Origin of the sequence: Bifidobacterium sp. SO4, from assembly GCF_018555355.1 — a bacterium.
GTDB lineage: Bacteria > Actinomycetota > Actinomycetes > Actinomycetales > Bifidobacteriaceae > Bifidobacterium > Bifidobacterium miconisargentati.
Map to the genome: position 1 here is coordinate 1 of NZ_JAFEJP010000018.1, position 57,671 is coordinate 57,671.

Below are 57,671 nucleotides of genomic sequence, written 5' to 3' on the forward strand. Positions count from 1 at the left end.
ATTGACTATAAAGAAGTAGTACAAACACGCTCTTGAGTTCTCAAACCACCACCACACCAACACGCAGCCAACCAACCAAAGGAAGGAAACCCGCCGTGCCGAGCGGCAACAGGTGAATAACTTACACGCCACAAACCAAACACGCAAATCGGCATCACAAAAAGCGCCGAAAAACGTTGCAACGCCGGCGTTCTCTCGGCGTGTCGCAAACCAGCCATATAAGGGCTCAACCACGCCGTTACTGCTCAACATACGCCGCAGATACGCTCCGCAACCCCGGATATCCAAAAATATGAGATGCGTTTACCGAAATATCTTCTTCGGCGGGGCTCTCCCTTGCCCCGCCGTTCACGCAACGCGGGTATACCTGTATCTATGACAAAGAAGATTGCTGTATTGACCGGCGCCGGCATCTCGACTTCCGCCGGCATCCCCGATTTCCGTGGCCCCGACGGCGTGTGGACCAAGCACCCCGATCAGATGAGCGTGTACGACATCGATCTGTTCCTGCGCAACAAGGAGGATCGCGAGTACTCCTGGCGCTGGCAGAAGGAGTCGCCGGTGTGGAACGCGCAGCCGGGCGCCGCGCATAAGGCGCTGGTCAAGCTGGAGAAAGCCGGCATGCTCACGTTGCTGGCCACACAGAATTTCGACGCGCTGCATGAGAAGGCCGGCAACAGCCCGGATCTCATCGTGAACCTGCACGGCACCATCGGCACCTCGCATTGCATGAAGTGCCATCAGAAGTACGATACGGCGGACATCATGGCCCGACTGGACGAGGAGCCGGATCCGCACTGCCATCGCAAGCTCAAGTACCGCGGCGATATGCCGTGCAACGGCATCATCAAGACGGACGTGGTGTATTTCGGCGAGGCGTTGCCGGATGGTGCGATGGAGAAGTCGTACGACCGCGCCACCAAGGCCGACGAACTGTGGGTGATCGGCTCCACACTGGAGGTGTTCCCGGCGGCGAGCATCGTGCCGGTGGCCGCGCAGGCCGGGGTGCCGATCACGATCATGAACATGGGCCGCACGCAGTACGACCGTCTGGCCACGCGACTGATTCACGAGGACATCGCCGTGGCGCTGCCGCAGCTGGTGGACGAGACGATCGCGGAGAACGCGGAGTAGTCCACGACGATCATATTGACCTATCTAACGTAGAACGGCTTCCCTCAACAGTATCGAGGGAAGCCGTTCTTGTATCACAGCAGATGCGCGAAACACCCAATCAGTAGATGCGCTTGGGCTGGAAGCCAGCCTGACGCAGCGCCGCGAGGATGCGGTCGATGTGGTCCGGACCGTTGGTCTCCACGGTGACGCCGAGGGAGACGGCGTTGGTGTAATGGCCGGACGCCTTGAACTGGTCGTGGTCGAGGGCGATGACGTTGGCACGCTGTTCGGCGAGCAGCGTGGCCACCTTGACGAGCTGGCCCGGCGTATCGGGCAGCTCCACCTCGAAGTTCATGATGCGGCCGCGGGCGATCATGCCCTTCTGGATCACGGCTCCCATGGTCACGGTGTCGATGTTGCCGCCGGACATAATCGGCACCACCACATGCGGGCCACCGGCCTGCGCGAACTTGCGGGAACGCAGGTTCAGGTGCTCCAGCGCCGCCAGGGACACGGCACCGGCCGCCTCCACCACGAGCTTGTGCTTCTCCAGCATGAGCAGGATCATCTCGTTGATGTCACGCTCGGAGACGGTGACCAGATCGTCCAGGAACTCGTTGAGCAGCGCGAACGGCAGGTCGCCCGGGTGCTTGACCGCCACGCCTTCGGCGGAGGTGAGCACCTGATCGGCCGGGGACACATGACCGGAGGCCAGCGAATCCTTCCATGCCGGGGAGCCTTCCGGAATGGCGCCGATCACGCGCACGTCCGGCTTGAAGGTCTTGATGGCCAGCGCCACACCGGCGCCGAGGCCGCCACCGCCGAGCGGGACCACCACATCGGTGACGTTCGGCACGTCTTCGATAATCTCCAGGCCGATGGTGCCCTGGCCGCAGATGACCTCGTAGTCATCGAACGGCGGCACGTAGATCATGCCCTGGGTTTCGGCGAGTTCGGCGGCGTGGGCGGCGGCCTCGTCGAACACGTCGCCGTAGAGCACCACGTCGGCGCCGTAGGCCTTGGTGGCGTCCACCTTGAGCGGCGGGGTGATCTGCGGCATGCAGATGGTGGCCTTGGCGCCACGTTCGCGGGCCGCGTAGGCCACGCCCTGCGCGTGGTTGCCGGCGGACGCGGTGACGATGCCGCGGGCCAGCTGTTCCTCGGAAAGGGATGCGATCTTGTTGTAGGCGCCGCGAATCTTGAACGAGCCGGTGACCTGGAGGTTCTCCGGCTTAAGCAGAATCTCATGGCCGGTCATGTCGCTCAGGGCGGGCGAGGGAATGATCTCCGTGTGACGGGCGGTGCCCTTGAGTCGTTCGGCGGCGAGCTTCAGTTCCGCTGCGTGGTCACGCTGCAGCGCTTTCAAAACATCCTTTTGTTCCATGGTGGATATTGTAAGACGGCGGGCCGTTTTCCACGGTCCGCCGTCTCGGGTTTGGGTTGCTTTGGGGCTATAGGATGCAGCCGCCCATCACTTACAGCTGGACGACCACGGCCTCCCACGGGTCGAGCTCGCGGTTGGCCAGCGAGACCACGGCGTGGGATGCGTCGTAGGTGGAGATGACCACATCCGGTTCGGTGACGCCGCCGGCCACCAGTTCGGCGGATTCACGCGGCAGATCGACCGTGCGGCCGGACATGTTGACCACCACGAGCAGCTTCTCCGTGCCCAGCGTGCGGGTGAAGGCGTAGACGTGCTCGTCATCGGCGTCCAGCAGGTGCCAGTCGCCGGCCGCGATCACCGCGCGCTCATGACGCAGGGCGATCAGCGACTTGTAGAACGAGTACACGGAATCCGGATCGTCGAACTCGCTGGCGGCGTTGATCTCCGCGTGGTTCGGGTTCACCGAGATCCACGGTTCGGCGGCGGCGTCCGGGGCGGTGAAGCCGGCGTAGGCCGAGGCGTCCCACTGCATCGGGGTGCGAGAGTTGTCGCGGCCGCGGGCGGCGATGCCGGCCATCATCGATTCTGCCGTCTGCACCTTGGCCTCCTCGACGCGCTGGCGGTAGGCGTTGAGGGATTCGAGGTCGCGGTACTGGTCGAGGCGGGTGAAGTGGGCGTTGGTCATGCCCAGCTCCTCACCCTGGTAGACGTACGGGGTGCCGCGATGCAGGTGCAGCATGAGGCCGAGGGCCTTGGCGGAGCGGACGCGATTCTCCTCGTCGGAGTCGTCGCCCCAGCGGGAGACCACGCGCGGCTGGTCGTGGTTGCCGGTGAACAGGCTGGCCCAGCCGGCGTTCGCCACGGCGGTCTGGTAGCCGGCCATGATGCGCTTGAAGCCCGGCAGGTCGAGCGGCAGCGGCTTCCACTTGACGCCTTCGCAGTCGAAGTCCACATGCTCGAACAGGAAGAGCATGTCCAGTTCGCCGTTGACGGGGTTGGTGATGTGCTCGTTGCGCTCGGCGGTGATGCCGGGGGCCTCACCCACGGTGAGGAAGCCGTCGCGGCCCTCGAACACCTCGCGGCGCATCTCGGCCAGGAACTCGTCCTGACGCGGGCCGTCGGCGCAGAACGGGTTCGGGTTGGAGTAGCCCTCCTCGCCCACCGGCAGGTCCTCCAGTTCGGAGCCAGCCTCGCCGGGCAGCTTGCCATTAGCGTCCGTACGCTTGGAGATCAGGGTGATGACGTCCATGCGGAAGCCGTCGACGCCGCGATCGAGCCACCAGTTCATCATGTCGTAGACCGCGCGACGCACGGCCGGGTTCTCCCAGTTGAGGTCGGGCTGCTTCTTGGAGAACTGGTGCAGGTAGTACTCGCCGCGCTCCGGGCTGTATTCCCAGGCGGAACCGCCGAAGTAGGAGCCCCACTGGTTCGGCTCGGCACCCGGCGTGCCGGGCTCGTGGCCCGGACGGGCCGGACGCCACCAGTACCAGTCGGCGTGCGGGTCGTTCTTGTCTTTGGAGGCCTTGAACCAATCGTGCTCGTCGGAGGTGTGGTTGACCACGAGGTCCATCACGATCTTCAGGCCGCGCTTGTGGGCCTCGGCCAGCAGCTCGTCCATGTCCTCCAGGGTGCCGAACAGCGGGTCGATGTCCTGGTAGTCGGAGATGTCGTAGCCGTTGTCGTCCTGCGGGGACTTGTAGACCGGGGAGAGCCACAGCACGTCCACGCCGAGGTCGGCGAGGTAGTCGAGGCGGGAGGTGATGCCCTTGAGATCGCCGAAGCCGTCGCCGTTGGTGTCCTGGAAGGAGCGCGGGTAGATCTGGTAGACCACGGCGTTCGACCACCACGGATTCGGGGTGGCGCCGTTGGTGCGGATGGAGTCGGGGATGATGGTGCGCTGCGTGGTGGTCATCGCGTGAACCTTTCTGGTGCGGATATCGTCTTTGATTACTGCTTGGTAGTTATTAAAACAGCCCGATGGTTTTATTCCCATCGGGCTGTTTGGCGGGCGTGGCGGAAAGTAATTACTTGACCGCGCCCCTCATAACGCCACCCACGACCCACTTCTGGGCGAAGATGTAGACGATCAGGATCGGGGCCATGGCCATGAGGTAGCTGGAGAAGGCCATCGGGTAGTTGGTGGCGAACTGCGAGCTGAAGACGTACTGGGCCAGCGGGATGGTCTGGTTCGACTGGTCCGTGAGCACGATCAACGGCAGGAGGAAGTCGTTCCAGGCCCACAGGGCGGTCAGGATGGCGATGGTGGCGTTGATCGGGCTCATCAGCGGGAAGATGATGGTCCAGAAGATGCGCCAGGTGGACGCGCCGTCGATGCGGGCCGCCTCCTCAAGCGAGACCGGGATCGAGCGGATGAAGCCGGTGGCGATGAACAGGTTCGTACCCAGGCCGAGCACCGTGTACAGGATGATCAGACCCACCTGGTTGTCCAGGTGCAGAGAGCCCATCTGCTTGGCGATCGGCAGCATGACGACCGGGAACGGCACGAACATGGCAGCGATGAAGAAGTAGTACAGGAAGCGGAAGAAGCGCTTGTCCATATTACGGGCCACCGCGTAGGCCACGAACGTGTTGGTCAGGAGGGTGAGCACCACGGCGGCCACCGTGATGATCGCCGAGTTGAGTGCGGCCTTGGGGTAGTTGACCTTGGCTGAGGCGTCAGCGAAGTTATGCCACTCCCACGAGGTCGGCAGGGCGAACGTGCCGGCTTCGGCCGGGGTCTTCAGGGCCGTGACGATGGTGAAGTACAGCGGCACCAGGATGGTCAGCGAGAGCACGGCCACGGCGGCGGTCAGCCACCAGTTGATGTTGTGGTCGCGACGGAACTTTGTAGTAGAAGCACCGGTTGCAGTAGTCATGATTAAATCCTCTCCCCGTAGAAATCAGATCTGTTCCTGGCTGCGGGAGATGCGCAGCTGTACGAAGGCGATGATGGCCAGCACGATGAAGAAGAGCACGGCGTTCGCGGTCTGGTAGGCGTACTCGCCACCGGTCAGACCGCCCTTCCAGATGAGGTAGGTGACCGTCTCGGTGGCGGAGTTCGGGCCGCCGTCCGTCAAGGCCACGACCTGGTCGAAGGTGCCGAGCGCGTTCTTCATGGACAGCACGAGGTTGATGGTGAAGAACGGTCCGATCAGCGGGAAGGTGATCTTCCAGAACTTCTGCCAGGCGTTGACGCCGTCGATGGCGGCGGCCTCGTAGATCTCGTCGTCGATGGTCTGCAGACCGGCCAGGTAGATGAGCACGGAGTAGGCCACGCCCTGCCACACGGCGAGGAAGACGATCGGGATCCAGCTCAGCTTCTCGTTGGTGAGCAGCGACGTGGACAGCCAATCGATGCCGAGCGCCTTGCCGAGCTCGGGCAGCGGGTTCATGAAGATGTACTTGAACACGTAGCCGATGACCAGCACGGAGAGGGTGTAGGGCACGAAGAAGATGGCTCGGAAGCCGTTCTTGAAGGCGATCTTCGAGTTCAGCAGCACCGAGAGGAACAGCGCGATCACGTTGATGAGCACCGTGATGGCGATGGCGATGAGCAGCGTGAACAGGTAGGCGTGGCCCACGCGGTTGTCCTGGAAGAGGGCGATGTAGTTCTTGAAGCCGATGAACTTGTAGTCGCCGTAGCCCTGGGAGTTGGTGAAGGAGTACTTCACGCCGTCCAGGAACGGCAGGTAGAGGAAGAAGGCGAAGATGATGGCCGCCGGGACCACCATCCAGTAGTAGGCCGGATCCACCTTGCGCTTGGAGAAGGCGTCCACCTTCTTCTTGGTGGCTTTGCGGGTTGCGTTGGACATGATTACTCTCCTCTCCTACTCGTCACTCGAAGGTCCTGGCCTGGACCTTGTCCCATTCGGTCTGCATCTGGTTCAGGAACCGGTCGGTGTTGCCGGAGGTCACCATGGTCTGCAGGTAGCCGCCGATGTTGATGGACGAGGGGATGTAGTGGTCGCAGAAGTCGGCCAGGCGGTTCTCCTCGAAGAACGGACGCACGGTCTCCAGCGCGTCGTTGCCGAAGTACGTGTCCTTGAGCGGGGTGATGGCGGACTGGGCGTCGGCGTAGGAATCCAGCTGCTCCTTCTGCATCATGAACTCCACGAGCTTCATCGCCTCTTCCTTGTGCTTGGTGTTGGCGCCGATAGTGAGCATCACGTCGTCGCCGGCGGTGAGGATCTGCTCGTCAGCGTTGTCGGTGGCGGGCATCTGGGCGAAGCCGAGGTTGATGTCTTTGTTGATGAGCAGAATCTGCGGGATGGCGTAGGTGCCGAGCGGGATGATGGCGGCCTTGCCCTGGGCGAAGCTCTGCGTGCCCTGCTGGTAGGTGACGCCGGTGTCCTCGGTGGAGTAGGTGAAGAGCTCGGCCTCCTTCTCGACCGTGGTCTTCCACAGCTCCTGGAATGTGGTCTTGCCCTGCTTGAGTTCGGTGTACTTGGTTTCGGGAACCAGCGTGCCGGCCAGGGATGCGAGCGGGGCCTGCGTGGTCCAGGCGTCGGCCACGGAGCCCTGCAGCGGGTTGATGCCGGCTTCCTTGAACTTGTTGAGCATGTCCGTGAACTCGGTCCAGGTGGTGGGCGGGTTGTCCGGGTCGAGGCCGACCTGCTCGAAGAGGTCCTTGTTGTAGATGTAGCCGGAGGCGTTGCCGGCGAACGGCAGGCCGTACAGGCGCTTCTTGGCCGGATCGGTGGTCTGCACGAGGTTCTTGGCGATCTTCACCATGCCGGGGTTGAGGGTGTCCACGATCGGCTCATCGGTGAAGTCGTAGAACACGCCGGAGGCGGCGAACATGCCGAAGCTGATGTCGCCGTTGAAGGTGATGACGTCCGGCACGCGGTTCTTGACGAAGCGGGTGCGCAGATCGGTCTGGGCGTTGGCGGAGTTGTTGATGTTGACCTTGATGGTCGGGTTCTGCTTTTCGAAGTCCTTGACGATGGCCTTGAACGTGTCCGCGGCCTCGGACTTGAACTGGAAGAAGTCGAGGGTGACGGTTCCGGCGGTGCTGGAACCGCATCCTGCCAGGCCGAAGCCGACGGCGATCGCGCAGGCCGCCGCGGCGATGCGCACGCCCAGACGCTTCAGTCTGGATGTTGAATTGGGGGAATCTGACAGCATATGTGACTCCTTTATCTTTACCTTCCAACCGCCGGCTCCTATGCCGTCGGCCTTCCACCCTTCAAAGGTACCGATTCGGCCATTTCATTCCCAGCGCCAGCGAGCCAGCTTGCGTGTGCAATTAAAAAAGCGGTATTTTGTGATTAACGCAATTAATTCTTCGCGAAGGGGCATGAGTTGGCTGAGTCCAATGCGATTCCGCAGTGGTTTTCCGGTTCCGAACATACGCATCGGGTGGCTGCGGCGGTGGCCCAGTACGGCCCGATCGCCCGCACCACACTGGCTCAGATGCTGGGACTGAGCCAGGGGGCGCTCTCCCGCATCACCAGCGATCTGATCTACGCGGGAGTGATCGAGGAGCTGCCGGCCGCCTCAGGCGCCACCGGCAAGCTGCCTGAACGGTTCACGCCCAAGGAGAATTCCGATCGCAGGGGCCGTCCGCAGACCTCGCTGGTGTTGTGCTCGAACGCGCGCACGTTCGTGGGCGTCAAGGTGCATGGCACGTCGATCGTCTCGGCGGCGGTGAACGCGCACGGCGAAGTGATCTCGAACCGGCATGAGGCGCCCATCGGCGAGGACCAGTCGCCCGAATACGTGACCGGCGCGATCGCCCGGCTTACGGCGGCGTGCACTGACGATGTGGTTTCGGCGGGCCTCCCCTCCCCCACCGCGGTCGGCGTGGCCGCGGGAGGCCATGTGGTCAACGATTCGGTGGTGACGTTCGCGCCGTTCCTCCATTGGGACGGCGAGACCGATTTCGGCGCGATGGTGGGCAAGGCCACCGGGCTGCCGTGCGGGGTGTTCAACGACATCGATTCGCTGCTGGTGGATGCCTCATGGTTCGGGCCCGGCGTCGGGCTGGACATGTTCGCCGTGGTGACCATCGGCATCGGCGTGGGCTATTCGCTGGCCGTGCACGGCGAACCGGTGAGCTATCCGGACAAAAGCTACGGTCTGGTGGGCCATGTGCTGGTCGATCCGGAGGGGCCGCGCTGCACCAGCGGTCACATCGGCTGCTCGCAATGCCTGACCGATGATTCGATCGCGGAGCAGTATTCCGCGATCGTGGGCCGTCCGGTGACGTTCGAGGACTTCGCCCGCGACGCCCGCGCGCACGTGCCGCAGGCCTCGCAACTGGTGCATCGCACATGCTTCCGGTTGGGTGCACTGGTATCCATGGTGGCGAACATCGCGATGCCGGGCCATGTGATGATCGCCGGGGAATCGGCGTTCCTGGCCAAGCTGGGCACCGATTCGCTGCGCGACGGCATCAGGCATTACCGCCACAGCCAGGCCGCGCCGGTGAAGTTCACGATCGTGAACCACGACTGGCAGCTGTGGGCCAAGGCCGCCGCCAGTCGCGTGATCGTGAAACATATCGGGTGATTGGCATTTCTTGGCTCCCCTTGACAGGGGAGCTGTCGAACGCAGTGAGACTGAGGGGTAGCTGAAGAGCAGACGTACACGTCTGCGGGCCAATGTATCGGCCATAGGCCGATTCCATATTTACGGCGATGCCGCGTGTTTGGTATCGGCTTATGAAAGCCGATACTGTTTTCCCGCAGGCTTTGCCTGCTCTTCAGCTACCCCTCAGTCCGCTTCGCGTCCAGCTCCCCTGTCAAGGGGAGCCAAGTATGGCTTATTCCGCCACGGCCTTGAACAGGACGGCCTGCTGGGGGTGGAGGGACGGCGGACGGATGCCGTAGCGCTGCAGGGCTTCGCCGGTCATCAGCACGCCTTCCTCGTTCCACCAGCCGAGCGTGCTCTGACCATTGCCCAGACCGGTCAGGTCGAGGCTCGGGTCGAGCGGGCTGACGCGGTACGTGCGCTCGGGGTCGAGGCCGGGCAGTCGCACGGGCGCGGCCGGGTAGGTCTGGCCGGTGGTGAGCTGGGTGAAGCGGTAGATGGCGGCGTCCTTGCTGGGCATCACCATGCCGTCGAGGCGGACGGCCGGATCGTTGACATCGGCGTGCACGCAGGTGTCGATGGCGAACCAATCGCGGTGCTTCTTGAATTCGGCCACCCACACGGCCAGCTTGGCGAGCGCCTCGTCCGGTTCCTTGAGCAGGTTCCATTCGATGCCCATATGACCGAAGAACGCCATGGCCATGCGCAGTTCCTGGCTGGTGGCGCGCTGGGTGGAATGCGCCGGGCTGGCCCCCACATGCTCGCCGATCATGGCCGGCGGCACAAGCAGCGAGGTGTAGCGCTGGATGTCCGCGCGCTCGACCGGATCCACGCAGTCGGAGGCCCAGATGCGGTCGGCGACTTCGAGGATGCCGAGGTCCACGCGGCCGCCGCCGGAGGAGCAGCTTTCGATCTCCAGTCCCGGATGGCGGGTCTTGAGGCCCTTGAAGATCTCGTAGACGGCGAGGGTCTGCGCATGCACGGCCGGGCGGCCGGAGCGGCGGGAACCGGGCTCGGTGACGAGCTTGTTGTGATCCCACTTGATGTAGTCGATGCCGAGCTCGCCCACGAGGGCGTCCATGGCACCGAAGATGTAGTCGAACGCATCCCGGTTGGTCAGGTCGAGCACCTGCTGGCTGCGGCCCTGCATGGGCAGGCGGCCGGCCGTGGGCGAGAGGATCCACTCCGGGTGCGCGCGCACCACGTCGGAATCGAGGTTGACCATCTCGGGCTCGAACCACAGGCCGAACTGCATGCCCTTGGCGTGCACGTAGTCGGCGAGCGCCTTGAGGGACTTATCGCCGTCGGGCCAGACGTCCTGCGAGATCTGCCAGTCGCCGAGACCGGAAGTGTCGTCACGGCGGGAGCCGAACCAGCCGTCGTCCACCACGAAACGTTCCACGCCGGAAGCCGCGGCCTTGTCCGCCAGGGCCTTGAGCGTATCGAAGTCGTGGTCGAAGTACACGGCCTCCCAGGTGTTGAGGATCACCGGACGGCCCTGCGAGAACAGGCGCGGATGACGGGAGCGCACGTAGGCGTGGAAGCGGGCGGCGATCTCGTTGAGGCCTTCGCCGAACGAACCGAACAGCCACGGGGTCTCGTAGGAGCTCTCGCCCTCGCCCTGGGCGGTGAGCGTCACCTCGCCGCCGAACAGGAGTTCGCCGCCGCCGATGATGCCCTGCGTGTACGGCAGTCGTTCCGCGGACAGCACGGAGTTGCCGCTCCAGCCCACGTGGACGGACCATGCCTCGCCGTGCTCGAAACCGAAGCCGGGCACGCCGGCGGTGAGCAGCAGGCTGGCGTCGAAGTCCGGGCGGCCGGCGAGCTGCGGCTTTTCGAAACGGCCGACGGTCAGCGGCTGACGCTGTGGACTGCGTTCGCGCAGGTGATGGCCGGTGGTGGTGAGGATTTCGCCGGCCAGTTCCGGCACGGGGAAGCCGAGTTCGATCTTGCCGATTTCCAGCGGGGCCTGGTCGACGCCGGCGAGATTGGTGACCGTGGCCTTCTGTCGGGCCAGTCCGCCGGGCATAAGCTCAAGACGCCATTCGATGCCGACGCCGTTTTCCTGATCCTGTGCGGTGACGACGACTCCGGGCACGCGCACCGGGCCGGTGGTGCGGGCATGGCCGGTCACGTCCGTGTACTGCTCGGCGGTGACGGCGTCCAGCGATGCGTCCAGCACGCCTTCGGTCTCGATGCCGGTCACGGTGAACTTGGGGAACAGTTCGACGCCGTCGCGGCGCAGGACCACGCGCTGCTCGCCGATCCAGCTTTCGGACTGGGTGGGCAGCACGGACGGCCATGCGGTTTCGTCGAGCGCGCCGGAGACGCGCTGCGGCTTCAGGGCGTCGTACGCGGCGAGCAGGGTCTGTGGATTGGCGAGCGGGCGGCCCCAGTGGACGATGTGCGGCAGGTCGTCGCCGGCGAAGACCAGGCCCAGAGCCACGTTGGCGGTGGGCTGGGCGAGGTATACGGCGGTGAGTGCGGTGCCGTCCGAGGCTGCGCCGGTGAAGGTGAGGGTTTCGTTCTCGGCCATGATGGCGGTGTCTCCTTTGACTTGATGGTTGCGGACGCTTTACTGCTGGTTCCGATGGTAGGAAAAACGGAATATGTTGACTCAGTGCAGCGTGTTGGCCGGGGGAAGTAAGTATTTGGCGATTATCTGGCTCCCTTCTTTGAGGGGAGCTGTCGCCAAAGGCGACTGAGGGAAGTCTCACGGCACGATGAGTCACTCCCCTCAGTCAGCTTCGCTGACAGCTCCCCTCAGAGAGGGGAGCCGAAATAGTACGGGGCTACGCTCAACTGAGTTAGCGACGGGCGGCGAAGAAATCAGTGAGGATGGTCTGGCAGTCGCGCTCGAGGACGCCGCCGTAGACCTCGGGCGTGTGGCCCACGTGCGGATCACGTGGGATGTCCCAGATCGAGCCGCAGGCGCCGAGTTTGGCGTCCCACGCACCGAACACGATGCGGCCGATATGCGTCTGGATGCATGCGCCTGCGCACATCGGGCAGGGTTCGAGCGTCACCGCGAGCGTGCAGTCGGCGAGGTTCCAGGAGCGGGCCGAGCCGGAAACGGCACCGGCATCATCGGCACGGGTCCGGCCGGTCGGCACGGGCGTATCGCCGATGGCCGCAGCCAGTTGCCGGCGCATGGCCGCGGCCTCGCGCATCGCGATGATTTCGGCGTGGGCCAGCGGGTCTCCCCCGGCCTCGCGGGTGTTGTATCCCCGGCCGATGATCCGTCCGTCGGCGTCCAGCACCACGGCCCCGACCGGCACATCGCCTGCGAGCGCGGCCTTGCGGGCCAGGTCGAGGGCGGCGAGCATCGCTTCCTTATCGTTCATACGACGAGTCTAAGCCCGGACGAATCAAGCAACCACGTCCGATCCGCCGGGTTCCGGCATCACCTGTCCACTCTGGGCGTACGTTTACGCATGAGTTCCAATTGTTTTTCTATACTTTTCACGACACGAGAGAGGGTGGGATCATGGCGGTATTCGAGCTCATTGTATGCATCATCGCGGCAGTGGTGTTGAGCTCGTTCGTCAGTCGCTTCATTCCCAAGGTTTCCACGCCGCTGGTCCAGATCGTGCTGGGTGTGCTGGTGGCCTACCTGCCGTTCTTCCCGGACGCGAGCCTCGACCCCGAGCTGTTCATGGTGCTGTTCATCGCGCCGCTGCTCTATCTTGAGGCGCACGAAATCGACAAATCGTCCCTGCTGAAAACGCTGAAACTGAGCCTTTCGCTGGCCATCGGACTGGCGATAGCCACGATGGTGGCGGTTGGGTTCATCCTGCATGCCGTCTGGCCGGCCATCACGCTGGCCGCCGCATTGGCACTGGGCGCCGCGCTGGGACCGACCGATGCGGTGGCGGTGAGCTCGCTGGGCAAGGAGGCATCGCTCACGCAGCGCCAACGCGGCGTGCTCAAGGGCGAATCGCTGTTCAACGACGCTTCCGGCATCGTGGGATTCCAGTTCGCGCTGGCCGCGGCGTTCACCGGGACCTTCGCCGTGGGCGAGGCCGCCGGCGAGTTCGTGGTCTCGTTCATCGGCGGCACCGTGTTCGGTCTGGTGGTCGGCATGCTGGCCAACTGGGTGTTCGAAACCGTGCGTTCGATGGGTTGGGAGACCACCACCACGCGCATCCTGATGGAGCTGTTCCTGCCGTTCCTGCTGTACCTGGGTGCCGAGGACTTCGGCCTGTCCGGCATTCTGGCGGTGGTGGCCGCCGGCCTGTTCACCCGGTTCGACCGCACGGGCGTGGGCCCGAACGTGGCGCGCACGAACATCGTTTCCGCCTCCGTGTGGGGCGTGCTGAGCTTCTCGCTCAACGGCGCGGTGTTCATCCTGCTCGGCATGCAGCTGCCGCTGGCCATGCAGGCCAGCTGGTCCGACCCGCATATCAGCAACAACAAGCTCATCGGCATCATTCTGCTGGTCACCGCGGTGGTGATCGTGCTGCGATTCATCTGGGTGGCGGCCATGCTGCGCATCGCGCGCGACATCAACACCGGCCAGCGCCGCAAGATGACGCCGGAACGCTGGCGTTCGGCTGCGGTGATGACGTTCGGCGGCCCCAAGGGCACCATCACGCTGTCGCTGATGTTCACCATCCCCTACTACCTGGCGAGCGGCGTGCCGTTCCCGATGCGCGACGAGCTGATCTTCATCGCCTCGGGCGTCATCATCGTCACGCTGCTGCTGGCGAACTTCCTGCTGCCGTTGCTCGCGCCGAACCGCGGCAAGGATCCGGCCGCCGAGATGGTGCCGATCACCATCGAAGTGCTGCGTTCCACGGTCGAGGAGCTGACCGGGCGCATCACGCCGGAGAACCGTCGTGCGGTGCTGGTGGTGATCGACCTGTACACCAAGCGCATCAGCCGTCTGAAGCAGCGCATCGGCGAATCCGACCCGCAGGGCCTGGAGCATCTGCAGATCGAGGCGCTGCATTGGGAGAAGGAATTCGTGCGCGACAGGCTGGCCGAGCTCAAGGCGCATCCGGACGCGGATCAGGCCACGCAGGAGCTCAACATCGAGGCCTGCGAACGTATGCTCGACCAGATCATGAACACGCTGCGCCATACGTCGACCGACCCCACGTCCGGGCACACGGTCTCGCAGATCCGCGGCCGCGGACGCATGCTGCAGCGTCGACTCAGCAACCTCACCAAGCGCACGATCTCGAAGATCCGCCATACCACGCCGCTGGTGAGCGAGGATCAGATCTTCGCCCGCACGCGCGAGATTCAGGTGGAGGCGATTCACCACGTCATCGATCGCCTGGTGGATGAGATGGGGCAGGATACGTACAACACCGAGCACTGCTCGGCGCTGCTGCTCGACTACCGCCGTGCGGAGGCCTCCTTGCAGTCACGTCCGAACATGAGCGGCAGTGCGGCGGCCATCACGCAGATCGAGGAAGTCAAAAAGGAAAGCTACGGCATCGAGCTCAGCGTGATCCAGGACATGTTCGAGGCCGGAGACATCAACCGCGCCCAGATGCGTACGTTGAGGCGGAATATCTATGTGATGCAGGTCGATGCCGATTCCGGCATCTAATCTAATCCTTTTCTTGGCTCCCCTCTCTGAGGGGAGCTGTCGAACGAAGTGAGACTGAGGGGAGTCGTCGGGTGATTCCCGTGGTGCTCCCCTCAGTCGCCTTCAGCAACAGCTCCCCTCTCTGAGGGGAGCCAAAGGTCTCACCGCCGCGTGGCCTTGATCGCCACCCAGAGGGAGCGGACGAGCAGGACGCACAGGTAGACGGTGAACAGGATGGCGCCCACGCGCGGGGTCACAGCGGCGGCCATCCATGTGCCGAGCGGCGCGGTCAGGGCGGCAACGATACCGATGATCAGGGCGGCCTTGACATGCACGAGCCGCCGCCGCGTGTTCGCCACGGATGTGGTGATGGCGTTCGGGAACATGGCCAGCAACGACGTACCACGGGCGATCAGATCGCTCGCACCGAAAATAATGGACAGCGCCGGCACGCAAATGGCACCACCGCCGATGCCCAATAGGCCGGCCAGAATACCGGCGATCACGCCAAACGCGATGAGCCCGATCACCGTACCCACGCTCATGACGATCCGCGAATCACGCGACGGATTCGACATGGCCTGATTGACGATCACGAACACCAGGAACAGCACGAACGCCCATCGCAGCACCAGCTCCGGCAACTTGGACAACAGCCACGATCCGATCTGCCCGCCCACGAACATGCCGCAGAACACCAGCGCGGCCGCGGCCCAATCCACATCACCCTCCACGGCGTAGGACACCACGCCGGAAATCGCGGTGGGCACGATCGCCATCATCGACGTGGCCGCCGCATGGCGCTGCGTCAGGCCCAGCCAGACCAGCGCGGGGACGATCACCGTACCGCCGCCGATGCCGAACAGACCGGACAGGATGCCCACGGCCACGCCCACCACGGCCATGATCACAATGCCGCGCGGGGACTCGTCCAGATGGTTCTCGTTGATGCTCACTTCACTCATGGCATCAGTCTATGACCGGATCCCGCGGAAGCAGTCCCGGCGTCCGTTCCCGCATCACGTGCCGCGCCTGGGACGACGCACGGCCTACAGCACGCCGGAGGTGATGTCATGGTCGAGCAGCCATTGGCGCAGGTCGGCGAATTCCTCAAGGCTCACGTTGTGGTCGAGGCCGTGGTAGCTCTTGGTCTTGAGCCACGTGTGCTCCTCGAGCCAGGCCGCGGCAGCGAACAGCTCGTATTTGGGAATCACGCCGTCGAGTTTGCCGTACGTGTAGAAGACGGGGATGTCGTAATCGGCGAGGCGATCGTCGGCGGGGGCCGTGCCGGGCACCTGGCCGGGCGCGTTGAAGCCGGACAGGGAGATCACCGCACGGTATCGCTCGGGATTGAACCGCAGCAGATGCACGGCCACGAGCCCGCCCTGCGAGAAGCCGAGCGGCACCACGTCACGGTCGGCAGGAATGTTGGCGGCGACCCAGCAATCCACGGCAACAGCCGCCGCGTAGGCGTCATAATCGAGGTCCTCGCCCACGGGCAGCGAGTCATGCAGCCAGGCGTAGTTGCCGGGCTCGCGGCTGCCGGGCTCCGGTTCGGCGAGCGTGAGCGGCCCGCGCAGGGCTGCGAAGTCGTTGTAGGGGGCGATGAGGCGCATGATGTCCGCCATCTCCTCCTCGTTGGAGCCCCAGCCGTGCAGGCACAGGAACAGCGGATGCGTGGGGTGCTGCCCGATGCCGCCGCGGGAGGTCAGCACGTGCTCCACGGTCAACGGGTCGCCGAAATGCCCCGGAACGGTGGTGGATTCGCGGCCGATGAGCGGCCGGTCTGCATTCGCTTCGTTGCTCATACCTGCCAATGGTACGGCCGCGCCGTTACGCCCCGCCCGACCCGGCTCATGATCTGGGTCACAAAAAAGAACCCCGGCGGGGTGTCCGCCGGGGAGAGAAAGGAGAGAGAAGAAGAAAGGGGTTCAATTGTCGGGAACTGCTGCGGCTCCTGATCAGCGTCTTGTTTTGCTGACATGACTTATATAACCATTGGTTTCTGGGTCTATCTCTAGGTTTTTCTGAGAATAACCTGAAAATCGGTGTCTCCACACAGAACGCTAGACTGGGCAACAGTATAAGAAAGCAAGGAGTTTGTATGCTGCTGTCCGACCGCGATATTCTCGCCGCCCAGGCCGCCGGTCATATTGCATTGGATCCGTGGACCCCGGAGATGGTGCAGCCCGCCTCCATCGATGTCCGTTTGGATCGTTATTTCCGTTTGTTCAACAACCATGCCTACACGTATGTGGATCCGGCCGAGAACCAGGGTGCGCTCACCGAGCAGTTCGAGGTGGGCCCGGACGAGCCGTGGATCCTGCATCCCGGCGAGTTCGCGCTGGGCTCCACGTGGGAGTATGTCAAGCTTGATCCGACCATCGCCGCCCGTCTTGAGGGCAAGAGCTCGCTGGGCCGACTCGGCATCCTGACCCACTCCACCGCAGGTTTCATCGACCCCGGTTTCGAGGGTCACATCACGCTGGAGCTGTCCAACGTCTCCACGCTGCCGGTCAAGCTGTGGCCGGGCATGAAGATCGGCCAGATGTGCTTCTTCCAGCTGAGCTCGCCGGCCGAGCATCCGTACGGTTCCGCCGGCACCGGTTCGCATTACCAGGGCCAGCGCGGCCCGACGCCCAGCCGGTCCTACGAGAACTTCTACCGCGCGCATATCGACGACTGACGTCCGCCCAGCGCGTTCCCCCATACTTCCGGCCGGCCTCAGCGCCGGCCTTGCCGTTCTGCCCGTTGTTTTCAAGGAGATGCCATGACCAATATCGATGGCGGTTTTGATTTCGATTTCCAGCACCATGAGAAGTCCTCCAAGCCCACGGTGCCGCCGCTCGACGCCCCCACGGTGGCCCAGCCCGCTGCGGTCTCCCCCACCGTGCCGGTCGTCCAGTCGGCCCCCGCAGCGCCCGCCGCCCCCGCAGCCGGCTCCTCGACTGCCGGCCAGCAGCAGTACATCTGGGATCAGGCCACCCAGCGATTCATCCCCATCGCCCCCACCGCGGCTCCCGCAACCGCACAGCCCGCGGCCGCGACCCAGCCGATGATGCAGCCGCCCACGCAGCCGACCGCCTACGCGGAGGCGACGCAGCCCATCACGTCCGCCGCGACCCAGGCGACCATGGCGTACGGCCAGCCCGCCCAGCCGACCCAGCCCGTGCGCCCCGCGGCCTCCTCCGCGGCGACGCAGGTGTTCCAGCCCACGCAGGCCGGCGCCACGCAGGCGATGCCGTACGCAGGTGCCGCCGCTCCGGCTCAGTCCGCACAGGCGACTCAGGCGACTCAGGCATACGCCCCGCTGGGCACCACGCCGATGCCCCGATCCACGGCACCGGCCGCACAACCGCTGGCACAGTCCGCCCCGGCTTTCGCACCGTCGGGCATGCCGTCCGCAGCCGCGGACAACGAGGCCGCCACCCAGGTGTTCCAGCCGTTGACCGATGCCGTGCAGCCCGCCGCCCAGCCGGCCACGCTGCCGCCGTCGATCCTGCCGGGCGATCCGGTGGATGACGAACCGGACGACGACGAGTCGAAGGGCCACGGCTCCCGTCGTGGCGGCGGCAAAAAGAAGAAGCACACCGGTGCCATCGTGGGCGGCGTCATCGCGGCTATCGTGGTCATCGCACTGATCGTGGGCGGCGTGATGTTCTGGCGCACCAACAGTTCCAAGGTGAGCCATGCGGCGGCGTTGGTGGAGTGCAAGGCCGCCGCCACCCAGTACGACGCGGCCAAGGCCAAGCTCACCGCCGCCGTGACCAACGGCGAGGCCAGCGCGCAGACCTCCTCCAGCCAGGTGGCGGACTCCACCACCATCGACACGCTGAACCAGGCGCTGCAGGATGCGGCCAATCCGGCCGAGACCGCCAGTTGCGATTCCTCGCTGACCGCCGACGAGCTCAAGGCGCAGGCCAAGGACATGCAGACCCAGGTGAGCGACGTGACCGACAAGACGGACGCCATCAACAACGCGATCAAGGCCCTCAAGGCCTCGAAGGACACGGCCAGCACCGATTCGCTGAAGTCCAACCTGAGCTCGGCCATCTCCAGCGCGCAGACCACGCTGAACAACTCGGCCGGCGCCGTGGCGGACGAGTCCACCCGCACCGCGCTGCAGAGCGCCATCACCGATGCGAACAACGTGCTCGGCAGCTCCAACCCGTCCGAATCGGATGTGAACAACGCCATTTCCGCATTGCAGAAGGCTGAATCGGACGTGAACGCCTCGATGCAGGCCCAGCAGCAGGCCAATTCCAGCACCTCGAACAATTCCGGCACCAGCAACGGCAACGGCACCACGGAGAACGGCACGACCGGCGGCACCACCACGAATAACGGCGGCACGACCGGTAACGGCACGGGCACCGATTCGTCCAACACCGACGACTCCGGCACGGCGGACGACTCATCCGCCAACTAAGCCACGGCTTCCCGCCCCATGGTGTAGGGGATTCCCCATGATGTAGGGAAAGTCCCATGATGCAGGGTCGCAAAACGGCTCTATTCCGCCAAAACCGAAAATCGCATCCCTACATCATGGGACTTTCCCTACATCATGTGCCCCGCAACACCCGCCGAACACATGTGCAACGGCCCGGACCTTCGCAATTGAGGGTCCGGGCCGTTGGTTTTTGTCCCTAGGATTAGAAGAATTCAGGCGTTATTGGCGCTTAGCCATTATTCTTAGCACAATCTTGCGCAACTCGGAAGCGACAAGCACAAATGCCGCCAAACCGATACATTCCAGCCAAGCCAGCGGGCTCAGCGGCGTGGTGCCGAACGGGCCGTTGAGGAACGGCACGTAGATCACCACGAGCTGCAGCGCCACGGACAGGCCGATCGCACCCCACAGCCACTTGTTCGAGAACAGGCCCACGAACGCGGACTGCAGGTGGGAGCGGGAGGCGAGCGCGTTGAACAGCTGGGCGAACACCAGGATCGTGAAGCCCATGGTGCGGGCCTCGGTCATCTGGGCCTCGTGGCCGAGCGTGTCCACCGAACGGTCGGTGAACAGGCCGCCGGCGAGGTGCATGTCCATGCCGATCAGCGTCACCGCGGCCATGATCACGCCGATGTAGATGATGTCGCCCCACATGGAGGCGTCGATCACGCGGTCGGTCACCTTGCGCGGGCGGCGGCTCATCACGTCGTCGGTCTGCGGATCCACGCCCATGGCCAGCGCCGGCGCGGCGTCGGTCAGGAGGTTGATCCACAGCAGCTGCGTGGCGAGCAGCGGCACGGTCACGCCCACGGTCTCCGGCTGTCGGATGCCGAGGAAGCCGGCCAGCACCACGCCGAAGAACACGGTGAACACCTCGCCCACGTTGGAGCTCAGCAGGTAGCGTAGGAACTTGCGGATGTTGTCGAAGATCACGCGGCCCTCGCGCACGGCGGCCACGATGGTGGAGAAGTTGTCGTCCGCCAGGATCATCTTGGCGCTCTGCTTGGTCACCTCGGTGCCGGTGATGCCCATGGCCACGCCGATGTCCGCGGACTTGACGGCCGGGGCGTCGTTCACGCCGTCGCCGGTCATGGCCACGATGTTGCCCTGGCGCTGCAGGGACTCGACGATCTTGAGCTTGTGCTCGGGGGCGACTCGGGCGTACACGGACACGTCCGCGGTGGCCTTGTCGAGCGCGGCCTCGTCGGGCAGGGCGTCCAGCTGGTCGCCGGTGAGCGCCTTGCCGTGCCTATCGATGATGCCGAGATCGGAGGCGATGCGGGCCGCGGTGAGCGGGTGGTCGCCGGTGATCATCACCGTGCGGATGCCGGCGCGGTGCGCCTCGGCCACGGAGTCGCGGACCTCGGTGCGCGGCGGGTCGATGATGCCGACCATGCCGTTCCAGATGAGGTCGGTTTCGATGGCCTCGGACTGGTCGGCGATGTCCGCCACCTGTCCGGCGGCGTTGACGGTCACGCCCGGCACATCGGCCAGACTGCTGGTCTCCAGCGGGCGGCAGGCCTGGCCCAACGTGCGGTAGGCCTCGGAGGAGAGACGTTCCACGGTCGCCAGGATGGACTGGCGGTCGCCTTCGGTGAGATTGCGCACGTGACCGCCCACGCGGATGCGCGAGCAGTAGCTCAGGAGCACGTCGGGCGCGCCCTTGGCGAACACGGTGAGCTTGCCGGAATCGGTGTCGTCCTTGGCGATGATGGACATGCGCTTGCGTTCGGAAGTGAACGGGATCTCGGCCACGCGGGTGAAGCGTTCGGCCTTGCGATCGGCCTTGACCTTGCGGGCGGCCACGATGAGGGAGACCTCGGTGGGGTCGCCCACGATCTCCCAGCGACCGTTGGCGTCCTGCCGTAGTTCGCCGTCGTTGGCCAGCGCGCCGGCGGCGAGCGTGGCGACGACCTCGTCCGCGATGGTGCGGGCCTCGTCCGATTCGGGCGAGACGCCGCCGGTCATGACCATGCGACCTTCCGGAGCGTAGCCGGTGCCGGTGATCTGCACCTCGCCGGACGGGGTGACCACGCGCTCGACGGTCATCTCGTTGCGGGTCAGGGTGCCGGTCTTGTCCGAGCAGATCACGGACGCGGAGCCGAGGGTCTCGACCGAATGCAGCTTCTTGACGATGGCGTTGTGGGCGGCCATGCGCTGCACGCCGAGCGCCAGCACCACCGTAAGAATCGCGGCGAGGCCTTCCGGCACAGCAGCCACGGCCAGCGAGACGGCGAGCAGCAGGGAGTCGATGACGTCCTGCGTGTCGTTGAAGCCTTCCAGCACGGCGAGCGCCGCGAGCACCACCACGGCGATGATGCACACGGCGATGCCGAGGATCTTGGAGACGTAGTCCATCTCCTTCTGCAGCGGGGTCTTCTCGTCCTCGGTGGCGGAGAGCATGTCCGCGATCTTGCCGACCTGCGTGTTCATGCCGGTGCCGGTCACGATGGCACGGCCGGTGCCCTGCGTGACGGAGGTGCCGTTGAAGATCATGTTGGCGCGGTCACCCAGGGCCTTGGCGGATTCCAGGGTGTCCGGCTTCTTGCCCACCGGCACGGATTCGCCGGTCAGCGAGGCCTCGGCGATGCGCAGGCTTGCGGCGTTGACCAGTCGGCCGTCCGCGGAGACCGAGTCGCCTTCGGCAAGGACGATGATGTCGCCGGGGACCACGTCCGCGGTGTTGATGCGCTGCACCTTGCCGTCGCGCAGCACGGAGGTCTGCGGGGCGGTCATCTGCGCGAGCGCCTCGACCGCGGCTTCCGCCTTGGCCTCCTGGATGTAGCCGAGCACGGCGTTGACGATGAGGATGAGGACGATGACGAGAGCATCGAACGGCAGCGCCTCACCGCCTTCGGCGCCCGGGTGGGCGTTGGCCTTCTCGATGAACCAGGCGATGACCGAGATGACGGTTGCCGCGAGGAGCAGATAGACCAGCGGATCCTGGAACTGGGCCAGGAACTTTTTCCATTTGGGCACGGGCGGCGCGCTGGCGAGCTCGTTCGGGCCGAATTTGGCGAGGCGGCGTTTGGCCTCCTCCTCGCTCAGGCCCCGGCTTGGGTCCACATTCAGGGCTTTGGCCACATCGGCGGCACTGGTCAGGCTGGGATCCGTATCCCCCAACAGCGCTTTCTGGGCGCGCACTTCTTCTGATTCCGGGACCTCTTGCGTTGCGGTCGCGGACTGTTCGGATTGATCCTTCAGGCGATCAACCATACTGTTCTCCTTGGTATAGCCGCGGAGTAGTCAGTCCTGCGGCTTTTGCCGGGTTTTCTCTCCCAGCCGTCACGCAAGGACTGCGCGGTTATGGGCATCGACGCAACTGCTGCCGATGCATACGATTGCCATTATTCCATAACCGTGGTGATTGCTCGGCGCACAGCGTAATGGCGTTTTGTATGGTTACTTCCGCATGGCCGACGTGGCCGCTGTCAGCCGGCGAGCTGGTCCTGGAGGTTGCGGGCGATGGCGCGGTCGCGGGAGGATTTGGTCAGTCGCAGGCCGATGGTGACGGCGATGAGCACGAGCGTGCAGGCGATCCACAGCGTGCGGCCGCCGAAGCCACTGATGGTCCAGCCGCCCACGAGCGGCGCCAGCGCGATGGAGACGGACCAGATCACGTTGTACACGCCCTGGTAGGTGCCACGCGCGGAGGCCGGGGCCATGGCGGCCACGGTGGTGGTGGCGATGGGGAACGTGCCCAGTTCGCCGAGCGTCCAGAGCACCACGGCGAGCGCGAATCCGGCCCAGGAATGGGCCACGATCTGCACCGCGTATCCTACGACCGTGACGGCGAGGCCCACGACGAGCACACGCGAGTTGCCCATGCGCGCGAACAGTTTCATGGCCGGAATCTGCAGCGCGCACAGCATGAAACCGTTGATGGTGAGCAGCACCGAGTACTCCCCCAGTCCCAGGCCGAGGTCGGTCATGGCGATGGGCAGGCCGGAGGTCGACTGGAAGTAGACGAGGTAGTAGCCGAACATCAGCATGGAGAAGGCGAGGAAGGGCACGTCGGTCAGGACGCGACGCCAGTTGTCGCGCAGGGACGGGGCGGACGGGGCTGCGGTCGCCGCAGAATCACCGGACGATGCGGATTCGGTACGGCTACCGTCATCGCGGACCTCGGCGGTCGCCGCAACGTCACCGGTGATGCCAACGTTCGCGGGCTTGTCGTCCGACGTCGATTGCGTACGGCCGTCATCGCTCCGACCTGAGACCGCCGCACGTACGGCACCGCCCGGACCGGGCACGGCGATTCCCAGGTGCCGCACCTCACGGAAGAAGGCGATCAGCAGCACGGTGACGGCCACCATCACCGCAGCCTCGACGTAGAACATCAGCGAATACGAGACCTTGACGAGCTGGTTCGCCACGATCGGGCCGATCGCGTACCCGAAGTTGATTGCCCACGATTGCAGTACGTAGGCGCGCTGCTGGCGCTTGACGGGCACCACGTCCGCGATGTACGCGGCGATGGCGGGGCTGGGCAGCGAAGCGAACGCGCCGTAGACGAACAGGGCGGCGCCGATGGCCACCGGTGCGGTGAGCGCGGAGACCACGAGCAGGGCGATGGCCGCGCCGATCTCGCCGATGATGATCATGGATTGGCGGCCGAAACGGTCGGAGAGCGTGCCGCCGAACAGGCAGCCGATGATCGAACCGAAGCCGTACATGGAGACGACCGCGCCCACCACGCCTTCGTTGATGTGCAGCGCGGAGACCAGGTAGATGGACAGGAAGGAGGTGACGAACCGTCCCATCCACAGGATCAGAATCGCCAGCCACAAGCCCCAATACACCAGGGGCAGTCCGAATATCATGCGCTGCTGCTTCACGCTCAATACCTTAGCAACACCCGGCACGCTTGGGCTGGGGTGCTGGGAGAATGGCACCTATGGCTATTAAGAAAGGACCGACCAAGGGGTCGGGTGGCAAGCATCGTAACAAACTGAAGGGTCACGGCCCCACTCCGAAGGCCGAGGACCGCGTCTATCACAAGGCCTACGCGGCCAAGAAGGCGGCTGATCGCCGTAAGATGGCCGATCCGCGCCTTGCGGCCCGCAGGCGCGTGGACAAGTTCGCCTCCGCGGACACCTCCGATCTGGTGTTCGGCCGCAACTCCGTGCTGGAGGCGCTGCGCGTGGGCGTGCCGAGCTCCACGCTGTACATCATGTCCCGCATCGAGCATGACGACCGCACGCGCGAGATCGTGAAGCTGGCGGGCACGTCCGGCCTGCACATGATGGAGGCCGACCGTCTGGAGATGGACCGCATCGCCCGCTCCGGCAATCATCAGGGCGTGATCCTCAAGGTCAACCCGTTCGAGTACTCCTCGCTGGCCTCGCTGGCCGACCGTGCGGAGAAGAAGGCGAAGGCGATGGAGGCCGCGAACTCTGCGGCCGCGCGCATCGCCGCCCGTCCGCTGTTCATCGCGCTCGACGGCGTGACCGACCCGCAGAACCTGGGCGCCGTGATCCGTTCGGCGGCCGCGTTCGGCGCCAACGGCGTGATTCTGCCGGAGCGTCGTTCCGCTTCCGTGACCGCCGCGGCCTGGAAGGTGTCCGCCGGTGCGGCCGCGCACATGCCGGTGGCCCGCGTGGTGAACCTCAACAAGGCGATTGAGGGATTGAAGGAGCGCGGCTACTACGTGGTGGGTCTCGACGGCGGCGGCGACAAGCTCGTGGGCGAGACCGGCTTCGAGACCGATCCGCTTGTGGTGGTGCTGGGCTCCGAGGGCAGCGGCCTGAGCCGTCTGGTGCGCGAGGCGTGCGACGCCATCGCCGGCATCCCGATCAGCTCGTCCGTGGAGTCGCTCAACGCCTCCGTGGCGGCGGGCATCAGCCTGTACGCCGTGGCCAACGCCCGCCGCAAGGCCGGTGCGGCCGGGTCGGCTGGCTCGGCGAAGTGACGGATACTGAATGACTGCTTGACGGCCGATTCAGCCGATTGACATAAGCGAGGCGGTTCTCCCCATACCAAAGGGGAGCCGCCTCGCTTGTTTTCTATGGCACATATTGGGTACGGAAGCCCCCATGGCGTTTGAGAGCCCAAACCCACACTATGTATGCGGCTGAACGAAGGGCCCGCATACATAGTGTCGTTTCGCACGTCCAAACCCACACTATGTATGCGAGGGCATGGTCGAGCCGCATACTTAGTGACGGTTTGAGACAGGCGCCGACCCAAGCGGCGCACGGCCGGCGCACGGCCGGCGCACATTCGGCTCCCTCCGAACGCCGACCGACCGTTACCGAAGACTGCGGCTGCGGGAGATGTGGATAAGGGCCAGGCACGCACCGCCGAGGATGACCATGATGCCGCCCGCGGATATGACCGACCACGCACCGATGCCGCCCGTTTCCGGCAGCGTGACGCCGGGGTAGTTGGCAAGGGTGTAGTTGCCGCTGCCGTCCTGTGTGAAGACGGGATTATGGGGGTCCACGTTGCCATCCGACTCGTTGTTTGTGGCGGTATCGGAGGCCTTCACCACAGTAGGCTCGTGGATGATGAGTTCCTTATTCACAGGACCGAAGCCCACGACTATCGACCATTGGCAGTCGGGCTTGTCGAAGCCGTCCGGGGCTTTGGTCTCAATCAGCCGATATGTGCCGACCATCAGGCCACCGAGCTCGACCTTGCCATCCGCATCGCTGGTTTTGAGTTCACCAACCCGCGTCCAGTCGGCGCTATCGCCGGCAGAGGCAATCTTGTCCGGGTCAATCAGGTCGGAAGTCGGTGCCGAACCAGAACCAACCCACCGATACAGCGCGAATGTGGCACCGGCGAGCGGCTTGGTTTCCGCGGTATCAGAACCGTCCACCTTGGTGAATGTGAATGTGGTGGTGTCCGCAACCAGACCGACCCGCGTATAGCCAAAGTCGATGTCGTTGATGGCCATGACCGCCGCCCCGCCTTCATCCTGCCGGGCCGTGGTGGCTTTGACGTGAGTGCCGTTGTAGGCGTGCATATCGGCGGCCACATAATGGGCAACATCGCTTGGGTTCGTAGGAGCGTTCATGACGAGCGTCACCTGCACGGACTGGCCTGGGGCAAGCGTCGCGTTACCGCCGTCTTCAGTTTTGCTGAGGTCGATTGCGACGGCCTTGACTGTCGAGTAGTCGTAATCGGCATGCGTGGACGGCGTGCAGTCCTGCCAAATCGCGGTGTTCGCCAAATCGCGGTTGCTTTCGTTCTCGCCATTGGTCGGACCGTACAGCTTGAGATCCTCTTGCGTTGAGCAATACACCTTCGGCGCGAAGCCATCGTCCGTGGCCTGTCGCACATCCACGCTGCTGAGCGTGCCCCTCCAACGCGGCGTATTCTTATCCACCGCCGTGTCCGATGCCGATGTATCGGAACTGAGGTAGTTCTCCAATGAATCGTAAAGCACAATACCGCTGGCCGAAGTGGCGGAATCAGCGGTGTAGCGCAAGCGATACGTGTATTCCCCTCCCGCACGCAGCATGACCTGATTCTTCATGCCGTTCGTCCAGTCAATCTGCGTGCCGCCGCGGATGTGCTTGGTCAGACCGGACGAGGACGAGGTGATGAAGCTGATCCTGTTGCTGGCGTCGGCGTAAAGGAAGCGGTTGTCCGTGTTCTTGAAGGTGAGATTGGCGAGCGCGGATTTTTCGTCGTCACTCCACAAACAGCCATCTGCAAAAGTGCATAATGTAGCCTTATCCAAATTGGTCAAGTCGTCGTTGTCATCGCCTTTGGCGATGGTCTTGTTGCCGGACCGGTAGGCCACCACGTTGTGCAGCGGCTTGACTTCATTGTTGTAACCGTAATCGCTGGCATCCTGCCAAGAGATATAGGCGTCAAATCGCAGCGTCATCGTGGATCTGCCGGTATCGTCAGTTGCAGACGTGCTGTAGTGCACGTTCTTATATTCGTCTGGCGCTTTCGCGTCGACGACGAGCAGCGTTCGACCACTGCCTTTGTAGTTCGCGTGCGTTTGGATATCGGTCACGATCATCTCGGTTGTGCCGTCGGTGGCGGTGACCTTGACGCTGGTGACGTCCGGCACGACGCCGGCGGGCAGCAGATCGTAGAACGTGCCGGACTGCTGCGACTTGGCCCACTCGCTTTTGACATAGGCGGTGGTGAAGATGCCGGACTCACCCATCGTGACTTTGTACGGGATTTTCACGCGGCTGTTGGCTTTATCGTTGGTCACCTCGCCGTCGATGGCTTTCTGTTTGACTGAAGTCAGCGAGAATGGGGTGAGTTTCTGCGTGGCCTTGGTATGGCACAGTGGCACGCCTTGGAATGGCGACGACGAAGACGGATTGTCGAGATACTGGAAATCGTGCGAAAACGGGAACGTGTTGAACTTTCCCCTCCAACCGGAGACGCTACTATCAGGGTTCACGCAAGCACCGATGCCAGCTTTCGAACTTTGAGTCGCCTGCGCAAGATTGAAGGCCGTCGGCCATTTCGAGGTCTTGTTCTCCCACTGCCTCTGCGTGTATATGGTCATCGTGTTGTAGTCGGTCAGTGTCACGTAATCGTCGCGCAGCTCCGTGGTCGAAGCCGTCTTACTGTCATTGAGCTTGCGCAGCAGTCCCTTGACATGGTCGGTCGGGCGCAGTACCACGGATGCGGCGAGGTTCAGCTCCACCGCCGCGGAGGACGACGATTGGTAGACCGCCTTGACCGCCACAACACTGTAACCGGTGCCGGAGCCTGTGGATACAGACTTCGCGTTCTGATACAGATCCTTCAACGTGAACGTCTCTAGCGTCTTCCACCCCTGGCTGACCCACTGGCCATCATTCTCCTTGCCGTACGCCAGTCCTTCGATGGTCAGCGTCGTCTGGTTGTGATCGTTGTCCGGAGTGCGGGGCACCAATCCCCAATCGCCAGTATCGGTGAGCGCCCAGTCGGAGACCGTGAATCCGGGACTGTCCGTCAATGGCGTGTATGTGCTGCTCCCCTGCTGGTATTTGTAGTTGGACCAATTGGTGATTTGGGGAATATTGACATACTCGATGCTGAAATCCTCGGGCGTCAGCTCGGCATAGCCCTTAGTGGGTTCCGGATCACTCGCCCGATACCCATTTGGATACGTTCCGTTCTGCTCCATTTCGCCGGCAGTTTCTTCGCCAAATGCGAACATGTCGTCGATGAATTCGTGGTGCACATACTGCTGTCCGTAATCGCTTTGGTTTTTCGACACTTGGCCGTCCGCCGTGGTCAGCGCGTACGTCTGGGCGAAGTAATGGTTCACAAAGGAATTCAGGCGCACTTCGCTGTCGTTCTCCAACGCCGTCAATGCGCCGGGAGTCGTGCAGTCGTTCATCACCTGCAAGTCATTGCCATCAGAAGTGGTGCACCCCTTGAACATGCGATACAAATCGCCGCTATATTCGAACGACTTGGTACTGCCGATGGTTTTGCTGTCTTCGGCATCCTTGGTGCTGGACTGGTCGTCGTCCTGCCCTGTGACGGTTGCGCTGACGCTGTTGGCGAAGGTGTAACTGCCGTCAGTGTCCATCGCGTTGTCAAGATCGCTTTGGTCATAGACGGTAACGACGTAATAGGTGTAGGTGCCACCGCCCTTGACGGACACAGTGCAGTCGGAATACCCATACGCTCCACAAAGATTTCCTTCTTCGTCGATGATCGGCTTCTTGCTCGAGTCAAGAACGCCGAGGGTCCAACCACCTAGGCCATCAGTCGGACCACCATCGGCAATGGTCACAGTTCCCGGTTGCTCGCCCTCCGCCTTTACCGTGACCTTCCATAGCACGTATCGTTCACCAGCGTTGGCGTAATCTTCCAATCCTTCCGGTATCGTGTCCGTCGCGTCGCTGTAGTCCTTCTCAGTATCGGTGACAATCAGGCTTGTATTGACTTTGGCGGTGTTTTTGGTGCTCTCCACCGGCTTGTCGTTGCCGGGGAGCTTGCCGGTGGAGGTGATTTCGCCTTCAACGTACTTGTAATAATCCTTGCCCGGTGTGGTGTCCGCGTCGGGAACCTTGCTGGGGTCGACGTCGTATGTGACCTGCACGGAGAAGGTAGCGGCCGCGGAAACGGTGATAGCGTTGGTGAGCACGTATTCGTGGGTGCTCTCGTCCACGGTGTAGCACAGGCCGTTGCCGCTGTTGTACCCCTCCGAGCATTCCGGTACGGCGATCTGTGTCTTCTCGATGCCGAGCGGATTGCCGTCGCGATCCTTGAACACGTATTGCGTGATGCGCCATTCGAGGCTTTTGGCAGGGATCATGTTGCCGCCTTCAGCCATGGACTGGCCGGACGCGCTCAGGTCGAACTGAGCGAGGGGACGCACGATGCCTGTGTTGCCGTCGAACGACTGCGGCATGTTGGTGGGCACATAGCTTCCGGCCTTATTGCTCCACACCAGCCAGTACGAGTTCACGCTGGTAACGGTGGAGGTGGCGCCTTCCTCGGCGGACGCGGTGCCGGCGATTAGGGTGATAGGCAGCAGCACGGCAAGCGCAATCACAAAAGATGCGAACGTTTGCAGTATGGTGCGTGGCGAGACGCGATGGTTTTGGTGAGCCATGATTCCTCCTAGTGCGGCATCTTCGTCGTCGACTGGTGCCGCCTTGCCTTTCTTAGGGCGCATTATACATGGGAGAATGCTAGGTTTTATAACGGTTTCGGCGTGTTTTAGCGGCATTAAAGAGATCAGACCAATGCTGACGGAATGATGCAAGTCATCATTTTTCTGAAAGTTGAATGCAATTGCAAACGATTGCTGATTTTGGAATAGCTAGTAGTCGGCAATCGTGTTTTCATGGCCCGATGTTGTTATCAAGGGGACGGCTCTGTTAATCCTCGTTGGACTACCCCTCAGTCGGCTTCGCCGCCAGCTCGCCCTGCACTTAAGGACGAACTTCGTTCGCAGTCCGCTGGCTCGACTGTCGTCTCGCACATCGCCTACAAACAGCTCTGCTGTTCGCCTCACGGCGATGTCCTGACAAGGGGAGCCGAGGGAGGTTGCTTCATGGCGATGTCCTGACAAGGGGAACCGAGAATACGGGTGTCAACCCTGATACAACGGCGACCAACGAACAGGCCGGTACCGTGATGGCCTTGATGGCTTGTCACGGTACCGGCCTGCTGCGTTCGTTATTCAGTTATCAGTTCTTGGACCAGAGGGCGTAGAGGGTGCCGTTGCGGTCGATCGGGATGAGGCTCTTGCCGTCGGCGTCGAAGCCGAAGGCGCTGCCGCCCGAGAACGTGCCGTTCTTGTTCGAGGCGAAGGCGTCGTTCCTCACGGTGGTCCAGCCTTGGAAGGTGTAGCCCTCGCGGGTCAGCTTGGTCTTCGGCTTGGTCAGGTACTCGCCGTCGGGAACCTCCTGCGTGTCAAACACTTCAGAAAGGTCGCCCGCATTGGTCTTGAACGTAATCGTCCACTTCCTGCCTTCCTTCACCCACTTGGCGTAGAGGGTGATGTCGGCCGTCACCAGCGAAGGATCCTTGCCGTCCTCACCCTTGAACACGAACTTCGTGCTCAGCTCGGTATCCGCATACCATCCCTCGAACGTGTATCCCTCACGGGTCGGCTTGGGCGAAGGCTCCGCAACGTAGGCGTTCGCGCCGTCGTCCACCATCTGCGTGGGCACCGAACCGTCCTTACCGGCAGCCGGAGCGCCCTCGTAGTTGAGGTCGAACGTCACCTTCCAAGCCCGTACCCAATGCGCGTACAGCGTCAGATCACTGGTCACACCCGTCGCGAAGTCGTACGCCGTGCCGCTACCGTCCGCAGCCGTGTACCAGCCGGTCAGACGGTACCCGTCGCGGGCCAGCGTAGGCGCGGTCAGTTTCTCGCCGGACTTGACGTACATCGCAGTGGCCTCGCCGGAGCCGGTCGTGCCGTCGTTGCGGTGGAACGTCACCAGGTAGTACTTCGCGGACGGCTCGTCATCCCACTTGGCGTACAGCGTCAGGTCGCCGGTCACCGCCGAACCGAACACGTACGGCGTCTTGCCGTCCGCGTCCGTCGTCCAGCCGACGAACGTCTTGCCCGCCATCGTCGGATCGGCCGGCCGCGTGACCGCATCGCCATGGTTGACGGTCTGCTGCGCGATATCCGAACCACCCTCACCGGTCACGAACGTCACCGTGTACTGCTTGATCTTCCACACCGCGTGCAGCGTGATGTCACCGTTCACCGGAGTGCCGCCGTCACCGATCGTGAAGTTCGGTTCGGTCGCCCCCTCCTCGGTGCTCCAGCCGAGCAGGTCGTAGCCGTCGCGACGAGGCACCTGGTTGGCAGCGATCGGAGCCACGGTTCCGCTGGTCCTCACCGTCTGCGACGAGACGTTCCAGTCGATGCCGGTATCGAACTTGACCACGTTCGCTTTCTCGTACTGGGCGTACAGCTTGAGGCGTTCAGTCACCCGAGTGCCGCCCTCGCCGATCGTGAACGGCTCAGTGCCATCCGCATCGGTGGTCCAACCGGTGAGGATGTACCCCTCGCGCTTCGGCACCTGGTTGTCGGCGATCGGACGGACCGTGCCGCCGTAGACCACGGCCTGCGGGCTGACGTTCCAATCGAAACCGGTCTCGAACGTCACGCCGAGCACCGACGGACGATACGTGTAGATCGTCGGATCGCCACTCACCAGCCAGATCTCGGCCGTACCGGTCTCGTTCTGGCCGGCCGCCACCTGAATCGCGGACTCGGGGATCAGACGGTCGTTGCCGTCCGGGTCCTTGCTCATCCACGAATCACCGCCCTGGCGCAGGACGAACTCGGGCGTGCGGTTGCCCTTGGTCGGCTGGTTGAGCGTGTAGCGCGCGATCATGCCGTAGTCGTCATGCTCGGTGAACGAGACCGGGGAGCCGGACTGCTCACCCGACCACATCCACAGATCCCAGCCCTTCCAGGCGTCCGTGTCGAGGTCGTACTCCTGGTAGTTGCCGTCGGCGCGCATGTAGTGCACGATCACGTTGAGCTGCTTCGGGTTCTTCACGTCGTTCGGCGTGGGCACGGAGGCCGGGTTGCGCGATTCCTCGGACGAGTCGTACGACTTGCCGTCGGAACCGTCGGCCCACGCCTCGATGGAGCCGCGCACCTTGGCGACCACGCTGCCTTCCTTCTTGTCGATCACGGAAGCCGTGTACGAGTCGCTTGTGCCAGAGACCGCATCAGCGTCCACCGATCCGTCCTCAGCAGCGACGATGCGATAGTTCACCGAGGTGAAGTCGCCGCCCAGCGTCGTACTCATGCGCTTGCCCCACGAATCGGAGGTCTTGTCGAACGCATGGTACGTCTTGCCCAGCGCGTTGCCGTTCACGTCCGTGCCCCAGACGACCACGCCGGTCGCCTGCTTCTGCGCGTCACTGGTGGCCTTGAAGTGCACGGTGAACGTGGTCTTGGTCGAGGCGACGCACACGAACGGCACGCCGATCGTCTCGTCGTGGTTCTCGACCGCGGTGATGGCCGTGCCGACCGCGTTCTCGTACGGCTTGGAGCCGCCGGCGTTCGAATAGCCGTCGCGGTAATCCCACAGCGCACTGTCGGCACCGGTCGGGTCGTTGGTGAACCGGTACTTGAGCCGCTTCGCCGTGGCGTCCTTGATGGTGGTCTTGTACCAGCCGTCCGCCGCCTCGCAGGCCGCGTCGCTGCCGGAGACCTTCTCCATCTTCACGGGCGTGCCGTTGAGCAGCGTGTCGCCGATCGCGTACTGGATGTACACGTCGTCGCCCCAGTCGGAGCTGGGCTTGTAGTAGATCGTGGCCGAATCGTCGCCGATGCGGTCGGTGTTGACCTGATCGTCGTAACCGGTGTCCGCGGTCTCGTAGCCGACCCAATCGGCCGGCTTGTCGGCGGCCGCGTAGATCGCGACGGCGGAGCGCTTGGCAATCGTCACGCTCAGCTTGCCGTCCTTCACGGTCACCTTGTTGCAGGTCTTGCCGGACGTGTACACGTCGCAGTACTCGCCGTCGGGCAGGTTCGTTTCGTACGTTTCCTCATGTTCCTGCAACGTGTTGTTGATGGCGATGAAGCCCTGGTCGTTGCCGTTGGCGTCCTGACGGGCGAAGCCGATGTTGTTCGCGCCGTTGTCCTGCCAGCGACCGACCGTGGTGCCGGTCACCGCATTATGGAAGCCGATCATGCCGCGCACGGACGCCCAGCGCTGCTCGCACAGCCACTGGCCCTGTTCGCGGGTGCCGCTCGTCTTGCACGCCTCGTCGAAGTCGACGTCGGTCACATGCGTGTCCGTGGTGCCGTTCGGGCCGGCGTCGGAGTTGGCGTCGGTGAAGTAGTAGTCGGAGATGAGCTTCGGCTTGCCGTAGTCGTAGGCGAGCATGAAAGCGTTCGCAAGCTCGTAGCGCGAGCCGGAGTCGACCGTGAGCGTCTCGGAACCGCGTGCGGTATCCCAGTTGGTCACGAACACGGTGGCCTTGTTGCTCGGCAGCAGTCCGTTGCTGATGTTCTTCAGGTTGGAGACGTCGCCGTTGAAGTACTGCCGTAGCTGGTACGAGTAGGAGAATTCGGTGACGTCGCCGTTGGCCGTGTAGTTCTTCGGCGCGAGCAGCGGGGATTCGCCCTGGTGGTAGATGACCTCCTGCTGGAACGGGATGTCGGCGGCCTTCACGCCAATCTTCTGGGCGAGCTTCGCCTTGATGGCCTTCAGATCGAGCGTGTCGATGTGCTTTGCGGAGTCGATGCGGAAGCCGCGCACGCCGAGGTTCCACAGCTTGGCGAGATATTCGGCCTGGATGGTCTGCACGCGGCTGGAGCCGGTGTTGATGTCCCACATGGTCGACAGACGGCAGTCCTGCACTTCGTCGGCGTTGGTGTAGTCGGCGATGTTGGTGCGGCAGGAGTGGAAGTCGCCCGTGGCCAGGCCGTACTGGTGATTGTTGCCGCTTTCCTCGTACTGGTAGATGCCGATGCCCGGATAACGGCCGTACGTGCCGTTGTAGGCGGTGCCGGCCACACCGTACTGGTCGTCCACCCACGAGACGTCGTGGCCGGAGGTGTGGTTGAGCACCACGTCGGCGATGATCTGCACGCCCACGCTGTTGCAGGTTTTGATCATGCTCTCCAGCTCGGATTCGGTGCCGAAGCGCGAGTTGAGCGAATAGCTGATCGGCTGGTAGACCGTCCACCACTGGGTGCCCTGCACGGACTCCTCAGGCGGGGAGATCTGCACGTAGCCGACGCCTTCCGGCCCGTACGTGGACTCGCATTCCTTGGCGATGGTGTTCCACGACTGCTGGAATGCGATCATCGTCACGTCGGACTGGGCCTTGGTCGGGTCGATGGTCTTGCTGGTCTTGCCCGCGGCCTGCTGCTGCGTGGCGTTGGCGTTCATTTCGTCGGCGACGGCGGCGGTCGTCGCGGCCGCACCGCCGAGCGTCATGGCCGCGCCCAGCATCATGGCGAACAGCTTCGACACTCCCCTGCGGAAGGAACGGGCCATCGTCGCCTTGGCCCGCCTGGTCAGATGGGCCGGCTTCTCAGCGGACCGGGAGGCGGTCAGGCCGCGCATCGCGGTATTCCGAGTCATCGGAGATCTCCCTTCTTGTTGCGCTTGCCTGCGGCGGCGAGCGCCTTGCGGCCGAAGAACGCGCCGGACAGTGCGATGAGCGTCATGCCGAGCAGCAGGATGCGGGTCGTGCCCTCACCGCCGGCTTCCGGTAGGATCGGCAGGCTGGTGTTGGTGATGGTGTAGCCCTGGGTCTGGTTGCCGGTGATGATCGGCGGCTGGTAGCCGTCGATCGAGGGCACCGGCACGTACTTGCCGTCGTTCTTGGCGACTTCGCGCACCTCGTATTGCTTGTGCGTGCTGATGGTGAACGTATACGCCCAGTTGTTGCTCTCGTTCAGTTCGACCGGTTCTCCGACGGCGGTCAGGTTGCTGGTGTCGGTGTTGGTGATCTTTGGCGCGGTCGTAACGTTGGCGAACACGGCGGACGTGGTGCTGACGTTCTTCTCGTAGAGCTGCACCCAGATAGAGCGAGGACGGGTGTTGTCGTCGTTGTCGTTCCACGCCTTGCGTACGTTGAGGTTGGTCTTGTTCGGCGCGTTGCGGTTGCTTAGCGTGAAGGAGTACGCCTCCGGTTCGCCGGTCGTCGTTTGGGTCGCCGACGTGTCCGTATTGCCGCCTTCGGACGGGGCCGACGTTGTCGGATACTTCGTGGTGTCCTCGAACGTCGCGGTGTAGTCGTCCACGGCCTCTTCGGTGACGGAGTAGCGCAGCAGCTTGCCGTTGCGGTACTTCGGCAGGTTATTGAACGTGTACGTCCACGTATCGGCCGTTGCGGCCTTGGTCGCATCGGACTTGCTATCCGTTTCGTTCGATTCGCCGGCGGGCGTCTCCGTGTCGGTCTGGTCCGTTGCGGTTGCGTCGCCGTCAGCGGGCTGATCGGACGATTCGGACTGCTCGGATGCGGTCTGGTCGGATTGATCAGACTGGTCAGTCTCGGACGGCGTGGTCTCCGACTGATCGGTGCCGGACTGCTCGGTCTTGCCGGATTGGGACTGCTCGGTCGATTCGGAACCAGTCTGCTCGGTCTTGGACGGCGTGGATTCGGACTCGGTGGTGTCCGGATCAGTGGTGTTGGTATCAGTACCGTCGGTCGTATCGGACTGGGTCGCGTCTGAGGTTCCCGTCGTTGCCTTGTTCTTAGCGGTCAGCACGGCGCAACTCACGCCGACCAAGTCACCGACGCACTGATCACCCTGCGGCTCGGGCCAGCCGTTGGACTGGTTCCACAGGCTGGTCAGCAGCCAGACGGTCACCTGCTTGGGGCGCTGACCGTTGAAGTTCTGGGCGTCGTCCCACACCTTGCTCACGGTCACGGCCGTGGTTTCGGGCTTGTGCGTATTGGTGATCTCGAACTGCTCGTTGGTCTTCTCGTCAGCATCGGCAGACGTTTTCGTGAACGTGACGTTGCACTGATCGCCGGTCGGTTTATCCACCGTGCACACGCCGGAATCGTCGAAGTCGTTGTATCCGGCCACCGGCGTCTCCTTGACGGAGTACGTGTACTCGTAGCCGTACGAGTTCTTCTTCGGCAGGTTCTCGAGCGTCCACTTCCACGTGTTCTTGTCGGCGTTATCCGGAACCTTGAGCGTGGTGACGATCATGGTCTCGGAGTACTCCTCCGTCTCGGTCGTGCTGCCGTCCTTCGGATGCTTGCTGGTGCCGGTCACGGTCACCTGAATCGCCTCGGGGCGGATGCCGTCCTGATTATCGTTGTCCTTCCACGTCTTGGTCAGGTCGATGTTGCGCGCATCGGGCTGATGGATGTTGTACATCACGACGTCGTAGCCGTTGGCGTTCGGCGTCTTGACGATCGAGGCGTGGTATTCGTCTTTGTTGTCGCCGGACAGCTCCTCGTCCACGGTGTACGTGATCTCGTTGCCTTCGTTGTCCTTGGCGTCCAGACCGGTCCAGTCGTAAGTCCAGTTGTTGCTGTCATCCAGCACGACGCTGTATTCCTTACCGGTCATCTTCTCGCCGTTCTTGTACAGCACGGCCTTCACGGTCACATCCTTGCGCAGGTCCTGGGCGCCGCCGTCTTCCCAGCGCTTGGTGACGGACACGGCCGTATACGACTTGACCGCGTCCTCAACGCGGACCACATTGCCGCTACTGGCCACCTCATCGACCACGACCTTGCCGTTTTCCACGGTGAACGTGATTGGCTTGGCGGCCACGTCGTAGCCTTCCGGGGCCTTGGTTTCGGTGAGCTGGTACGTACCGTTGGGCAGCTGGAACGTCTTCGGACCGTCCGCGGAGGAAGTCCAGGTCAGCGTCGAACCGTTCTCCTTCACCGTCACGCCGTCAAGCTTCGTGAATGCGTCGGTGTCGAACGGTGCCGCATCGCCCTCGAACGTGGTGCCGGTCAGTTTGAACTCGGCACCGGCAAGTTCGGCCACGCCGGCTACAGCGGTCTTGGAGACGGTCACGTTGGTGGTGTTGAGCTCATCGGTCATGGTGACGGTGTTGCCCGCCGCAGTGTCCTTGCCGACCTTCACCGTACCGTTGAGCTTCACCGTGAAGGTGATGTCGCGCGCCGGCTGGTAGCCGGACGGCGCCTCGGCCTCGTGCAGTGTGTATGTGCCGGGGACGAGCGTGATCTCGTGCTTCTTTCCGGTGGAGGTCCACTCAATCGGGTTGATGGCCTCGCCGGCCAGCGTGGTGCCGGTGACGGTGAGCTTCGCGCCGGCGATCTCGCCCACGCCGCCGGTCAGGCTCACCTTGGAGATCTTCACATCGGTGGTCTTATAGATGTCGGTCATGACGATGACGTTGCCGTCCACAGCATTGCCGTTCACGTCCTGTACGGACAGCGACTGGTCGGCATTACGCACGACCTTGAACGTGATCGGATCGGCCACGCGGTAGCCGTTCGGCGCCTTCAGCTCGGTGAGCGTGTACGTGCCGGGCTTCAGCTCGACCTCATGCGACTTGCCCTTGCTGCTGGTCCACTTTTCGGTGACCTTGTTGCCGTCCTCGTCCGTGCCGTCGATCTCCATCTCCGCGTCCTTGATTTCCTTGCCACCGAGGTCGCGCTTGGAGACGCGAATCTTCGTATCGGTCGGATAGTGCGTGTTGGTGATGGTGATGCCGTCCGCATCGGTTGCAGTGCCGCTGGTCGTCGCCGTGTAGCCTTTGGTCGGGTTGACTTCCTGCACGGTGTATGTGATGGGCGCGCCGTTCTCGTACCTCGGCAGGTTGTCGAAAGTGCCCTTCCAGTGGCCGTCCGCGTCAGGCTTGATCGTCAGCGTCTTGTCAGGCACGGCGACGCCGTTGGCGTACAGCTGCACGGTGATTTCGGTCGGGCGCAGGCCGTCCTGGTTGTTCGCGTCGTTCCACGCCTTGGTGACGGGCACCGAGACGGTTTCCGGCGTGTACTTGTTGGTGAACGTCGTGGTCGACACGCCGTCCGCTCCGGTTACCGGATCAGATCGGGTGGTATCGTAACCGCCCTCGCCCGCGTTCACCTCAATAACCTGGTACTTGACTTCCTTGCCACCCTCGCGCACAGGCAGATCTGTCCATTCGACCACGGCTTGCGCGTCCGACGTGCTTTCGTTGATCACTTTCTCCTGGCCAACGTTGGTCCACGTCGTGCCGCCGTCAGTCGACTTCTGCAGCTGGAACCGGGCCGGCTTGCGCTTGCCGTCACGGTTATTATCGTCATTCCACACCTTGCGAGCGCGGATTGAAGTGACGTTCGAGCGGTCGGTGACGGTCAGGTGCTTGCCATCGTCCGACGAGACGGTCTTGCCGTTGATAATGACCGCGCCAGCATTCGTCACGGTCACAGCAATCGGGTCAACCGCTTGGTAGCCTTCCGGGGCCGTGGTTTCGGTGAGGGTGTACGAGCCGGGAGTAAGATCCTTGAACTCAATCGATTGGCCATCAGCAGTCGTCTGCGTCTGGGCAGCGAACGAGGAGTCGCCGTTCTTGGTCAGCGTGAACGTGGCACCGGCCAGCCAGTTGCCCTGCTCGTCCTTCTTGTCGAGCTTGAACGAGCCCTTCTTGGTGCTGGCGTTGCTCACCGACCACAGGTAGTTCTGCAACGTCACATCGCGTGCGGCGGCGACGGTCAGCGACGTATCGTTCACGGTTTTGTCCTGATAGAACGCGGCTTCATGACCGCTGGGCTGGCCGCCCGGGAACACGACGTACAGTGTGGCGGGGTTCTTCGGATCGTACTGGTACCCGTCAGGCCCCTGCGTTTCGGTCACGCGGTAAATCACGTCCGCGTTCAGGCCAACTGCCGTCGATGTGTAACCGGTGGTACCGGACTGCAAACCGTTATTCACGACCTCGGTCCCAGTCGAACTCCATGCGTCGTTGGAGGCGTCCATGTCCACAGTAAGCTTCTCGACCTTGAACTTCGCGCCGTTCAGCGGCTTGGTGGCGTCGCCATCGGCGTACTTGTAGATCTGCAGCGAGTACAGGTTGGAGCTGATACCGCCCTGCGCGTCGATGACCTTGCCGGTCTGCGTGGTGGTTGCCGTACCGCTGTTGTTCTCGTAGCCGGCGAGCACGATCGTGTTACTGCCGAGATCGCCGAAGTCCTGCCCCGGCTTGAGCTGCACGGTGGCCTTGTAGGTAATCGTGATCGCGCGCGAGTCGGGCACGGTGAACGTGATCTTTCGCGTGCTCGGATCATATGCGTATGTCGCACCGGTCACTTCGGCCTTGGTGTTCGTGTCGGTGATGACCACACTGTCCATACGCAGGGTGAGTGCCTCACCGAGCGTATCGGTAAGCGTCAGCGACTTGCCCTTGTTCAGGGTCGAACCGCCCGGATTCACGTTCACCGTGTAGTTGATGTTCGGCGCGGTCTTCTTGTCGTAGACGCCCTTCTTGGCGACCAGGTTGCCGGGTTTGGCCCAGATGTCCGAATAATCGGGCAGCTGTGCCTTGCCATCGATATGGATGATGGCCTCGTTCTTGTACAGCAGATTTCCTTGCTGCCCCAGAGCACCGGTGATGTCAGTGAACGTGGTGTCGTACTGGATGAGCAGTTCGCCGCTCTGTGCCTTCTCGAATGCCTTGCTTCCCTTGGCGATGACGAACGTGAGCGTGTGGTCGCCGTTGTCGGTGACGGTCACGCCAGTGTACGTGTTGCCCTTGGAGTCCTTGGCCACCATCGAGCCGGGGATGTAGCTGTGATCGCCGTAGTACTGCCAGTTGTTGTCGGGGGCCTTCTCCCCGTGGGACAGCGTATCGGTGATGACCACGGACTGTGCGTTGTCCGGAATGTCGTGCACCTTGAGCTGCCAGCGCATGGTGTTCCGGCTCATCGGCGTGCCGTTGCCATCGTTCTGGTTCGACAGGTTGGACTTCTCCATGTTGTCGGCCACCGGCTTGTGGCTGTCCGTGGCCTCCTTGTTCACGAAGCGGGCCGTGTTGTAGAACGTGGTGCCGGTCGGGGTGCCGTTGAGCACGGTGGACGTGTACGAGATGTATAGCTTGGTGTTCTTCTTGATCTCGTCGTTGAACGTGATCGTGAACGACTTGCGGTCGGCAGCGACCGTCTTGGTGACGTCGCCGTTGTACTCCTTGGTCAGCTCGCTGTCGGTGTAGATCTTGATCTTGCTCGCGTCTGGGTCAAGTACCTGAGAATCGGGCTTGACGTAGCCGTCCCCATGGTCCTTGCCGTCATCGTCGACGGTATCGGTCAGCACTTTGCCCTTAGGCAGGTCGTCCTTGGCCTTGAACGTGGTCAGCCATTGCAGCGTCTTGTCTGCGTTCGCGTCGCCGGTGTACTTCTTGTCCAGGTCCACGGCGTCCTTGCCGATGGTCACCGTGCCGGTTCCGGGCAGCGCGGTGCCCTTGCCGTCGCCGGGCGTTACGGTCACATTGTTCTGGACCGTGACCTTGTCGCCGCTGCCGCTTTCGGGCAGATTCTCGACTTCGGTGGAATACGTGATCTTGTACTGCTGGTAAGGATGCTTGCCATTGCTGGGCAGTGTTGCCTTGCCGCTGACCAGATCGGCCCACTTCAGCGTGGTCTCGTACGGCTGCCAGTTGTCGTCGTAGTAGACGACCTTCACATCGCCGGTCGGGGCCTTGAGGTTGCTGCCGAGCGAGTCCTTGATCGTCGTCGCGTTGGGCACTTCGGAGTCCGTACCGGCGTTGACGGTGATCGTCCAATTGACCATGGTGACCTGTATCGGCTTGCCGTCCTTGCCGAGCACCGGCTTGCCGTTCTCATCCGTCTTATCGACGGTATTGGCCTTGCCGTTCTTTTTCACGGACCATTTGCTGTTCAGCCAGATGCTCTGCTCAGTGGTTTGCTTTTTCGTGTAGTCGTCGCTGTGGTACGTGACCTTGTTTTTGACGAGCTCGGTGCCGACGTTATCGGCGACTTGCTTGCGGTCAATCTTCACGCTGTAGCGCGCGTAGAGCGCCTGACCGTCGGTCATCTGGTCGATGTTGGCAGTGAACCCGTTGGGAGTGGTATCGGTCTGCTCCGTGGACTCCCATTTGCCGGTGTATTCCTTCGTGCAGTTCGGGTCCGTGTACAGCTTGAGCGAACCCGGCACCAGCTTGAGCAGTTCACCCATCTTGTCTTCGAGCTTGACGTTCTTGTTGCTGCCCTTGGCATGCACTTCCACCACGAAATCGAACACGGTGGGGTCGTCGGTGGAGATGGCGCCGTTCTTCTGCGCCCACAGGCTGTGCTGCTCGTTCACGTTGACTTCCAGCTGGCCGACGCCGGGGAATTCGAAGCTGGCCTTGCCGCCGTTGTTGTCGCCGGTGGACGATTCGGTGATGGTGCCGTTGACGGTGACGTAGATCTTTTTGTTCGAGCCGGTATCGCTGCGGTCGAAGGTGGCCACGAGCTTGTTGCCGTTGACGGTGAACGTGCCGCGTTCGCCACCGTCGTTGCCGTAGATGGTGTAGGTTTCGTTGGACTTGAAGTTCAGGCCCTTCGGCAGGTCGTAGGTGAACTGATCGCCTTCCTGGATATTGGCGTTGTTCGGCATCGTCCAGTACAGCTTCATCTTGACCGGGTCGCCGTAGTTCACCGTCATGCCGGTGGTGTACGGCTTGCCGTCGATGGTGATCTCCGTGTCATCCTTGAGGACCGGAGCCTGGGCGCTGCCGATTTCGTAGGTGTTCGCGGCCTGCGCGGCCGGCACGCCCACGATTGCAGTGGCCAGCAGCATCGCAATCACCACAAGCATTGATGCCAACGTTCGCAACAACGGATAACGGGGGTGTTGCCTGCTCTGAACGAACATCTTCTCTCCTACCATGGCACTACGTCATCGATTGATACCACTCAGTCGTCTAGATTTCAGAATACGTCAGGCCATAGTCTTTTTGCAAACGATTGCCAAATGGTGATTCCCTTCAGAAACTTAATCAATAAGCCATTTTTGTCAATGATTTTCTTGCATCACTTTCATGAAAGTAAACTGCAAGTGCAAACGTTTGCGACATAAAGGCAAAAAGGGTGGCCGCACGTTGGCAACCACCCTTTCAGGGGGTACAGACGGCCTACGGCCGCATTTTTGCGGCCTTTGGCTGCTTCTACTACCCCTCAGTCAACCGACACGGTTGACAGCTCCCCTGACAAGGGGAGCCGAGGTACCTTCATTTAATGACTCCACACCGCGGCATCCGGATCGTCGTCGGGGTTGTAGCCGTCGTCGCCGTAGGTGTATTCGTCGTCCACCACGCCAGAGTCGGCTTCGGCGTTGAGGGCGTCCACATCCTTCTTGTCGAGCTTGTACTGCGGGAGCACGTTCTCGATGTAGCTCTTCACGGCCTCGCCCATCGGCACGTCGTGACCGGCCTTCTCCGCCAGGAACCAGCGGTGGGTGAGCACCTCGTGGAAGAACTGGGCGGGCTCGATCTGCGAGCGGTATTCGCGCGGAATCATGCGCACGGTGGGCTCGTAGACCTCGCGCATCCAGTCCGTGGCCACGATTTCCAGCTCCTCGTCGTCACGCCACATGGAGGCGCGGTAGGCGTCGAGATCGTTGAGCAGACGGCGGGCCTGGTTCTCCTGCACGTCCAGACCGGTGAGGCGCAGCAGCTTGCGGGAGGCGTAGCCGGCGTCCACCACGCGCGGGCGGACCAGCACGCGCTTGCCGTCCTCGGCGGTCTTCATCTCCAGCTCGTCCACGTCGAAACCGAGCTCGTTGAGCTTGTTGACGCGCTGCTCGATCTTCCACATCTCGTCCGGACCGAACTTGTCCGTGTCGGTCAGGGCGCTCCACAGCGAGTGGTAGCGGTCCACCAGGCGGTTGCCGACCTCGATCTCGTCCATGTCGCTCGGCAGGAGACGGCCCGAGGCCAGATCCATGAGTTCGCCGATGATGTTGGTGCGGGCCAGGTCGATATCGTATTCGCGCTGGCCTTCGGTCAGGTTCACGTGCAGATCACCGGTCTCGGCGTCCACCAGGAAGGCGGAGAAGGCGTCGGCGTCACGCAGGAACAGCACGTTCGAAAGAGACACATCGCCCCAGTAGAAGCCGGCCAGGTGCAGGCGGACCATGAGCACGGCGAGGGCGTCGATGAGTCGTTCGGCGGTGTCCGGACGCAGGTTGCGGGCGAACAGCGCACGGTACGGCAGCGAGAACTTGAGGTGCTTGGTGACCAGGATCGCCTCCAGCGGCTCGCCTTCGCGGTTGCGACGGCCTGTGACCACGGCGATCGGCTGGACGGTGGGCAGGTCGAGCTTCTGCAGGCGACGCAGCAGCTCGTACTCGCGCTCGGCAACCTGACGGGTGATCTCCTTCATGGCGTAGACCTCGTCGCCCACGTGCACGAAGCGCACCACGTGGCGGGAGATGCCTCGCGGCAGGTTGGCGAGCAGGTCCTCAGGCCAGGTGGCCAGGGGCTTGTGCCACGGCAGCGTGAACATCTTCGGGTTCGAGCTGGCGGCGGTGATCTTCAATGCTTGCGGCTCGCCGGAATCGACCTTTTCGTCTTCGGCTTTGACAGACGTGGCCTTCAGCGCGCGCGGATCCAACTGGGGTAATTCGTTCAACTCCATGTGTTCGATTTTACGGCGCATCGGGGATGTCCGGGCCAAACGGCGGTGCGGCGAGGCTTCCTCCAAGAAAGGTCAGACATAATCCTCCGGACGACCGGCATGGCGAGGCATGTCCAGCAATCGGGCCAATACTCCCAAAACCAGCTTCGCGTTCTCCTCATGTTCCGCATCCAACTGCCGAAATGCAAAGTCATCATCGGACACAAGCAATGCATCGCGTAAAGTCCGTATATTCTTCCGGTCGCTTCTGCTGCGATTATCCAAACGAAGCAACGCGGCAATCGGATCATCGATCAGCGAAGCCAATAGTGCCGCGTCCAGAAGGTGACGACTCCGATCCCCCTGCCTCGTCTCCCGCCAAGATGCCGCTTTCATCAACAGTGCTCCAATCACATCCGGCATGCATACCGAAGCGGCTCTTTGCCCAAATCGCAAATCAACGATCATACTGCGAGCCACAGCTCTACGAGACCCCGGCATACCAAGCATCTGATGCCCGCTAAGCAACGCCCGAGAGCGAAGGTATGGCGACAAATGGTTGTCCACCAATAGGTCGACGCTGGAATTCCCGTGCACCATCCGCGTGGTATATCCGGTGAGCGATCCTCTCGTCACTTGAAAGCCCATGCTCTGCAATGCATCACGAACTTCACGAACGGCATGCTTGTGCGTCAACACGTCCACGAGAAAATCCGCATCCGTGGTCGGACGACTGCTCAGACCGTGCAACATGGCATGAGCTTGCACCATTAGACCACCAGCAAGCCTCCACGAAGTGGGATCTTCCGTATGCTCGGCCAATGCAAGGACCGTTCCCCAAGGATGCCTTCCAGACGGAATCTGAATTACCGGATTCGTCATGTTGTTCCCCCCTGAAAATCACGTAACAATGCAGCCAACCGTCCCATACCGGCATTACGTTCTCGTGGATCAATCGAATCGGCCAAATCCGCGGCGCACACCGCGATCGGCATCACTCGACGCCCCCGAATGGGGCACCCCCTCACCACATGAAAACGAACCCTCTTCGGCTCGGCAAGTTCCTTGAGCATATACCGCGACTTCAGTATCGGCAAATCGCTCTCTTCCACGTATCCTTCAACCAATTCCGAAGGAGCAAGCTCAAAATATTCAGCCATTCCCTCGCATCCACCGGAACGGCAAATGTCGTCACTACTGCTCAGCCTGTCCAGGAACAACGCATTGGCCCAATACTCATGGACATCGGCACGATGACGGATATTGCGCACGAACGCATCCGCGCCCGTTTCCCTAAGCAATCTTCTGATCTCGTATCGCTTCCGCGCGCTGAGCCAGCCAATCGACTCCCCGGAGAGCAGGTATAACGCACCCATTGCGGTTTCCGACGAATACGGTCTTCCGGCACGTTTTTCCCGGAGAGCAAGGCGAATCAGCGATTCCTCTGTGATCAGCATGACTCTTGGAGCTGCATGCACCGCCTGCAGCTCCCCACTCTGAATCAAAGAACGCACCCTTCGATCAGTAATCGACAACCGCTTCGCGGCCTCCCCGACTGTATATAAGCGTCCCTCACTTCGAACCGTCATGGTTCAAGAATACCGTTAATTATTCCGATAAAAGAATAATTAATGGTATTCTTAGCGAAATCAAGCCAAGCCCGCACCTCCTATGCCCTCGTTCCCGCCGCGAGCGCGTGTCAATACAAGAAAAGCCCCGCAGCTATGCGGGGCTTTTCCAACGAGGTCATAAGAGAGGAAGAGAACAACCTCGTTTAATGGTTGACGAAGCGGTTAGACCTCGCCAAGTGTATCTACGCCGTGACCGGCGATCGACTAGTTCAGACGCAGCTCGGTCGACGGAGCGAACAGGTGCATCTTGGCCGGATCGATCTTGATCTTGACGGTGGCGCCGACCTTCGGAAGCGCACGCGGGTTCACACGAATCGTGGTGAGCTTGTTCTGGTCGGACATGACCTGAGAGGCCTCGGCAGCGGAGCCATCGGTGATGATGTTGCCGTAGATGTAGCCGTCGGAGCCCAGATCCTCGACGTTCACGACCTTCAGGGAGAAGGCGTTCGGTTCGTCGGCCGGAGCCAGGCCAGCGTCCTCAGGACGGAAGCCGACCACGATCTGGTTGTTGTCCTCCGGGGTGAGCTTGTTGACGGCCTCAGCCGGCAGGTCCACGGTGTCCTCACCGATCTTCGCCTTGCCGTTGACCACCGGGTGGGTGTTCAGGTTCATCGACGGGGAGCCGATGAAGCCGGCGACGAAGACGTTGGCCGGGCGATCGTACAGCTCGGTCGGGGCGCCGACCTGCTGCAGGATGCCGAGCTTGATGACGGCGATGCGATCGCCCATCGTCAGAGCCTCGGTCTGATCGTGGGTCACGTACAGGGTGGTGACACCCAGCTGACGCTGCAGAGCGGCGATCTGGGTACGGGTCTGGACACGGAGCTTGGCGTCGAGGTTGGACAGCGGCTCATCCATGAGGAAGACCTTCGGCTCACGGACGATTGCACGGCCCATGGCCACACGCTGACGCTGACCACCGGACAGAGCCTTCGGCTTGCGGTCGAGGTACTCGGTCAGGTCGAGGATCTCAGCGGCCTTCTCGACGCGCTTGCGGATCTCATCCTTCGGGGTGCCGGCGATCTTCAGAGCGAAGCCCATGTTGTCCGCAACGGTCATGTGCGGGTACAGAGCGTAGTTCTGGAACACCATTGCGATGTCGCGGTCCTTCGGCTGCATCGTGGTGACGTCCTTGCCACCGATGAGGATGCGGCCCTTGTTGACCTCTTCCAGGCCGGCGAGCATGCGCAGGGTGGTGGACTTACCACAGCCGGAAGGGCCGACGAGGACGAGGAACTCGCCATCCTTGATATCAAGATTCAGATCATCCACGGAGGGCTTGTCGTTGCCCGGGTAGATACGAGTGACGTGGTCGAAAACGACTTCTGCCATAATTACTAATCCTTTCAGAGGCAGGTACGTGCCTCACGATCCGTTGTAAAGGGATTTGTGGTTATTACTATGCTTCGACCTACCGTAGCCATCTACTACATTGCTTCCGGGAACTGCAAGCCTCAGCGTTCACTTTTCCTGGTTCAGTGAAGGTTCTCTTCGTTGAGCCACCACTCACTATACACGGCCCCCGTACAAACTCAAGGACAAACGCGCGAAAACTTTCGCATCGCGTGTCGCGTGTCAGGCGATCCCCGGTGGGGTGTCTAACGGGGTGTTCGTCGGCTCTCGGATGCCAACGAACACCAACCGGTCTGGGCTCCCCTCAGTCGGCTGTGCCGACAGCTCCCCTCAGAGAGGGGAGCCGAAATGAATCACTCCAGTTCGAAGGTGACGCCGTTGCGGTGGGCCTCGCGTTCGGCCTTGCGCTCGTCGCGGCGTTCCTCGGCGGCCTCGATGCGCTGGATGCGCAGCTGGCGCCAGTCCTCGCGCATGTCGCGGAACCGTTCGAGCAGCGTCGGATCGGTATCGTCGTCAGGCAGGACAGCGGGTTTGGCCGCGGCGGCCCCGGCCGCGCCATCGGCGAGGTGGGCGACGCCCATCTTCAGCAGGCCCAGCAGCTCGCGCAGGGTCTCCGGAATCGGCTCGTCGCCTTCGTCGGCGGACTTGGCGAGCCCTTCGATGCGACGGCGCAGGGCGTCCGCGTCCTCGGGGTCGATCTTGAGTCCGGCGATGAGTGACTGGCGGATGGTCTCATAGTCGAGGTTGGCGAAGAAGTTGAGCTGCTGGAGGGTCATGAAACCCTTGAGCTCGGGGAACCGGTGGACGATGTACTCCTCGCGGTCGTCGGCGGCGCGGGTCCAGTCGCGGGTGAGCTGCGGGTCCCAGCTGGCGGTGATGGAGCCTTCGCGCATGCGGTAGTGGTAGAGGGCCTTGGGCAGACGCACCACGCGCGTGGCCTCGCCGATCACGTTGCAGATGCGGGAGAGGTCCTCGATCTTGCGGCCCACGGGGAAGGCGAACCCGGTGTTCTGGTAGGTGGACGCAGGGGCCAGGAACGCCCAGAAATAGCCGTCGATCTCGGCCTTGACCTGCTTTTTGATGGCCTCGACCGGGGTCAGGACCTGCACTTCGGAGTAGTCGTTGTGACGGTAGCTGGACAGCAGCGGTTTGTCGTTCTCGGAGATGGTGTCAAACTGGAACATCACCAGGTCGGCGTCGTAGTCGCGCATGGCGTCGAGGCAGTCCTGGACCAGCGTGGGGGCCACGGTGTCGTCCGAGTCGGCGAAGTAGATGTACGCGCCGGTGGCCCGTGCGATGCCGGCGTTGCGCGCGTCGGACAGGCCTCCGTTGGGTTTGTGGATGACCTTGATGCGACCGTCCTTGGCGGCCCAGGCGTCGCACATGGCCGGGCAGCGGTCCGGAGAGCCGTCGTCCACCAGCAGGATCTCGAGGTTGGGGTACGTCTGCGCGGTCACGCTCGCCACGCATTCGTCAAGGTAGCGTTCGACTTTGTACACCGGGATGATGATGCTGACCAACGGATCATGTTCCATATATCCAGCGTAACGCCACGATGCGAACGTTCGCCAGAGCGGCGACGGCATTCGGGCGGGGCCGATGGACGGCCGCCGCATCATACGGGACTCTTCGGCGATTCCACGGGCGCCCCACGGCAGAACAGCTGCCGAAAATAGCAGTCTGCGCACCGGCTCCCCCGGTTATCGGGGCGACTGGGTTAGGATTTGCAGGTAAAGGACATGGCAGGAGGTGCGGCGATGCGCAGCGTCAGGGTCGGCGTGGTCGAGGATGACCCGGTGGCATGCCAGCGGATACTGGACTACCTCAATCAATATCGCAGCGAGACGGGCGTGGAGTTCACGGTCGCCGTGTTCGACGACGGCGAGGCCATCGTGGAGCAGTACACGCCCACGTACGACATCCTTTTCCTGGACATCGAGATGGCGCGCCTGGACGGCATGTCCGCGGCGCGCCGAATCCGCGAGCGCGACGATTCGGTGGTGATCGTGTTCATCACGGCGGCCCCGCAGTACGCCATCAACGGATATCAGGTGCAGGCGCTCTCCTATCTGCTCAAGCCGGTGCCGTACTTCGCGTTCCGGCAGGAGCTCAAGCGGTCCATCGATATGGTGCGCCGGCGTTCGGACGGGCCGCTGCTCATCGAGGCCGGCGGGCGCCAAATCCGGCTGGAGCTGGCGGATGTGACGTATATCGAGTCGATTCGGCACACCATCATCGTGCATACGTTGGATGGCAAGCTCTCGGTGTCCGGCACGCTGAAGGACTTCGAGGAGCGGCTGGCCGAGCAGGACTTCTTCCGCTCCAACTCCTGCTATCTGGTGAACCTCAGGCATGTGGTGGGCGTGGACGGTCAGGACTGCGTGATGTCGAACGGCGAACTGCTGCGGGTGAGCCGGCCGCGCAAGAAGGCGTTCCTGACGGCGCTGACGAACTACATGGGTGCGGCCGGGCCGACCGCACGGGCCGGCGTCGGAGCCGGAGCCAGTGGCGTCAGTGTCGGTGCCGGAACCGGTGAGACCGGCGCTGACGAACGGCCGGCAGACGGCCAGACCGCTGCGACCGAGACAGGAGCCGCGTGATGGGCGGGACGACCATCACCAACGCGCTGCCGGACATCCCTCGCTTCTACACGGCCATCTGCGAGTGGATGGCGTGCGTGACGTATCTGCTGGTCATCTACCGGCGCGTGCCACTGTCGCGCACGATCACAGTGGGCGTGCTGGGACTGGCGGGCATGATCGGCATCCAGTACTTCGACGGCGCGATGCCACTGTGGTTCTGGGTAATCGGCATGCTGCTGGCGTTCGGCGGCATGTGGGCCATCGTGCGGTTCGGTGCCGGCACCGGCAATCGCGAGGGCCTGTACATCGCCGCACGCGCGTTCGTACTGGCGGAACTGGTGGCCTCGCTGCACTGGCAGCTGGTCACGTTCCTGCAGTACGGGGTCGGCATGCCGCCCCGGGAACCGTACGCCTCGCTGGTGCTGGTCGTCACGTACGCGATCGGATTCGTGGCGGCGTGGGCGATAGAACGCGGCAACTTCGCGCACGATGCGCCGACCAACACGACCCTGCAGCTTTCGGTGGGCACGGTGGCCATCACCATCGTGACGTTCGCCATGAGCAACCTGAGTTTCATCTCCACCAACACGCCGTTCTCCGGCACCGTGGGCCAGGAGGTGTTCTACATCCGCACATTGGTGGATTTCTGCGGGTTCGCAATCCTCTACGCCCAGCAGGAACAGGCGCGGCGCATGGCGGCGAGCGCCGAACTGGCCTCCATCAACGCGCAGCTCAACAGCCAGCACCAGGAGTATCTGGCCTCCAAGGAGAACATCGAGGCCATCGGACGGCTCGCGCATGACCTGAAGCACCAGATCGCGGCGTTGCGGGCGGAGGTGGACCCGGAGCATGCGGCTGCCGGATTCGAACAGCTGGAGGCTTCGGTGGCGGCGGCGAGCGCGCAGCAGCATTCCGGCAATCCGGTGCTGGACGTGATTCTGACCACCAAGATGCGCACGTGCGCGGACCGGGGCATCACGCTCACGGCGGTGGCGGACGGCAAGCTGCTGGCGGGCATGTCGTCGATGGACATCGCCTCGCTGTTCGGCAACGCGCTGGACAACGCCATCGAGGCGACCAGCAAGCTGCCGGACAAGCAGCAGCGGCTCATCCGGCTGGCCCTGTACGGGCAGGGGCGGTTCACGGTGATTCGCGTGGAGAACTACTACGATTCCACGCTCAGGAAGGACTCGACGGGCGCGTTGCGCACCACCAAGCGGGATGCCGCGCGGCACGGGTTCGGCGTGAAGTCGATCCGTCATATCGCCGCACAGTACGGCGGCGAGGTGACGATTCGCACCGAGGACCACTGGTTCGTGCTCACGGTGCTGATTCCGCGGTAGGCGGGGCTCCGGTCACGCTAAGGCACAGTCGAACGACCGTAACCGCACGAATGCTCCAGTGACCCATCAGGCGGTTGCCGGACCAGTACGGGCTGGCGCCGGACGGCGAACCGGGACGAACCGGGACGAACCGGACGGACCGGAAACGCAGCTCCAGGACCGGCCGAACGGACTGTATGTTCGCGTCTGAACGATGGATGCGCGAACTTACCGTTGATTTGCGGCCTTCAACGGACTGTATGTTCGCGCCGGCCTCGTTGAGACGCGAACATACAGTCCGTTGGATGGTGTTTCGGCACAATGCCGGGCGATTACCGAGCGACTACCGTTGCCGGGCGGGCGTCAGAAGTCCCAGTCCTCGTCGTCGGTCTCCTCGGCCTTGCCCATCACGTAGGAGGAGCCGGAGCCGGAGAAGAAGTCGTGGTTCTCGTCGGCGTTGGGGCTCAGGGCGGCCAGGATCGCGGGGTTCACGTCGCAGATCTCGGCCGGGAACAGGGCCGGGTAGCCGAGGTTCATGAGCGCCTTGTTGGCGTTGTAGTGCAGGAACTTCTCAACGTCCTCGACCAGGCCAACGCCGGAGTACAGGGATTCGGTGTATCCCACCTCGTTGTCGTACAGCTCGTTCAGGAGGTCGTAGGTGTAGTCCTGCAGGTCGGCGCGTTCGGCGTCGGTGAGCTGGGCGATGCCCTTCTGGTACTTGTAGCCGATGTAGTAGCCGTGCACGGCCTCGTCGCGGATGATGAGGCGAATCACGTCGGCCGTGTTGGTGAGCTTGGCGTGCGCGGAGAAGTACATCGGCAGGTAGAAGCCGGAGTAGAACAGGAACGACTCGAGCAGGGTGGAGGCCACCTTGCGCTTGTACGGGTTGTCGCCCTCGTAGTAGTCGAGCACGATCTCGGCCTTCTTCTGCAGGAACTCGTTCCGCTCGCTCCAGTCGAAGGCGGCGTCGATCTGCTCGGTGGAGCACAGGGTGGAGAAGATGGACGAGTACGACTTGGCGTGCACGGACTCCATGAACGCGATGTTGGTGTACACGGCCTCCTCGTGCGGGGTGAGCGCGTCCGGGATGAGGGAGACGGCGCCGACCGTGCCCTGGATGGTGTCGAGCAGTGTCAGGCCGGTGAACACGCGCATGGTGAGCGTGTGCTCCTCCTCGCTCATCTGCTGCCAGGAGGGGATGTCGTTGGAGACGGGGACCTTCTCGGGCAGCCAGAAGTTGCCGGTGAGGCGGTCCCAGACCTCGAGGTCCTTCTCATCCTCGAGACGGTTCCAGTTGATGGCCGAGACGCGGTCGATGAGCTTGAGCGGCTTGCGCGGAATGGAAATCGGTGCCATGGTTTTGTTCCTTTTTACGGTTGATGCGGTGGGTTGAAGGACGTGTTGTCCGACACGCTCCAGGCCGCTCTGGCCAAGTCTTTACGGTCTGACAACACGTCCTTCAACCCACCGCTTGCCTGTCATAGATAATCGTGCGTGGACAACAATTGCGATGCGTAGTGGCCGGGAATGGTATGCGTTGCGCGACCGTAGGCTTGGCCGAACGGCCTTGAGTGTGTTCGAGCAATGCATGCCATTCCCGGCCACGTCAACCCTCAGAGCATGCAGGAGACGCAGCCCTGCACCTCGGTGCCTTCCAGGGCCTGCTGGCGGATGCGGATGTAGTAGAGGGTCTTGATGCCCTTGCGCCAGGCGTAGATCTGGGCCTTGTTGAGGTCTCGCGTGGTGGCGGTGTCCGGGAAGAACAGCGTCAGGGAGAGGCCCTGGTCGACGTGCTGGGTGGCTTCGGCATAGGTGTCCACGATGGCCTTCCAGCCGATCTCGTAGGCGTCCTTGTAGTACTCCAGATTGTCGTTGGTCATGTAGGCGGCCGGGTAGTAGACGCGGCCGATCTTGCCTTCCTTGCGGATCTCGATCATCGAGGCGATCGGGTGGATCGAGCTCGTGGAGTGGTTGATGTACGAGATGGAGCCGGTGGGCGGCACGGCCTGCAGGTTCTGGTTGTAGATGCCGTCGCGGATGATCGCGGCCTGCAGTTCCTTCCAGTCGTCGACCGTGGGGATCGCGACGCCGAAGCGGGCGAACAGCTCGCGGACCGTGGCGGTGCGTGGCTCGAGCGAACGGCGGCCGTCGGTGTACTTGTCGAAGTAGTTGCCCTGGCCGGCCGGCTTGGCGTACGCGGAGGTCGGGAAGCTCTTGAACGCCTGGCCGTGCTCCACGGCGAGCTCGTGCGAGGCGCGGTAGGCATGGTAGGCCACGGTCATGAAGTACATGTCCGTGAAGTCAAGGCCCTCCTCGGAGCCGTACATGATGCCTTCGCGGGCCAGGAAACCGTGCAGGTTCATCTGGCCGAGGCCGATGGCGTGCCCCTCCTCGTTGGCGCGGCGAATCGAGGGCACGGCGTTGATGCTCGTATGCTCGGCCACGGAGGTGAGCGCGCGGATCGCGGTCTCGACGGTGCCTGCCAGGCCGCCGTCCATGGCCTTGGCGATGTTCAGCGAGCCGAGGTTGCAGGACACGTCGCGGCCCACATGCGCGTAGCTCAGGTCCTCGTGGTAGGTGCTCGGCTCCTGCACCTGCAGGATTTCGGAGCACAGATTGGACATGGTCACGCGACCCTCGATGGGGTTCGCGCGGTTGACCGTGTCCTCGAACACGATGTACGGGTAGCCGGATTCGAACTGTAGTTCGGCGATGGTGGTGAAGAACTTGCGGGCGTCGATATAGGTCTTCTTGATGCGATCGTCCGCCAGCATCTCCTCGTAGTGTTCGGTGACGGAGATGTCCGCGAAGGGCTTGCCGTAGACGCGCTCCACGTCGTACGGGCTGAACAGGGCCATCTGCTCCTTGCGCTTGGCCAGTTCGAAGGTGATGTCCGGGATCACCACGCCGAGAGCCAGGGACTTGATGCGAATCTTCTCGTCCGCGTTCTCGCGCTTGGTGTCCAGGAAGCGCAGGATGTCCGGGTGATGGGCGTTGAGGTAGACCGCACCCGCGCCCTGACGCGCGCCGAGCTGGTTGGCGTAGGAGAAGGAGTCCTCCAGGAGCTTCATGACCGGAATCACGCCGCTGGACTGGTTCTCGATGTGCTTGATGGGCGCGCCGAGCTCGCGCAGGTTGCTCAGCAGCAGGGCAACGCCGCCGCCGCGCTTGGACAGCTGCAGGGCCGCGTTGATGCCGCGGGAGATGGATTCCATGTTGTCTTCGATGCGCACCAGGAAGCAGCTCACCGGCTCGCCGCGCTGGGCCTTGCCGAGGTTGAGGAACGTGGGCGTGGCCGGCTGGAATCGGCCGGCGAGCATCTCGTCCACGTACGCGATCGCCTGCCGCTCGTCGCCGGCGGCCAGTTCGAGGGCCACGGCGGCGCAGCGCTGCGGGAAGTCCTCGAGATAGCGCTTGCCGTCGAAGGTCTTGAGCGCGTAGGAGGTGAAAAACTTGAAGGCGCCGAGGAACGTGCCGAATTCGAAGCCGGTGGATTCGGCGTGCTCGTAGAAGCTATCCAGGAAGTCGGCGGAGTACCGGGCGAACACCGCGGGGTTGTAGTACTGGTGCTCGATGAGGTAGTTCAGGCGCTCGGCGGTGGAGTCGAAGGTCACGGTGTTGGGGGCCACGTGTTCGGTGACGTACGCGCGCTCGGCGGCCTTGTCCTTGTCGAACTGGATCTTGCCGTCCGCGTCGTACAGGTTGAGCATCGCGTTGAGCGCGTGGTAGTCGCGGGACGGGTCGTTGGTGCGTTCGGCGGCGGTTGCGGCGGTGTTGTCCAGCGACAGGCCGGTGTTGGTGAAATCGGTCATGATAATCCGGGGGTTTGAAGTTGGTGGATGGGTCGTAAGCGGGTTGCCGTGCAGGGGCACGTTTGTTTTTCTGGCGCCCCTCCCCGAGGGGAGCGCCAGAACCAATCAGGACGTGAAGAAGTGGACGAGGCCGTCGCGTACGGCGGCGGTGTCCTCCGGGGTGCCCATGAGCTCGTACTTGTAGAGGAACGGCACGTGGCATTTGGCGGAGATGACGTCTCCGGCTGCGCAATACGCCTCGCCGAAGTTGGTGTTGCCGGAGGCGATGACGCCGCGTATCCACGCCCGGTTCGCGGGATCATTCAGGAAGCGTTTGACTTGGATCGGCACGGCCTTCTTGATCACGCCGCCGCCGTACGTGGGCACCATGATGACGTATGGTTCGCGCACGTTGAGCGGCGGGTCCGCAGGTCTGAGCGGCACACGGTAGACGTTGATGCCGCACTCCCCCAGTCTGCATCCGGCCACGAATCGCGCGGTGTTCTCGGATGCCGAGGAGAAGTAGACCAGCGCGCCGATCGGCTCGCCCTGCGCCGCGTATTCGGGGGCACTGGGCGTTGCGACGGCCGTGGTGTCTGGCGAATCCCCTGACGTGGCGGCAACGACCATACCGTCACGACCGACGGCCGATACCACACCATCAGACGAAGGCGCGGGCACTGCCGTTACGTCCGGGCTCACGCGGCGACCGGAGCGGTCGCGGCCGCGACGGCCTGCTTGGCGACTTCGCGGATGAGGTCCGGACGGTAGCCGCTCCAGGAGTTGTCCGGCGTGATGACGACCGGGGCCTGGCGGAAACCGGCGGCCGTGAGCTGCTCGAGCGTGGAGGGGTTCTCGGAGAGATCCACGGTCTCGAACGGCACACCGAGCTTGGTGAACTGGCGCTTGGTGGCCTCACACTGCGGGCAATGCGGCTTGGTGAACACGGTGACGGTCATGGTGGCTCCCCTTGACGTAGAACAATGAAGCGAACGCCATATTACAGCCGTACGATTCGCAATCAAGCCACTATGGGTAGTGGCGTGTTGCGTACACAAATACTAGATGTAGTGTTTTTGTTGATTTTCCGCCGTTTCCGCAAGACCGCCGCGAAGTCCCGCGGAACGACCCGCCCATCCGCATGTGGCATTGTTCACATTTGCCGGTTCAACCGATCTGGCCCCTCATCGAAAAGCCTTACCGAACCGGCAATAATCGAAATTCCGCAAGACTACCCCTCAGTCGGCTTCGCCGACAGCTCCCCTGACAAGGGGAGCCATGGGCGGGAACGAAAAAGTCCGGCCGGACGCTCACGGGGAGACGTCCGGCCGGACCTTGGGGAAGAGGAAGAAGAAATCAGAAGAATTGAGATATGGGTTATGCGGCCTCCTACTACTTGTTCTTGGGCATGATCCAGAACTTGAGCAGCGGGTAGCTCACCACCACGGCCAGCAGCGTGTTGACCACGGAGGCGATGGTGCCGGCCACGCCGGCGTTCATGCCCCAGCCCTGGCACAGCGCGGTCACGTAGCCCGGCAGCACGAGGTTCACCACCACGATCACCACGGCCAGGATCGCGTACTTCCAGGCGGCGTCCCTGAAGCTGGAATCGGACTTGAACACCCACTTCATCTGCACGAAGAAGTTCACCACCTGGGCGATCACCTCGGCGAAGAGGAAGGTGAGGAAGCCGCCCAGGCCGTTGCCGGACTCCGGGTAGTTGAAGATGAGGAAGTGGAACGGCGTGGTCAGGCCCAGTCCGGCCACGAACACCGCGGTGCCGATCCACGTGACCACGAAGCGGGAGATGGTGGAGATGTTCGAGAGCACGTTGAACAGGATGAACTCCCAGATGGTGGGATGGTCCTTGATCCACTGGCGGATGGGGCCGAGTTTCTTGCCTTCGGCCGCATCGGCGGCCTTGTTCGCGGTGTCAGTCATGGTTGAGCTCCTTTGCGGTGCGCTTGTTGGCGGATTGGTTGCGGAAGAATCCGGCGATGAGTCCGCCGAGTCCGCGGAAGGTGTGGCCATTGGCGATCTTGACGATGGCGTCCACCATGGCCGAGTCGACCATGCCCTGGGTCATCTTGCTCATGGCGCGTGGCGGCATGTTGAGGATGAACAGCGTGTTGAGGTCGGGAGCACCGGTCTTCTGGCGGGTCTTGGCCTCGCGGCTGATGAGCGTCTTGGCCACGGTCCGGGCCGCGAATCCGCGCGAATCGACCCAGCTGGAGATCGGGTCGTTCACACCGAACACGGTGGGCTTGCCGGGGGCGATGACCTCGCGGCCGAACAGCACGGCCATTTCGGCGTCGGTCACGTGCTTGACGTCGCCGCCGAGGTAGTGGCCCAGCGCGGGGTCGGCGGGAGCGGCGTCCACGTCGCCGGCCACGGCGAACGGCGTGACGAGCGGCAGATGTTCGGCATCCGTGCCTACGGCGAGCGTCCAGACGCCGGATTCGATGGCCCAGCGGTCGGTTTCGGTGTCGAAGTGACGGAAGGTGTACCGGTCGAAGTCGATGCGCACGGCCTTCGACTCATGCGCGTCCAGTTCGACCTTGACGAAGCCCTTGAGCTCGCGGGCAGGGCGCAGCACGCCGCCGGTCGGCTCGCCTGTGCCAAGTTCCGTCCGGGAGGGTCCGGAGACGTACAGCTGGGCGACGGTGGCGCCGGGCACGTCGGAATCGTTGGTGACGGTGAACTGCACGCCGGTTTCGTCGGCGGTGAGTCCGGTGTACGTGAACGTCGAGTAGGACAGGCCGTAGCCGAACGGGAAGCGGACGGGCACGCCGGCGGTTTCGTAGTAGCGGTAGCCGACGAACGGGCCCTCGCGGTAGATGGCGTCGCGTCCGATGGCCGGGTACCAGCCGGAGGACGGGCAGTCGTCGTAGCGCAGAGGCCAGGTTTCGGCCAGGTGGCCGGACGGGTTGACCTGACCGGCCAGCGCGCGCACGGTGGCGGAGGCACCGGCTTGGCCGGACAGGCCGACGTACAGCACGGCGGCCACGGCGTCGAACCACGGCAGTTCGACCGGGGAGCCAGCCACGAGCACCACGATGACGGGCTTGCCGGTGGCGGCCAGGGCGTCCACGAGGTCGTTCTGGACCTGCGGGATGGCCATGGTGGAGCGGTCGAGGCCTTCGGATTCGCTGCGCTCGTCGAGGCCGACCACGGCGATGACGGCGTCGGTTTCGCTTGCGGCGGCGAGCGCCACGGCTTCGTCGATGAGGGGCTGGTTGGCGGCGCCCTGACGGTCATAGCCCTGGGCGTAGCCGGTCACGGTGATGCCGGTTTCGGCGTCCTTGGCGGAGTGCCGCAACTCGTCCAGGATGTTCTCCTCGCGGGTGGCGTTCACCTTGGACGAGCCGGAGCCTTGGAATCGCGGGGTTTTGGCCATGTCGCCGACCACGGCCACGCGGGTGCCGGGCCTGAGCGGGAGGGCGGGCGCGCTGCCGTCGGTACCGTTGCCGGCAACGCCACCAACGGCATCGTTCTTGAGCAGCACGGCCGACCCTTCGG

The 57,671-nt window shown here is 63.1% G+C and carries 33 protein-coding genes (1 of these 33 running past the window's edge); 8 read left to right on the forward strand and 25 right to left on the reverse strand.

Features of this window, described 5'->3' with window-relative positions; translation table 11 throughout:
* Positions 1-375 precede the first annotated feature (375 nt).
* Entirely contained in the window at positions 376-1,134 is a 759-nt protein-coding gene (locus JS536_RS10370; protein ID WP_214356855.1) for a Sir2 family NAD-dependent protein deacetylase, read from the forward strand.
* Between the two features lie 100 nt (positions 1,135-1,234).
* Here the strand turns inward: JS536_RS10370 and ilvA are convergent, their stop codons facing one another.
* The 5 genes from ilvA to JS536_RS10395 all read right to left on the reverse strand — a co-directional run bounded on the left by ilvA (position 1,235) and on the right by JS536_RS10395 (position 7,624).
* A complete protein-coding gene (ilvA, locus tag JS536_RS10375; RefSeq protein WP_214356856.1) occupies positions 1,235-2,500 on the reverse strand; it encodes a threonine ammonia-lyase in 1,266 nt (421 codons plus the stop codon).
* A gap of 91 nt (positions 2,501-2,591) precedes the next feature.
* Positions 2,592-4,412 (reverse strand): alpha-glucosidase, encoded by a 1,821-nt coding sequence (locus JS536_RS10380; protein WP_214356857.1) that lies wholly within the window; start codon positions 4,410-4,412, stop codon positions 2,592-2,594.
* A 112-nt stretch (positions 4,413-4,524) separates the two neighbouring features.
* Positions 4,525-5,376, reverse strand: a complete 852-nt coding sequence (locus JS536_RS10385; protein WP_214356858.1) for a carbohydrate ABC transporter permease — start codon at positions 5,374-5,376, stop codon at positions 4,525-4,527.
* Between the two features lie 24 nt (positions 5,377-5,400).
* Positions 5,401-6,312, reverse strand: coding sequence for a sugar ABC transporter permease (locus JS536_RS10390; protein WP_109058191.1), 912 nt, complete (start codon positions 6,310-6,312; stop codon positions 5,401-5,403).
* Between the two features lie 22 nt (positions 6,313-6,334).
* The gene (locus JS536_RS10395; protein WP_109058190.1) at positions 6,335-7,624 is read right to left on the reverse strand and encodes an extracellular solute-binding protein; all 1,290 of its coding nucleotides are present in this window, start codon (positions 7,622-7,624) and stop codon (positions 6,335-6,337) included.
* Positions 7,625-7,801: 177 nt separating this feature from the next.
* Here JS536_RS10395 and JS536_RS10400 point away from each other — a divergent pair, with 177 nt between their 5' ends.
* Entirely contained in the window at positions 7,802-9,010 is a 1,209-nt protein-coding gene (locus JS536_RS10400; RefSeq protein ID WP_214356859.1) for an ROK family protein, read from the forward strand.
* Between the two features lie 253 nt (positions 9,011-9,263).
* Here the strand turns inward: JS536_RS10400 and JS536_RS10405 are convergent, their stop codons facing one another.
* Both JS536_RS10405 and JS536_RS10410 read right to left on the reverse strand, forming a co-directional pair.
* Positions 9,264-11,567: an alpha-galactosidase gene (locus JS536_RS10405; RefSeq protein WP_214356860.1), complete on the reverse strand. Its 2,304-nt coding sequence runs from the start codon at positions 11,565-11,567 to the stop codon at positions 9,264-9,266.
* A gap of 271 nt (positions 11,568-11,838) precedes the next feature.
* The gene (locus JS536_RS10410; RefSeq protein WP_214356861.1) at positions 11,839-12,375 is read right to left on the reverse strand and encodes a nucleoside deaminase; all 537 of its coding nucleotides are present in this window, start codon (positions 12,373-12,375) and stop codon (positions 11,839-11,841) included.
* A 143-nt stretch (positions 12,376-12,518) separates the two neighbouring features.
* On the opposite strand from JS536_RS10410, the gene JS536_RS10415 reads away from it, so the two are divergent.
* Complete coding sequence (locus tag JS536_RS10415; protein ID WP_214356862.1) at positions 12,519-14,591, forward strand: Na+/H+ antiporter; 2,073 nt, start codon at positions 12,519-12,521, stop codon at positions 14,589-14,591.
* Positions 14,592-14,731: 140 nt separating this feature from the next.
* Here JS536_RS10415 and JS536_RS10420 read toward each other — a convergent pair whose 3' ends face one another.
* Both JS536_RS10420 and JS536_RS10425 read right to left on the reverse strand, forming a co-directional pair.
* Positions 14,732-15,535: a sulfite exporter TauE/SafE family protein gene (locus tag JS536_RS10420; RefSeq protein ID WP_214356863.1), complete on the reverse strand. Its 804-nt coding sequence runs from the start codon at positions 15,533-15,535 to the stop codon at positions 14,732-14,734.
* An 84-nt stretch (positions 15,536-15,619) separates the two neighbouring features.
* On the reverse strand, positions 15,620-16,378 hold the full coding sequence (locus tag JS536_RS10425; protein WP_214356864.1) for an alpha/beta hydrolase-fold protein: 759 nt from the start codon (positions 16,376-16,378) through the stop codon (positions 15,620-15,622).
* Between the two features lie 296 nt (positions 16,379-16,674).
* Here JS536_RS10425 and dcd point away from each other — a divergent pair, with 296 nt between their 5' ends.
* Both dcd and JS536_RS10435 read left to right on the forward strand, forming a co-directional pair.
* Entirely contained in the window at positions 16,675-17,256 is a 582-nt protein-coding gene (gene dcd, locus JS536_RS10430; RefSeq protein WP_109058214.1) for a dCTP deaminase, read from the forward strand.
* Between the two features lie 84 nt (positions 17,257-17,340).
* Complete coding sequence (locus JS536_RS10435) at positions 17,341-18,999, forward strand: FIVAR domain-containing protein (protein WP_214356865.1); 1,659 nt, start codon at positions 17,341-17,343, stop codon at positions 18,997-18,999.
* 240 nt (positions 19,000-19,239) lie between these two features.
* Here JS536_RS10435 and JS536_RS10440 read toward each other — a convergent pair whose 3' ends face one another.
* The gene (locus JS536_RS10440; RefSeq protein WP_214356866.1) at positions 19,240-22,236 is read right to left on the reverse strand and encodes a cation-translocating P-type ATPase; all 2,997 of its coding nucleotides are present in this window, start codon (positions 22,234-22,236) and stop codon (positions 19,240-19,242) included.
* Positions 22,237-22,451: 215 nt separating this feature from the next.
* Positions 22,452-23,843 carry an MFS transporter gene (locus tag JS536_RS10445; RefSeq protein WP_214356883.1) on the reverse strand — a complete coding sequence of 464 codons (1,392 nt, stop codon included), beginning with the start codon at positions 23,841-23,843 and terminating at the stop codon, positions 22,452-22,454.
* 74 nt (positions 23,844-23,917) lie between these two features.
* On the opposite strand from JS536_RS10445, the gene rlmB reads away from it, so the two are divergent.
* On the forward strand, positions 23,918-24,931 hold the full coding sequence (rlmB, locus tag JS536_RS10450; protein ID WP_214356867.1) for a 23S rRNA (guanosine(2251)-2'-O)-methyltransferase RlmB: 1,014 nt from the start codon (positions 23,918-23,920) through the stop codon (positions 24,929-24,931).
* Positions 24,932-25,270: 339 nt separating this feature from the next.
* Here the strand turns inward: rlmB and JS536_RS10455 are convergent, their stop codons facing one another.
* The 8 genes from JS536_RS10455 to JS536_RS10490 form a co-directional block, all read right to left on the reverse strand.
* Positions 25,271-29,554 carry a SpaA isopeptide-forming pilin-related protein gene (locus JS536_RS10455; protein WP_214356868.1) on the reverse strand — a complete coding sequence of 1,428 codons (4,284 nt, stop codon included), beginning with the start codon at positions 29,552-29,554 and terminating at the stop codon, positions 25,271-25,273.
* A 580-nt stretch (positions 29,555-30,134) separates the two neighbouring features.
* Positions 30,135-34,520 (reverse strand): InlB B-repeat-containing protein, encoded by a 4,386-nt coding sequence (locus JS536_RS10460; protein WP_214356869.1) that lies wholly within the window; start codon positions 34,518-34,520, stop codon positions 30,135-30,137.
* The gene (locus tag JS536_RS11985) at positions 34,517-41,674 is read right to left on the reverse strand and encodes a Cna B-type domain-containing protein (RefSeq protein WP_214356870.1); all 7,158 of its coding nucleotides are present in this window, start codon (positions 41,672-41,674) and stop codon (positions 34,517-34,519) included. Before JS536_RS11985 ends, JS536_RS10460 begins: the two co-directional genes overlap by 4 nt.
* A 416-nt stretch (positions 41,675-42,090) precedes the next feature.
* Positions 42,091-43,494: a DUF4032 domain-containing protein gene (locus tag JS536_RS10470; protein WP_214305288.1), complete on the reverse strand. Its 1,404-nt coding sequence runs from the start codon at positions 43,492-43,494 to the stop codon at positions 42,091-42,093.
* A 72-nt stretch (positions 43,495-43,566) separates the two neighbouring features.
* Complete coding sequence (locus JS536_RS10475) at positions 43,567-44,355, reverse strand: nucleotidyl transferase AbiEii/AbiGii toxin family protein (RefSeq protein ID WP_214356871.1); 789 nt, start codon at positions 44,353-44,355, stop codon at positions 43,567-43,569.
* The gene (locus tag JS536_RS10480; RefSeq protein ID WP_276310847.1) at positions 44,352-45,062 is read right to left on the reverse strand and encodes a helix-turn-helix domain-containing protein; all 711 of its coding nucleotides are present in this window, start codon (positions 45,060-45,062) and stop codon (positions 44,352-44,354) included. The genes JS536_RS10475 and JS536_RS10480 overlap by 4 nt, the downstream gene beginning before the upstream one ends.
* A 246-nt stretch (positions 45,063-45,308) precedes the next feature.
* Complete coding sequence (gene ugpC / locus JS536_RS10485; RefSeq protein ID WP_214356873.1) at positions 45,309-46,436, reverse strand: sn-glycerol-3-phosphate ABC transporter ATP-binding protein UgpC; 1,128 nt, start codon at positions 46,434-46,436, stop codon at positions 45,309-45,311.
* Between the two features lie 374 nt (positions 46,437-46,810).
* Positions 46,811-47,992 (reverse strand): glycosyltransferase family 2 protein, encoded by a 1,182-nt coding sequence (locus JS536_RS10490; RefSeq protein WP_170115050.1) that lies wholly within the window; start codon positions 47,990-47,992, stop codon positions 46,811-46,813.
* Positions 47,993-48,214: 222 nt separating this feature from the next.
* On the opposite strand from JS536_RS10490, the gene JS536_RS10495 reads away from it, so the two are divergent.
* Entirely contained in the window at positions 48,215-49,057 is an 843-nt protein-coding gene (locus JS536_RS10495; RefSeq protein WP_214356884.1) for a LytTR family DNA-binding domain-containing protein, read from the forward strand.
* Positions 49,057-50,382, forward strand: coding sequence for an ATP-binding protein (locus JS536_RS10500; protein WP_214356874.1), 1,326 nt, complete (start codon positions 49,057-49,059; stop codon positions 50,380-50,382). Before JS536_RS10495 ends, JS536_RS10500 begins: the two co-directional genes overlap by 1 nt.
* Before the next feature lie 342 nt (positions 50,383-50,724).
* Here JS536_RS10500 and nrdF read toward each other — a convergent pair whose 3' ends face one another.
* From nrdF to JS536_RS10530, 6 genes are all read right to left on the reverse strand, one after another.
* A complete protein-coding gene (nrdF, locus tag JS536_RS10505; protein WP_214356875.1) occupies positions 50,725-51,717 on the reverse strand; it encodes a class 1b ribonucleoside-diphosphate reductase subunit beta in 993 nt (330 codons plus the stop codon).
* 257 nt (positions 51,718-51,974) lie between these two features.
* Positions 51,975-54,173 carry a class 1b ribonucleoside-diphosphate reductase subunit alpha gene (gene nrdE, locus JS536_RS10510; protein WP_214356876.1) on the reverse strand — a complete coding sequence of 733 codons (2,199 nt, stop codon included), beginning with the start codon at positions 54,171-54,173 and terminating at the stop codon, positions 51,975-51,977.
* A 105-nt stretch (positions 54,174-54,278) separates the two neighbouring features.
* A complete protein-coding gene (gene nrdI / locus JS536_RS10515; protein WP_214356885.1) occupies positions 54,279-54,782 on the reverse strand; it encodes a class Ib ribonucleoside-diphosphate reductase assembly flavoprotein NrdI in 504 nt (167 codons plus the stop codon).
* Positions 54,783-54,850: 68 nt separating this feature from the next.
* Positions 54,851-55,111 carry a glutaredoxin family protein gene (locus tag JS536_RS10520; protein WP_214356877.1) on the reverse strand — a complete coding sequence of 87 codons (261 nt, stop codon included), beginning with the start codon at positions 55,109-55,111 and terminating at the stop codon, positions 54,851-54,853.
* Between the two features lie 433 nt (positions 55,112-55,544).
* On the reverse strand, positions 55,545-56,093 hold the full coding sequence (locus tag JS536_RS10525) for a GtrA family protein (RefSeq protein ID WP_214356878.1): 549 nt from the start codon (positions 56,091-56,093) through the stop codon (positions 55,545-55,547).
* Positions 56,086-57,671 carry the 3' portion of a glycoside hydrolase family 3 C-terminal domain-containing protein gene (locus JS536_RS10530; RefSeq protein ID WP_214356879.1) on the reverse strand. Its footprint extends 928 nt past the window's final position, so only the last 1,586 of its 2,514 coding nucleotides appear in the window; its start codon lies beyond the right edge, outside the window; the stop codon is at positions 56,086-56,088. Before JS536_RS10530 ends, JS536_RS10525 begins: the two co-directional genes overlap by 8 nt.

Excerpts from the sequence above, each read along its gene's own strand:
- JS536_RS10370 (WP_214356855.1), top strand. The coding sequence starts at position 376 with ATGACAAAGAAGATTGCTGTATTGACCGGCGCCGGCATCTCGACTTCC.
- ilvA (WP_214356856.1), bottom strand. The coding sequence starts at position 2,500 with ATGGAACAAAAGGATGTTTTGAAAGCGCTGCAGCGTGACCACGCAGCG.
- JS536_RS10380 (WP_214356857.1), bottom strand. The coding sequence starts at position 4,412 with ATGACCACCACGCAGCGCACCATCATCCCCGACTCCATCCGCACCAAC.
- JS536_RS10385 (WP_214356858.1), bottom strand. The coding sequence starts at position 5,376 with ATGACTACTGCAACCGGTGCTTCTACTACAAAGTTCCGTCGCGACCAC.
- JS536_RS10390 (WP_109058191.1), bottom strand. The coding sequence starts at position 6,312 with ATGTCCAACGCAACCCGCAAAGCCACCAAGAAGAAGGTGGACGCCTTC.
- JS536_RS10395 (WP_109058190.1), bottom strand. The coding sequence starts at position 7,624 with ATGCTGTCAGATTCCCCCAATTCAACATCCAGACTGAAGCGTCTGGGC.
- JS536_RS10405 (WP_214356860.1), bottom strand. The coding sequence starts at position 11,567 with ATGGCCGAGAACGAAACCCTCACCTTCACCGGCGCAGCCTCGGACGGC.
- JS536_RS10410 (WP_214356861.1), bottom strand. The coding sequence starts at position 12,375 with ATGAACGATAAGGAAGCGATGCTCGCCGCCCTCGACCTGGCCCGCAAG.
- JS536_RS10415 (WP_214356862.1), top strand. The coding sequence starts at position 12,519 with ATGGCGGTATTCGAGCTCATTGTATGCATCATCGCGGCAGTGGTGTTG.
- JS536_RS10420 (WP_214356863.1), bottom strand. The coding sequence starts at position 15,535 with ATGAGTGAAGTGAGCATCAACGAGAACCATCTGGACGAGTCCCCGCGC.
- JS536_RS10425 (WP_214356864.1), bottom strand. The coding sequence starts at position 16,378 with ATGAGCAACGAAGCGAATGCAGACCGGCCGCTCATCGGCCGCGAATCC.
- dcd (WP_109058214.1), top strand. The coding sequence starts at position 16,675 with ATGCTGCTGTCCGACCGCGATATTCTCGCCGCCCAGGCCGCCGGTCAT.
- JS536_RS10435 (WP_214356865.1), top strand. The coding sequence starts at position 17,341 with ATGACCAATATCGATGGCGGTTTTGATTTCGATTTCCAGCACCATGAG.
- JS536_RS10440 (WP_214356866.1), bottom strand. The coding sequence starts at position 22,236 with ATGGTTGATCGCCTGAAGGATCAATCCGAACAGTCCGCGACCGCAACG.
- JS536_RS10445 (WP_214356883.1), bottom strand. The coding sequence starts at position 23,843 with ATGATATTCGGACTGCCCCTGGTGTATTGGGGCTTGTGGCTGGCGATT.
- rlmB (WP_214356867.1), top strand. The coding sequence starts at position 23,918 with ATGGCTATTAAGAAAGGACCGACCAAGGGGTCGGGTGGCAAGCATCGT.
- JS536_RS10455 (WP_214356868.1), bottom strand. The coding sequence starts at position 29,554 with ATGGCTCACCAAAACCATCGCGTCTCGCCACGCACCATACTGCAAACG.
- JS536_RS10460 (WP_214356869.1), bottom strand. The coding sequence starts at position 34,520 with ATGACTCGGAATACCGCGATGCGCGGCCTGACCGCCTCCCGGTCCGCT.
- JS536_RS11985 (WP_214356870.1), bottom strand. The coding sequence starts at position 41,674 with ATGCTTGTGGTGATTGCGATGCTGCTGGCCACTGCAATCGTGGGCGTG.
- JS536_RS10470 (WP_214305288.1), bottom strand. The coding sequence starts at position 43,494 with ATGGAGTTGAACGAATTACCCCAGTTGGATCCGCGCGCGCTGAAGGCC.
- JS536_RS10475 (WP_214356871.1), bottom strand. The coding sequence starts at position 44,355 with ATGACGAATCCGGTAATTCAGATTCCGTCTGGAAGGCATCCTTGGGGA.
- JS536_RS10480 (WP_276310847.1), bottom strand. The coding sequence starts at position 45,062 with ATGACGGTTCGAAGTGAGGGACGCTTATATACAGTCGGGGAGGCCGCG.
- ugpC (WP_214356873.1), bottom strand. The coding sequence starts at position 46,436 with ATGGCAGAAGTCGTTTTCGACCACGTCACTCGTATCTACCCGGGCAAC.
- JS536_RS10490 (WP_170115050.1), bottom strand. The coding sequence starts at position 47,992 with ATGGAACATGATCCGTTGGTCAGCATCATCATCCCGGTGTACAAAGTC.
- JS536_RS10495 (WP_214356884.1), top strand. The coding sequence starts at position 48,215 with ATGCGCAGCGTCAGGGTCGGCGTGGTCGAGGATGACCCGGTGGCATGC.
- JS536_RS10500 (WP_214356874.1), top strand. The coding sequence starts at position 49,057 with ATGGGCGGGACGACCATCACCAACGCGCTGCCGGACATCCCTCGCTTC.
- nrdF (WP_214356875.1), bottom strand. The coding sequence starts at position 51,717 with ATGGCACCGATTTCCATTCCGCGCAAGCCGCTCAAGCTCATCGACCGC.
- nrdE (WP_214356876.1), bottom strand. The coding sequence starts at position 54,173 with ATGACCGATTTCACCAACACCGGCCTGTCGCTGGACAACACCGCCGCA.
- nrdI (WP_214356885.1), bottom strand. The coding sequence starts at position 54,782 with ATGGTCGTTGCCGCCACGTCAGGGGATTCGCCAGACACCACGGCCGTC.
- JS536_RS10520 (WP_214356877.1), bottom strand. The coding sequence starts at position 55,111 with ATGACCGTCACCGTGTTCACCAAGCCGCATTGCCCGCAGTGTGAGGCC.
- JS536_RS10525 (WP_214356878.1), bottom strand. The coding sequence starts at position 56,093 with ATGACTGACACCGCGAACAAGGCCGCCGATGCGGCCGAAGGCAAGAAA.